Source organism: Bacillus xiamenensis (assembly GCF_000300535.1).
Classification (GTDB): Bacteria; Bacillota; Bacilli; order Bacillales; family Bacillaceae; genus Bacillus; species Bacillus xiamenensis.
The window spans coordinates 1-48769 of the sequence record NZ_AMSH01000024.1; the positions used below are offsets into that span (position 1 = coordinate 1).

General features: G+C 42.7%; 44 protein-coding genes. 25 read left to right on the plus strand and 19 right to left on the minus strand.

The annotated features are described in order from the left end of the window. Nucleotides 1-71: 71 nt before the first annotated feature. On the minus strand, nucleotides 72-1139 hold the full coding sequence (locus tag BA1_RS09460) for an iron-containing alcohol dehydrogenase family protein (RefSeq protein WP_008358203.1): 1068 nt from the start codon (nucleotides 1137-1139) through the stop codon (nucleotides 72-74). A gap of 197 nt (nucleotides 1140-1336) precedes the next feature. Here BA1_RS09460 and trhO point away from each other — a divergent pair, with 197 nt between their 5' ends. Together trhO and BA1_RS09470 are read left to right on the plus strand one after the other, a co-directional pair. After that, nucleotides 1337-2299: an oxygen-dependent tRNA uridine(34) hydroxylase TrhO gene (trhO, locus tag BA1_RS09465; protein ID WP_008358204.1), complete on the plus strand. Its 963-nt coding sequence runs from the start codon at nucleotides 1337-1339 to the stop codon at nucleotides 2297-2299. Between the two features lie 350 nt (nucleotides 2300-2649). Beyond that, nucleotides 2650-4269: an APC family permease gene (locus tag BA1_RS09470; protein ID WP_008358205.1), complete on the plus strand. Its 1620-nt coding sequence runs from the start codon at nucleotides 2650-2652 to the stop codon at nucleotides 4267-4269. A 37-nt stretch (nucleotides 4270-4306) separates the two neighbouring features. Here the strand turns inward: BA1_RS09470 and BA1_RS09475 are convergent, their stop codons facing one another. Continuing rightward, on the minus strand, nucleotides 4307-4507 hold the full coding sequence (locus BA1_RS09475; RefSeq protein ID WP_008358206.1) for a hypothetical protein: 201 nt from the start codon (nucleotides 4505-4507) through the stop codon (nucleotides 4307-4309). A gap of 382 nt (nucleotides 4508-4889) precedes the next feature. Between BA1_RS09475 and BA1_RS09480 the strand changes: the two genes are divergently transcribed. After that, entirely contained in the window at nucleotides 4890-5072 is a 183-nt protein-coding gene (locus BA1_RS09480; protein WP_237739208.1) for a hypothetical protein, read from the plus strand. 133 nt (nucleotides 5073-5205) lie between these two features. Continuing rightward, nucleotides 5206-5622 carry an NAD(+)--rifampin ADP-ribosyltransferase gene (gene arr, locus BA1_RS09485; RefSeq protein WP_008358208.1) on the plus strand — a complete coding sequence of 139 codons (417 nt, stop codon included), beginning with the start codon at nucleotides 5206-5208 and terminating at the stop codon, nucleotides 5620-5622. A gap of 105 nt (nucleotides 5623-5727) precedes the next feature. On the opposite strand, the gene BA1_RS09490 is transcribed toward arr, so the two are convergent. Genes BA1_RS09490 through BA1_RS09515 form a run of 6 tightly spaced genes read right to left on the minus strand, consistent with a single transcriptional unit; the run spans nucleotide 5728 to nucleotide 13217 of the window. Next, the gene (locus BA1_RS09490) at nucleotides 5728-7647 is read right to left on the minus strand and encodes a BglG family transcription antiterminator (RefSeq protein WP_034738981.1); all 1920 of its coding nucleotides are present in this window, start codon (nucleotides 7645-7647) and stop codon (nucleotides 5728-5730) included. Continuing rightward, nucleotides 7644-8528 carry an ROK family protein gene (locus BA1_RS09495; protein WP_008358210.1) on the minus strand — a complete coding sequence of 295 codons (885 nt, stop codon included), beginning with the start codon at nucleotides 8526-8528 and terminating at the stop codon, nucleotides 7644-7646. The genes BA1_RS09490 and BA1_RS09495 overlap by 4 nt, the downstream gene beginning before the upstream one ends. 57 nt (nucleotides 8529-8585) lie before the next feature. Beyond that, the gene (gene mngB, locus BA1_RS09500) at nucleotides 8586-11249 is read right to left on the minus strand and encodes a mannosylglycerate hydrolase (RefSeq protein WP_008358211.1); all 2664 of its coding nucleotides are present in this window, start codon (nucleotides 11247-11249) and stop codon (nucleotides 8586-8588) included. Between the two features lie 28 nt (nucleotides 11250-11277). Beyond that, on the minus strand, nucleotides 11278-12396 hold the full coding sequence (locus tag BA1_RS09505; protein ID WP_008358212.1) for a PTS fructose transporter subunit IIC: 1119 nt from the start codon (nucleotides 12394-12396) through the stop codon (nucleotides 11278-11280). 36 nt (nucleotides 12397-12432) lie between these two features. Continuing rightward, complete coding sequence (locus BA1_RS09510; RefSeq protein WP_007498438.1) at nucleotides 12433-12762, minus strand: PTS fructose transporter subunit IIB; 330 nt, start codon at nucleotides 12760-12762, stop codon at nucleotides 12433-12435. Further along, nucleotides 12759-13217, minus strand: a complete 459-nt coding sequence (locus tag BA1_RS09515) for a PTS sugar transporter subunit IIA (protein ID WP_008358213.1) — start codon at nucleotides 13215-13217, stop codon at nucleotides 12759-12761. Before BA1_RS09515 ends, BA1_RS09510 begins: the two co-directional genes overlap by 4 nt. Before the next feature lie 242 nt (nucleotides 13218-13459). Between BA1_RS09515 and BA1_RS09520 the strand changes: the two genes are divergently transcribed. Beyond that, entirely contained in the window at nucleotides 13460-16126 is a 2667-nt protein-coding gene (locus BA1_RS09520; protein WP_008358214.1) for a S8 family peptidase, read from the plus strand. 108 nt (nucleotides 16127-16234) lie between these two features. Continuing rightward, a complete protein-coding gene (locus tag BA1_RS09525) occupies nucleotides 16235-16717 on the plus strand; it encodes an Ig-like domain-containing protein (RefSeq protein ID WP_008358215.1) in 483 nt (160 codons plus the stop codon). 217 nt (nucleotides 16718-16934) lie between these two features. Here the strand turns inward: BA1_RS09525 and mmuP are convergent, their stop codons facing one another. Continuing rightward, nucleotides 16935-18338 carry an S-methylmethionine permease gene (gene mmuP / locus BA1_RS09530; RefSeq protein ID WP_008358216.1) on the minus strand — a complete coding sequence of 468 codons (1404 nt, stop codon included), beginning with the start codon at nucleotides 18336-18338 and terminating at the stop codon, nucleotides 16935-16937. A 46-nt stretch (nucleotides 18339-18384) separates the two neighbouring features. Beyond that, complete coding sequence (gene mmuM, locus BA1_RS09535) at nucleotides 18385-19323, minus strand: homocysteine S-methyltransferase (protein ID WP_008358217.1); 939 nt, start codon at nucleotides 19321-19323, stop codon at nucleotides 18385-18387. 335 nt (nucleotides 19324-19658) lie between these two features. On the opposite strand from mmuM, the gene BA1_RS09540 reads away from it, so the two are divergent. The 4 genes from BA1_RS09540 (at nucleotide 19659) to BA1_RS19295 (ending at nucleotide 22238) form a co-directional block, all read left to right on the plus strand. Beyond that, nucleotides 19659-20489 carry a YitT family protein gene (locus BA1_RS09540; RefSeq protein ID WP_008358218.1) on the plus strand — a complete coding sequence of 277 codons (831 nt, stop codon included), beginning with the start codon at nucleotides 19659-19661 and terminating at the stop codon, nucleotides 20487-20489. Nucleotides 20490-21182: 693 nt separating this feature from the next. After that, nucleotides 21183-21500, plus strand: a complete 318-nt coding sequence (locus tag BA1_RS09550) for a PadR family transcriptional regulator (protein ID WP_008358220.1) — start codon at nucleotides 21183-21185, stop codon at nucleotides 21498-21500. After that, nucleotides 21493-22080, plus strand: coding sequence for a DUF1700 domain-containing protein (locus BA1_RS09555; protein ID WP_008358221.1), 588 nt, complete (start codon nucleotides 21493-21495; stop codon nucleotides 22078-22080). The genes BA1_RS09550 and BA1_RS09555 overlap by 8 nt, the downstream gene beginning before the upstream one ends. After that, nucleotides 22077-22238, plus strand: coding sequence for a hypothetical protein (locus BA1_RS19295; protein WP_008358222.1), 162 nt, complete (start codon nucleotides 22077-22079; stop codon nucleotides 22236-22238). The genes BA1_RS09555 and BA1_RS19295 overlap by 4 nt, the downstream gene beginning before the upstream one ends. Before the next feature lie 29 nt (nucleotides 22239-22267). Here the strand turns inward: BA1_RS19295 and BA1_RS09560 are convergent, their stop codons facing one another. Further along, nucleotides 22268-23485, minus strand: a complete 1218-nt coding sequence (locus tag BA1_RS09560) for a multidrug effflux MFS transporter (RefSeq protein WP_008358223.1) — start codon at nucleotides 23483-23485, stop codon at nucleotides 22268-22270. A 212-nt stretch (nucleotides 23486-23697) separates the two neighbouring features. Here BA1_RS09560 and BA1_RS09565 point away from each other — a divergent pair, with 212 nt between their 5' ends. Next, complete coding sequence (locus BA1_RS09565; protein ID WP_008358224.1) at nucleotides 23698-24234, plus strand: GNAT family N-acetyltransferase; 537 nt, start codon at nucleotides 23698-23700, stop codon at nucleotides 24232-24234. A 57-nt stretch (nucleotides 24235-24291) separates the two neighbouring features. On the opposite strand, the gene BA1_RS09570 is transcribed toward BA1_RS09565, so the two are convergent. Next, the gene (locus BA1_RS09570; protein ID WP_008358225.1) at nucleotides 24292-24498 is read right to left on the minus strand and encodes a hypothetical protein; all 207 of its coding nucleotides are present in this window, start codon (nucleotides 24496-24498) and stop codon (nucleotides 24292-24294) included. A gap of 114 nt (nucleotides 24499-24612) precedes the next feature. On the opposite strand from BA1_RS09570, the gene BA1_RS09575 reads away from it, so the two are divergent. Then, the gene (locus BA1_RS09575; RefSeq protein WP_008358226.1) at nucleotides 24613-25149 is read left to right on the plus strand and encodes a ribonuclease FAU-1 family protein; all 537 of its coding nucleotides are present in this window, start codon (nucleotides 24613-24615) and stop codon (nucleotides 25147-25149) included. A gap of 36 nt (nucleotides 25150-25185) precedes the next feature. On the opposite strand, the gene BA1_RS09580 is transcribed toward BA1_RS09575, so the two are convergent. After that, nucleotides 25186-26817, minus strand: coding sequence for a S8 family peptidase (locus BA1_RS09580; RefSeq protein WP_008358227.1), 1632 nt, complete (start codon nucleotides 26815-26817; stop codon nucleotides 25186-25188). Between the two features lie 169 nt (nucleotides 26818-26986). Here BA1_RS09580 and BA1_RS09585 point away from each other — a divergent pair, with 169 nt between their 5' ends. From BA1_RS09585 to BA1_RS09595, 3 genes are all read left to right on the plus strand, one after another. Beyond that, nucleotides 26987-28471, plus strand: coding sequence for an amidase (locus BA1_RS09585; protein WP_034738989.1), 1485 nt, complete (start codon nucleotides 26987-26989; stop codon nucleotides 28469-28471). A 45-nt stretch (nucleotides 28472-28516) separates the two neighbouring features. Then, nucleotides 28517-29080 (plus strand): TetR/AcrR family transcriptional regulator, encoded by a 564-nt coding sequence (locus BA1_RS09590; RefSeq protein ID WP_008358229.1) that lies wholly within the window; start codon nucleotides 28517-28519, stop codon nucleotides 29078-29080. Nucleotides 29081-29160: 80 nt separating this feature from the next. After that, nucleotides 29161-30183 carry a quercetin 2,3-dioxygenase gene (locus BA1_RS09595; protein WP_008358230.1) on the plus strand — a complete coding sequence of 341 codons (1023 nt, stop codon included), beginning with the start codon at nucleotides 29161-29163 and terminating at the stop codon, nucleotides 30181-30183. 471 nt (nucleotides 30184-30654) lie between these two features. Here the strand turns inward: BA1_RS09595 and BA1_RS09600 are convergent, their stop codons facing one another. Further along, the gene (locus BA1_RS09600) at nucleotides 30655-31092 is read right to left on the minus strand and encodes a MarR family winged helix-turn-helix transcriptional regulator (protein ID WP_008358231.1); all 438 of its coding nucleotides are present in this window, start codon (nucleotides 31090-31092) and stop codon (nucleotides 30655-30657) included. Between the two features lie 262 nt (nucleotides 31093-31354). On the opposite strand from BA1_RS09600, the gene BA1_RS09605 reads away from it, so the two are divergent. The 4 genes from BA1_RS09605 to BA1_RS09620 all read left to right on the plus strand — a co-directional run bounded on the left by BA1_RS09605 (nucleotide 31355) and on the right by BA1_RS09620 (nucleotide 35767). Then, a complete protein-coding gene (locus BA1_RS09605; protein ID WP_008358232.1) occupies nucleotides 31355-32863 on the plus strand; it encodes a class I adenylate-forming enzyme family protein in 1509 nt (502 codons plus the stop codon). A gap of 66 nt (nucleotides 32864-32929) precedes the next feature. After that, a complete protein-coding gene (locus BA1_RS09610) occupies nucleotides 32930-34312 on the plus strand; it encodes an amino acid permease (protein WP_008358233.1) in 1383 nt (460 codons plus the stop codon). 100 nt (nucleotides 34313-34412) lie between these two features. Next, entirely contained in the window at nucleotides 34413-34778 is a 366-nt protein-coding gene (locus BA1_RS09615) for a VOC family protein (RefSeq protein WP_008358234.1), read from the plus strand. 113 nt (nucleotides 34779-34891) lie between these two features. Then, entirely contained in the window at nucleotides 34892-35767 is an 876-nt protein-coding gene (locus tag BA1_RS09620; protein ID WP_034738998.1) for an alpha/beta fold hydrolase, read from the plus strand. A gap of 24 nt (nucleotides 35768-35791) precedes the next feature. Here BA1_RS09620 and BA1_RS09625 read toward each other — a convergent pair whose 3' ends face one another. Beyond that, a complete protein-coding gene (locus BA1_RS09625) occupies nucleotides 35792-37219 on the minus strand; it encodes an alanine/glycine:cation symporter family protein (protein WP_008358236.1) in 1428 nt (475 codons plus the stop codon). Nucleotides 37220-37252: 33 nt separating this feature from the next. Further along, the gene (locus BA1_RS09630; RefSeq protein ID WP_008358237.1) at nucleotides 37253-38233 is read right to left on the minus strand and encodes a glutaminase; all 981 of its coding nucleotides are present in this window, start codon (nucleotides 38231-38233) and stop codon (nucleotides 37253-37255) included. A 518-nt stretch (nucleotides 38234-38751) separates the two neighbouring features. Between BA1_RS09630 and BA1_RS09635 the strand changes: the two genes are divergently transcribed. From BA1_RS09635 to BA1_RS09645, 3 genes are all read left to right on the plus strand, one after another. Beyond that, nucleotides 38752-40038: an ATP-binding protein gene (locus tag BA1_RS09635; RefSeq protein ID WP_008358238.1), complete on the plus strand. Its 1287-nt coding sequence runs from the start codon at nucleotides 38752-38754 to the stop codon at nucleotides 40036-40038. Between the two features lie 4 nt (nucleotides 40039-40042). Beyond that, nucleotides 40043-40981, plus strand: coding sequence for a response regulator (locus BA1_RS09640; protein ID WP_008358239.1), 939 nt, complete (start codon nucleotides 40043-40045; stop codon nucleotides 40979-40981). 193 nt (nucleotides 40982-41174) lie between these two features. Continuing rightward, nucleotides 41175-42260, plus strand: coding sequence for an SEC-C metal-binding domain-containing protein (locus BA1_RS09645; protein WP_008358240.1), 1086 nt, complete (start codon nucleotides 41175-41177; stop codon nucleotides 42258-42260). A 53-nt stretch (nucleotides 42261-42313) separates the two neighbouring features. Here the strand turns inward: BA1_RS09645 and BA1_RS09650 are convergent, their stop codons facing one another. Further along, nucleotides 42314-43354, minus strand: coding sequence for a DUF4352 domain-containing protein (locus BA1_RS09650; protein ID WP_008358242.1), 1041 nt, complete (start codon nucleotides 43352-43354; stop codon nucleotides 42314-42316). 630 nt (nucleotides 43355-43984) lie between these two features. Between BA1_RS09650 and BA1_RS09655 the strand changes: the two genes are divergently transcribed. Then, nucleotides 43985-44914: an aldo/keto reductase gene (locus BA1_RS09655; protein WP_008358244.1), complete on the plus strand. Its 930-nt coding sequence runs from the start codon at nucleotides 43985-43987 to the stop codon at nucleotides 44912-44914. A gap of 36 nt (nucleotides 44915-44950) precedes the next feature. On the opposite strand, the gene BA1_RS09660 is transcribed toward BA1_RS09655, so the two are convergent. Further along, the gene (locus tag BA1_RS09660) at nucleotides 44951-45916 is read right to left on the minus strand and encodes a sensor histidine kinase (protein ID WP_008358246.1); all 966 of its coding nucleotides are present in this window, start codon (nucleotides 45914-45916) and stop codon (nucleotides 44951-44953) included. Between the two features lie 11 nt (nucleotides 45917-45927). Further along, a complete protein-coding gene (locus tag BA1_RS09665) occupies nucleotides 45928-46629 on the minus strand; it encodes a LytR/AlgR family response regulator transcription factor (RefSeq protein ID WP_008358248.1) in 702 nt (233 codons plus the stop codon). 160 nt (nucleotides 46630-46789) lie between these two features. Here BA1_RS09665 and BA1_RS09670 point away from each other — a divergent pair, with 160 nt between their 5' ends. Then, the gene (locus BA1_RS09670) at nucleotides 46790-47530 is read left to right on the plus strand and encodes an ATP-binding cassette domain-containing protein (RefSeq protein ID WP_008358249.1); all 741 of its coding nucleotides are present in this window, start codon (nucleotides 46790-46792) and stop codon (nucleotides 47528-47530) included. Next, a complete protein-coding gene (locus BA1_RS09675) occupies nucleotides 47530-48711 on the plus strand; it encodes an ABC transporter permease (RefSeq protein WP_008358251.1) in 1182 nt (393 codons plus the stop codon). The genes BA1_RS09670 and BA1_RS09675 overlap by 1 nt, the downstream gene beginning before the upstream one ends. Nucleotides 48712-48769 lie beyond the last annotated feature (58 nt).

Below are 48769 nucleotides of genomic sequence, written 5' to 3' on the forward strand. Positions count from 1 at the left end.
AACTTGAAGGTGTTTTTTATTTGTCTCATCTTAGGGGGTCAGTCCCGATCCCTGTGCTTTTTTATTTTGGACTAATACGTTTCAACGGCTTGAATGGCGTCGACAATTTGTTCTTTGGAATAGTTTCCAATCAAACAAAAGGTTTCGTCTGCACGTGCAGCATGGCTTGCCACTGTATATGCTGCTTCTTCCAGTTGAGTTTTAATGCCAAGCTCGCGCATATTCTTAGGCAATCCGAGTGTTTGATAAAGCTGAAGTAGTTCCTCTACCTCGGCCATTCGTTTTTCTGCCGCAAGCTGGACGAGGATACCATAGGCCACTTTCTGTCCATGTAATACATGGTGCGTTTCCTCAATAAACGTTAATCCATTATGGACGGCATGGGCGCCTGCCATTCTTCCGTAGCGCCCCCCATAGCCTCCGACCGTTCCGGCTAATGTAATAATTGTATCAGTTACATCCGCAAATGCTTGCGAATGCTGCCCTGTTTTCAAGCTGTGAACAGCTTCCTCACTATGGGAAAGAAGAATGTCTCGAACGGACACCGATTGCTTTAATGCAGCATGCACCATGAGCGGTAAGGACTCCTCTGTGTTTCGAATAATGGCCTCCGCTTCATACCATTTCGCCAGCGTATCTCCAATACCGCTTTGAAGGTAGGAAAGAGGAGAGGAAAGCAAAAAAGTATGATCAATGAGGGTGAGATAACTGGATCGTTTATGATAATCGACTCTCATGAAGTTCCCTTTGTCATCATAAATAACGCTGAGCGGTGTAGATGCCGCACATGTACCCGGGATGGTTGGAACCATGATCACTTCAATTTGAAGAGCATCTGCAACTGATTTGGCGGTATCTAAAATGGTGCCGCCCCCAATTCCAATGATCACATCTGCCCCTTTAATTTCGTCTGCGATTCGTGTCATCGCATTGGGTGAACTGTAGCCTTTGTGCTGGACAACAGGCCAGTGAGACGGCAGCTTTGTGTACGTTGAAAAAGCATGATAGGAATGATGTCCAGTCACGACAGCGGGCGACTGGAAGGATGGCGAAACAAGTGAATCGAGTTTATGATAAATCCCTTTTTGAGAAATAAATTGGTTTGGACCACTTCTGACGATATCCTCTGGCTGGATCATAGAGCTCTACTCCTTTACAACACAGTATAGTCCATAAATCATCTCACTTTACAGAAAGTTCTGTCAATGTTAATTAATATGAGGAGAAAGACCCTTCCGTTTTATGGAATTGAGCCGCCGACATTGCCTTTAGGTATGTATTTCCTGTATGATAAAGAATGGTATGTTTTGATTAAATTTAAGAGGTGTTTATATATATGGAAAAACAATATCGTGTATTACTTTACTATCAATATGTCCCCATCGAGGACCCAGAGACGTTTACAGCAGAGCATCTAGCATTCTGTAAGGAGCTTGGTTTGTTAGGGCGTATTCTTGTTTCATCTGAAGGCTTAAATGGAACTGTTTCTGGAACCATTGAACAAACGGACAAGTACATGCAAGCATTAAAAGAAGATCCGCGCTTTGCGTCAATGCCGATTAAAATTGACGAAGCAGATGGTCATGCGTTTAAGAAAATGCACGTCCGCCATCGAAATGAATTGGTGAATTTAAGTCTTGAAGATGATGTGAATCCGCTAGAATTAACGGGTAAACATCTTAGTCCAGTTGAATTTTACGAGCAAATGCAATCACCTGATACTGTTGTGATTGATGCGCGTAATGATTATGAATTTGATGTAGGTCATTTCAGAGGTGCGGTGCGTCCTGACATTGAAACATTCCGTGAATTACCTGAGTGGATTCGTGACAACAAGGAGATTCTTGAAGGGAAAAAAATCCTGACGTATTGTACAGGCGGCGTCCGCTGTGAGAAATTCTCAGGATGGTTAAAGCGTGAAGGCTTTGAAGATGTATCCCAGCTTGACGGTGGAATTGTCACGTACGGAAAAGACCCGGAAGTCCAAGGAAAGCTATGGGATGGTCAGTGTTATGTGTTTGATAACCGCTTAACCGTGCCAGTCAACCAAACAGAGCATGTAGTTGTCGGAAAAGATTTCTTCACTGGTGAGCCATGCGAACGTTATGTGAACTGTGCGAACCCTGCATGTAACCGCAAAATGATTGCAACAGAAGAAAGTGAGCATAAATATATGCGCAGCTGCAGTCATGAATGCCGCACAAGCGAACGTAACCTATATGTAAAACAGCATAATTTATCTGAAGAAGACGTTCAAGAAAGACTAGCTGTGATTGAAAAAGAACAAGTGGTCTCATAAGGATAAAAGGGTCTCCCTTTTATCCTTTTTTCTTTGCATGATACATGTTCAGAAGGGAAAAGGTAGACATTTCCTCTTTCCTTTTTGTTTTGTTTTTTTCAATATAAGGGTAAAGGTAGTTAATCAGTCTAATAGATTGAACAGTTGAAAAGGCGCTTTCTTTTGAAATAAGCATGTTCGACTATATCAGAAAATGAAGAATTGAGAGATAATATAACAGGCGGAAAAATGAACAAAGGTAAAGGTTCAGATTAGAAAATATTTTCAGGTGGAATGAAAAATGAACTGTTATGAAAGAAAGACGCTTGCTCGACACATGTTTGGTATTTTAATTGAAAGGTGTTATGAACATGAATCATTTGCATCGTAGAATGGGAACTTTCGCTTTAATGATGGTAGGGCTTGGCTCAATCATTGGGTCAGGATGGCTTTTTGGTGCTTGGCGTGCCGCGCAAATTGCCGGCCCTGCAGCTATTTTGTCTTGGCTGATTGGGATGGTTGTCATTTTATTTATCGCATTGTCTTATAGTGAACTCGGGTCGATGTTTCCAGAGGCAGGCGGAATGGTTAAATATACGCAATATTCACATGGCTCTTTTATTGGATTTATCGCCGCTTGGGCAAACTGGATTGCGATTGTCTCAGTGATTCCTGTTGAGGCAGTGGCTTCCGTTCAATACATGAGCTCATGGCCTTGGGAGTGGGCAAAGTGGACAAGCCATTTGGTCACAAAAGGGGTTTTGACGACAGAGGGGCTTATGGTTGCTAGTGTGCTGCTGGTGATTTATTTTCTGCTCAATTATTGGACAGTTGGGTTGTTTTCAAAGGCGAATACATTCATTACGATTTTTAAAATCGTCATTCCAGGATTAACAATTGGTGCGCTCTTATTCGTAGGATTTCATAGTGAGAATTTTACTTCTGGAACAAGTATTGCGCCGAACGGCTGGGCGAGTGTGCTCACAGCTGTCGCAACATCAGGGATTGTGTTTGCTTTTAATGGCTTCCAAAGCCCGATTAATATGGCAGGAGAAGCGAAAAATCCAGGGCGTTCGATTCCAATCGCCATTGTTGGATCGATTTTGATTGCAACGGTCATTTATGTGCTGCTGCAAATCGCTTTTATTGGCGCTGTCGATCCATCAATGATTGTGAATGGCTGGGGGCATTTGAATTTCAACTCGCCATTTGCTGACCTTGCCATTGCGCTGGGGATTAACTGGCTTGTTCTGATTTTATATGCAGATGCGTTTGTGTCACCTTCTGGCACAGGGATTACGTATACGGCGACGACGTCTCGTATGATTTATGGGATGGAAAAAAACAAATACTTGCCGAGTGTGCTTGGCCGTTTGCATCCGATTTACGGCGTGCCTCGTCCAGCCATGTTTTTTAACTTAGCTGTATCGTTTATCTTTCTGTTTTTATTTAGAGGCTGGGGCGTACTTGCTGAAATTATCTCAGTAGCGACGCTGATTTCCTATCTGACAGGGCCTGTTACGGTCATGACGCTTAGAAAGACAGGGATAGATTTGTATCGTCCATTGCGAATAAAAGGACTCAGTATCATTGCACCTTTAGGCTTTGTCTTTGCATCATTGACGATGTATTGGGCAAGATGGCCGTTAACAGGACAGGTGCTGTTCATTATTCTCATTGGTCTTCCCATCTATTTTTACTATCAAGCAAAAGCGAAGTGGAAGGGCTTTGGCCGTAACTTTAAAGCAGGTGCTTGGATGGTTGTGTATCTACTTGTGATGATGACGATTTCTTGTCTTGGCAGTGATAAATTCGGCGGCTACAATGTCATTCATTATGGCTGGGATATGGCACTCATTGCAGTTGTGGCCTTGCTATTTTATATGTGGGCACTTAAAAGTGGATTTGAAACAGAGTTTTTAGAAGATGCGAAAAAAATCAATGATGAACTGCGTGCTTCTCAAAAAGAAGCCGCATCATCTAAGGAATAAAGTATGAAGGCTGCCTGAACATTGCGGGCAGCCTGTTTTATTTTGATGAGCTATGCATGACATGTCGCTTCAGCCAAGTGGTGATGCCGTGTAAAACGGCCGCTGTGACAAGAGAGATGAACAAATATCTCCATAGTTGATCTATGCCTTGTCCACTGAGCCAAAAAACCATTCCTAGAAAAACGAGGGTAAAAATGAGCATGAATACAAAAGATGCTGACCAGAAAAAAGCTTTCATAGAAGGTCACCTCCTCGGAGTATTGTATGCAGGCTGAAGGAGGATCAGACCAGCAAGAAAAAGAGTAGAGTTTTCATGAAATCTATTGTAAAAGTCAGATGAAAACCCGTAGTGATTGGACAGTTGCGTGAAGATGAGAGCATATTTTGAGTGAAGATTGCGGGCGGAAAAAGAGCTCTTATTGGTATGAAACCCTGATTCAGCAAAATGGAGAGAATAAAATACGAAAACGCCAATCACCTTATTAGCGGGTGGTTGGCGTTTTTCTGCGTTCACTCTATTGGCAAAATCATATTGTTCAAGTTGTTCTAAAATGATAGTCTAATAACATATTGTAAAAATTAGTTAAAAATCCATTATGAGAAAGAAGGATGCTTATATGATGACGATCCTTTTTATGTTCTTCTTAGTGTTCTTTATTTTTTATGCTTTGAATTATATAGGTCAGAAATTAATTGCGGACGAATACCCAGTAAAGCATGAATTGATTGTGATTCTGTCAGCTGTTGAAGGAGTTCTTGTGTTTGTACTTGTTGGAATGAATGAGAAATTCCCTTTTTTTTAAATCGTTCATTTCCATCACAGCTTGCTCTCTACTTTCATTATACCCCGATTAAAAAACAATTTATAGACTGTTTTCCGCCCAGATCAGCCCGTATTGTGATACACAAGTCAAAAATGATAAGGGGAGTGGCCATATGAGCGATCAGAAACATGTCTTAGATCCTGGGCCGTTTTTTCATGGGACGAAAGCAGAATTGAAGATGGGGGGCCTGCTTGAACCGTTGTATGTATCCAATTATCAGGATAAAAAATCGAACTATATCTATTTTACGGGAACATTAAACGCGGCCAAATGGGGTGCTGAATTGGCAAGGTCTGATTCAAAAGAGAGAATTTATATTGTAGAACCATTAGGTGCGTTTGAACATGATCCGAATGTGACGGATCAAAAATTCCCTGGAAACCCAACCCGTTCTTATCGATCAAAATCTCCTTTAAAAATAGTCGCTGAATTAGGTGTATGGGAAAGGCATTCTGATGAAGAAATCAACCATATGCGGGCCTCTTTAAAAAAGTTAAGTGAAGAAGGAAAACATGTGATATACGATTGATTCTGACGTGATGTCACCTACATGAAAGAAGACCGCCTAAACATTTATACATTGGGCGGTCTTTTGTGATCAGTATAGTGTGTGTTTACTGTAAAAGATTCACCTTTATCGAAACAACGCATTCATCAGCTCATCAAATGTGTTTGCTTTTTTCAATGAATGAATGCGGTCTGGGCTGTCCAGTAAATCGACGGCTTGCTCGAAAAATTGGTTCATGCAGGCAGCGTCATCCTTATGAATGGCTAATAAGAAAATAAGAGACACTCGATCTCCCTGCCAGTCAATCGGCTCCTTTAGTTGTGCAATGGCTACGCAGGAGGTGCCTTCATTTGTGATGAGTGGGTGCGGCATCGCAATCCCCTTGCCAAGATAGGTAGATGCCATTTGCTCACGCTCCAGCACTGAGAAGCGAAAAGAAGACGATACAAGCTGATGCGCCTCTAATCGGCTGCATAGCGTATCTAATACCTCTTCTTTGCTGGAGAGGTCCGCATCCAATAGGGTCAATCGTTCTTGAAAAAATGCCATCAGCTCCTGCGAAGGTGAGCCGTGTCCGTTTAATAAATGAATGATCTCACTCACACGCTGGACATCATGATGTTCAAAAAAAGCATTCACTTGAATGAGCGGTTTCCCCTTTGGTGCGAGAGGTACGGTTGTAATAATCACATCACATGGCAAAGTCGTGCTAAAAGCGTAATCCTGATAAGAATAAAGCTCAACAATCTCAAGTTCATGCTGAAAGGCGGCCTTCAATTTAATTTCAAGCAGCCGTGCGGTCCCTAGTCCAGACCCGCACACAATAATGGCTTTCTTTTTTTGCGAGGTGTCGAGCTGACTTCTTTCAAATGAAGCAGCGATGTGTAAGGCAACATATGCCGCCTCATCTTCATTTGGCGTACGCACCAGTTTTAAAGCATTCAGACCGCTGACAGCCAAATCAAACGGATAAGGATAAGATGTTTTGATCTCATGCAAAAGCGGATTTTGTAAAGACACGCCGTATTGAATTCGATTTAATAATGGCTTCATATGAAGCATCAAATCTTGACGCAAGATATCGTCATTAGCAAAACGATGTCCGCTTGTCCTTTCAATGTGCTGGAGAAATCGTGTCACTGCCTGCTGTACTTCCTCTGTCGTTTGGTGCTGGTCGGCCTCTTTCCACGTTTGATTCGCCAAGAGGTGCATCACTAAGTAATCTGTTTCATCCTCTGACAAGGTCACGTGAAAAGTGTCGCTCACCTGCTGAGTGATCTTTTTGGCAATTCTCGTTAACACAGGTGACCTTTGTGTGCGTGTGGTGCTGGCAGATATTCGCTGTTTTTTTCGTGTTTGCTGAATGGCAATCGCTAAATGAATCACCAAATTTTTTAGGGCAATGTCTTTAATGAGCAACGATTCTTGATATAGGTTCGTGAGCACAATGGACCGAATGGTTTCAAGTGAAATATCAGGAAAATGAAGCTGTTCCCGCTCGGTAATATTGGAAAGTGCAGGCTCTTCTTCAAGCAGTAAGTCTGCATAGCACGTTCTTTTTTGCAATTCGTCTCCCTCGACTTTTAAGCCAAATCCGGACTTTGAGACAAGGGTCATGCCGTAACGGGCTAACAGTTCCCGTCCTTTTTTTAAATCACTGCTGACCGTCATGCGGCTGATGAACAACTCCTCTGCCAGCTGATCAATTTTTAAGTAATCTGATTGAAGCAATAGCTTTCTCATCATAAATCGTACACGCTCTTCTGGCATGACGGGTACGAGGGAGCGGGCAGGAAGTTTTTGTTGATGAAGCCAAAGCAGGAAAGCGTCTTGGTCACTTGTTAAGAGTGTATACCCCTTCCCGCGTATCGTCTTAATCATGGCCCCGGCTTGTTTTAACAGCTCGTTTGCTTCTTTGATTAAGTTGCGGATGGAGCGGTCAGATAAGCGAAAAGAGGCAGTTAGCTCCTCTAGCTTCACGAACCCTTTCGTTTCAAATAGCCGCTGAATGAGCTGATAGGTTCGAGTATCTGCCGTCATCATCATTGCGCCGCTCCTTGTGACTGTAAGGCATCAGTTCCAAGGGCGATTGCTCCCATTAAACCAGATAATCCGTCAAAGGAAGGCTTTGTGACAATTTCATGTAATGGCTTTGGTAATTGTAAGTAGCCGCAAAGCCGCTTGTCTGCTTCTTCAAGGATAAGCGGCAGCATGGCTGGCTGTTTCATCACACCTCCGCCAAGAATGATACGTTCTGGTGAAAGGGTGAGTAATAAATTTGCGGCCATTTGCCCGAGATAGTAGGCGTGAAGTGCCCAGGCAGGATGATCCTCTGGCAGCATCTGTGCCAGTGTATGATAGCGTCCTTCTATGGCAGGACCAGATGCCAGTCCCTCTAGACAATCATGGTGGATTGGGCAGCAGCCCCCATAGGTGTCATGAGGGTGGCGCTGGACTGTGATATGACCCATTTCTGGATGAAGCAGTCCATGGATGAGACGGTTTTCAATATAGGCACCGCCACCGATGCCAGTCCCAACGGTGATGTAGACCAAAGAAGAAGGCTTTTCTGCTTCAGCCGAAAAGCGGACTTCCCCGAGCGCAGCACAGTTGACATCAGTATCAAGCTTCATCGGGAGACCGAGCGCTTGTTTTAAGGTAGAGAGGAATGGAAATTGGCGCCAGGCTGTTTTGGGTGTGTCTAAAATCGTCCCATAGCTTGTACTCTGTTCTTTTACATCAACAGGCCCGAATGCACCAATTCCAATCGCATCGACTGGATGCGCTGTAAAGTAATCGATCACTTGCCGGCATGTTTCATCTGGATCTCCTGTTGGAAAGGAAGTCTTGTGTTCAATCGTTCCATCTGTTGTTCCGTAGCCGCAGACAAATTTTGTACCGCCTGCTTCAATGCCTCCAATTCGCATGATCATTGCCCTCCATTAGAGAGGGGCGGAATCCAAATGGATCCCGCCCCTACATGTTCATTTTTTCTTTACAATGTAGGTTTGTACCTGACAAGGTGTGAGCGGTTCAATCTGTAATGATCCATGTTGTGCTTTCAGTATGTGGCCTTCAGGTGTTTCGCCTAAATTCGCTGTTTCTCCGTGTTGTAGAGATGAACTATTGATTGAAGCGGCTGTTTGACGCGTTAAATATGGATTGAAGAGACGAATGACAATGCCTGTTCCATGCTCCTCTTTTTTCAAAGCGCTTAGAATGGCTCCGTCTGTTTCAATGTCAAGCAGGCTATAAGTAGATTGTAAGTCTTCTTTTTCATCTCGGAAAGAGAAAATTAAACGACCGTTTAAAAAGTCTGCCCGTTCATAGCATTGCACTGGGGTGGTATACCGCTTGGCAAGCTGCGCTAAGTGTCCTTCGCTTACCGCTTCCTTGCTATAATGCATGCCGAAGGAGAACGATAGCGCGCCTTGAAGCTGGGCGTCAGGTGTTTCAACGATTTTTTCTCCAGACGCTCGGCCTGGACGGTAAAGTAGATTTTCTTTCCCCATTTTTCCGAAACAACGGAAGAGTGTATAAGCAATTGTTGTGTAGCCTTCGCCTGTGATTTGGTATTCTCTTACGCAGTCGGTCAACAGAGCGACCCCATATGATTCATCACGAAGGGCAACAAATGATTGCATCGGTTCAATGGTGATCGGTTTTTCTTCCCAATGCTCCTTGCTCCACCATTCAAGCTCTTGCGTCAGCTCTGTTGGACGTTCGATTGTGCCAAACTGCTGATCGCTTAGTGATACGTTTGATGCGATACCTGTATCAAAAAGTACACGCAGACGATGGTCTAATGCACGGTTATCAACATCCACATGAAAACGAATGACCGCTTCGTCTTGATTTAAAGCGACTTTTGCTGTGATCGGAAGAGAGGTCGTCACCTTTTGCTGTGAGCGTTCCTCTAAGTCATATGGAACCGTGAGATGAAGCTGGATGGTCAGTTCTTCTTGCAGCCCACTTTTAGACACGGTGATATTGGCGGATGAGATATCTTGAGATGATACATAAAGGTCCTCACGTGGTGGTGAATAGTTATAGGAATCCCCGTCGTCTCCGTTGTCTTCAAAGATCATTTGCTCAGAGAATGTTCGGCCTGTCTGTTTATCCGTGATCTCTAATGTTCCATTGTCATTTGCCGCAATGCGGTAATACGTATTTTCAATGATACGGTCATCCGTCTGCTCCCAAACGGATTCGCTTGATTCATCGAAAACCATGCTGACTTGTGTATACCCAACGGAAGGTAAGTCGACGGCTTCAATGAGTAGAACGGCTTTCCAGACTTGCTTAGGGATGTACACCTCTTTGCTTGGGTTAAGAGAAATTTGCTGTGCTAAGACATAATCAGTCACATCGGTTTTGCTTTTCACTGTGTAGTGAAGGGTGTGTCCGTTCGCGTCTTTCAGCGTAAATGGCCGTTCCGTTATAAAGGTTTCGACTTCAATGACTTCAGAGCGCTTTGAAGGCAGGGTATTAAATAAAGTGAACGTGATTTCTTGCTCTGTCTGTAATCGAATGGTGATGAGACGCATGTGTAAGTCCACAAGGTTCTCGGCGATTTCTTTTGCCTGCTTATAGCGGAAGAAGACATCTTGATTCGTCGTGTCACTATTACAGCCGCCAATGCTGTCATGCGCTGCATTTTCAAACATGAGGTACCAAATATCACGCACTGTGTCATGCGGATAATCGTGCCCGAGTGAATAGCTGATGGTTAAAATGGGCTCCATCACATTGACGAGATAGTTTTCAATTTGATTGTTTAAGATTTTTAAATCTGCTCTTGTTGAAAAAATCGATTTATGAATTCGCATATGCTTGGCATGAATGAGCTCTCCTTGTAATGTGTCAAAGGAAGTCCGCTCTTTCTTCACCGCTGCAATGTAATCTTCCAGACTGCTGATGTGATAGTGATGCTCGTCTAATTCATTGGCTTTTTCTAATAAGTCAGGCAGGTTTTTACGGATTGGCGCCTGGTCAAACCCATTTGGGAAATAGACATTGTTAGTGGTGGCTTTTGCTTGAAGCGCACCGATTTTTTCAGAAAGAAAGGCTTTTAAGTCTTCATCCTTCTCAGGAATATTTCCACCGTAGTAGTAGCCGAATGGCAGATTCACAGCAAAGACTTCACTGCCGTCAGCACCGCGCCAATTAAATTCTGTATGATTCGTCATATGATCCGAAACGCCGCGCCAAAATGCCGTATCTACAATGCCAAAGCCTTGATAAATTTGTGGCATCTGTGCGGATTGACCGAAGGAATCTGGTACATAACCCACTTTCATGACATGTCCGAATTGATGACAGCGCTCTATACCATACTGCAGGTTCCGTACAATCGATTCACCTGAAATGACGAGCTGATCCGTTTGTGTATACCACGGACCGATGATGAGACGTTTGGCCGTGACGAGCTTTTTGATTCGATTCTCGTCCTCTGGACGCCATTTTAGGTAATCATCAAGCAAGGATGCCTGTGCATCGAGCATGAAGTAATGGAACCTTTCATCTGTTTCAAGGGTGTCTAAAATGTCCATTACGTTTTTCATTAAGTAAATACGGGAGCGGGAGGTGGTGAAATACCATTCCCGGTCCCAGTGAGTATGTGGAATCACATGTACATTGACAGTCATTAATTAACGACACCTTTCTTTGTTCAAATTATCCTTCTAGCACAAGGTCAAAATCGTCTTCTTCTTTCTGCTTCTGATCGTGTTCTGGTTTTTGTGGTTCTTTTTTCTCAGAGAAATTCACAAGCAGGTTGGCGCCAATTCCGATGACGAGCGCGCCAGTTAGGGCACCGATCAAATACGCCCACCAGTTTCCTACTGAGAAGAAGCCATATAGTCCGCCAATTGGCGGCATGATGTCATGAACACCTAATAAGGCAGCGACCCCGCTTCCAGCCGCACAAGCGACGACATTCAGCGGAATCAATTTCAAAGGATTGACGAGGGTAAAAGGAATGGCTCCTTCTGTAATCCCGATAACGCCCATAACCAAGCCGCCTCGTCCGGCTTCTCTAAAGGTAGGGGAGAAGTTGCGTTTTCGAATCAATGTGGCAAGCCCGTATCCAAGTGGCGGAATGACAATGGCAATATTGACGAGAATGGCAGGAAGATACACACCTGATAAGAAGAGGGCGTTACCAGCCATCCAAGCTGATTTATTCACAGGTCCGCCAAGATCGAATCCAATCATTGCGCCTAAAATCAAAGCAAGTGCGAGTGTGCTCGTTCCATCTGCGACCATGCCTTTAATCCATTCAATTAATGCTGTGTTCAAAGCACCTAATGGCCCGCCTAGCAACACCGACATGAGAAGTCCAGTTAAGCCAACAGTAATGAGCGGTAAGATGAGCAGAGGGACGAGTCCAGCTGCGGAGCCTTGAATTTGAATTTTTCTTTTCACAAAGAGGGCGACATATCCGGCAAAGAAACCTGCAATGACGGCGCCAATAAAACCAGCATTTGTTGAGCTGGCAAGAGCTCCGCCGATAAAGCCGGCCGCAAGACCTGATTTATCCGCAATCGAATAGGCAATAAAGCCAGCGAGCAGTACGTTCATTAAGCCAATGCCTGTCCAGCCAACCTGTTCCATCAAATAGGCACCATGTAAAATGCCGCCTGCATCCTTATAGGCATTTAAATCTGACACACCAAAACCTAAACCGACTAGTTTGGCTAAACCAACGATAAGTGAAGCTCCGATGATGACCGGTAGAATATAAGAAATACCGGTCATAAGATGGCCTTCAATGACTTTTAATTTTGCTTTCATTCTGCTTTGCTCCTTTCTATATGGCATTGCTCTTGTTTATTGAGATTCAGATTTTTTCTTTTCAACTAACGCAACCGCTTTTGTGATAATTTGCTCGGCATTTTTTAAAGCGCGTCCGATTTCGACACGTACTGTGGGAATACCCGAGAAGCGTTCTGCGTCGTTAATATGCTGATTTGAGGCAATGATACAAAGGTCTGCCTGTTTGGCTTCCTCTGCTGTAATGCCATTTACCTGTCCCATAATCCCTTGCTGCTCGATTTTGATCTCGTGTCCAAGCTGTTTACCCGCATTCTCTAATGCTTTTGCTGCCATTGGCGTATGCGCTAATCCTGCTGGACATGAAGTGACACCGACAATTTTCATTGTGTAATCCCCTCTTTCAATTGTTGTTCAATGACCTCGTAATAATAGTCTGCTGTTTGACCGGGTTGAATCTTTTCGATGAAATCAGGTTCCATTAAGCTTGTGGCAATGCCAGACAGTAATTTTAGGTGTGTGACATTGGCCTCTTCTAGTGGAACGAGCAAGGTGAATAAATAGCTCGTTGGTAAATCGTCGAAGCTTCCCCAGTCAATGGGCTGTTCAAGCTCTAAAAAAAGAAGTGAAGCCGTTTGAACAGCAGAGCTTTTTGTATGAGGAATGGCAAAGCCTTGCTGAAGTCCTGTTGAGACTTCGTCTTCGCGTTTCAACAAATCTGTTAATAGCCCCGCGTGATCGTTTGTAATCTGAAGGTCTTCAGCTTTCTCAGAAATATATTGTAAAATCTCATTCTTTGATCGACCGTTTACTTGTGTAAAAACATGATCTTTTTGGAACAAGCTGATCCCTTCTCTCTTGTTTGTTAAGCGCTTACAATTTGATTGTAATGTACTTTTCGATATGGTTAAATAGCATCATTTTCCGTTTGAAATGGCAAAAAGTTTATGAAGCGATCAGACTTGCTAACTGAATATCTCAAATCCTAGCTTAAAACGAGTTTAATTATGTCAAAAATAGATTCTACTAAATGATTTTCTGTGATATTCTTCCAAGGTATTGTAAAAAATAAGGGGGTCTTTTCATGTTCAAAAAGCAGGTCAAATCCTGTGTGGTTGTACTCATGGCTATCATTCTATGTATGGCTGCATTACCTGGGTACGAGGCATCAGCAGTTAGTAAAGGAACAAGTGTCAATGAAGCCATTGGGTTAAAAAATGGTGACGTCATTTCAGGTACATTACAGAATGAAAAAGAAGAGTCATGGTATCAAATTACGCCATCTTCACAAGAGGTGGCAAAATATACACATATGCAAATTTCTGTAAAAAGTAAACAAATGTTATCTGTATCGGTCTATCCAAGTAAGGACAGAGCGATGAAGGATGACACTTATTCGAGATATCGCGCTGACACAGCAAGTGGAGAGACAGAGATTAACTTCCCGCATGCATGGTCAGGTCCTTACTATGTCAAAGTGCTGTATTTAGGTACGGAGGAAGACAGCCGTGATGAGGAAGAGGATGCAGCCTATACAATCGGGTATAAAGGCGCGAATCTCCCGCCATCTGAACCGATTTTCCCTGAAGAAGAAGATCCAGGGATCATCATTATTGAGAAAAAGCATGGACGTGAAATTCTTCAATCCATTCGTACGATCGAGGACAAACGATTCAATGAAACAGCCGATGGTCAGAAACTCACACGTCTGCTGCAAAAAACAAAGCCGTTTCTCAAATCTAAACTCATCAACAATCAAAAAAAGCAGCAAACGGTGTACAATCATTTGCTTACATTAAAATCATTGCTGAATGACGTAGAGAAAAATGGTGCATTCAGCGGTCATATTGTCACAGAGAAAGAGCAACAGGCGATCCGTTCCCTTTTTGATATGCTCAAAGAGGCAAGTCCAGCCTATCTAAAAAAGGAATTAGAAACAGTGGGACAAAAAGTAGGAATTGATCAGCTTGAAGGAAAATCAATCGGTTATGTCCTCGAGAAGCAAAAGCTTGTTCCAGAAGAAAAGGTCAACACAAACAAAATCATCTTTAAATTAAAGGATGGACAAACGCTTCAATCCGCAAAAAAGAAGATGAAAAATTACGGAATTCAAGAAAACCGTGTGACATCTCAATCAGTCAGTCCTTTATTTAAAGGAATGTATGTCTATGATGTTCCAGCAGGGCAAGAGTCAGCTGGAAAAACACTAAAAGCAGGGAAAGCTGTGATCAAAAGCACTGCAAGAAAGCTGTCTAGCATGCCGAATGTTGAATTTGCAGAGCCAGTGCAAACCTATCGTGCGCTCAGCAATGACGTGCAGTATGGATACCAATGGCCTTTGAAAAACAGTGCACAAAACAGCGGGAAAAAAGGCGCTGATGTAAAGTTTGAACAAATGAATTCACTGATTGGCACTAGCAAAATGAAGCAAACGTTAATTGCTGTTGTTGATACAGGTGTCGACAGCCGTTTGTCCGATTTAAGCGGGACGGTTCGCACAGACTTAGGTGCTAACTTGATTGGACGAAATAAAGATGCAATTGATGACAATGGACATGGCACTCATGTGGCAGGCATCATTGCAGCAAAAGCCGATAACCACTATTCTATGGCAGGGCTGAATCAGCATACAGGCATCATTCCAGTCAAGGTGCTGGATGCTTATGGATACGGAGATACAGAGCATATTGCACTTGGAATTAAGCATGCAGTGGACAAAGGCGCAAAGGTCATCAACATGAGTCTTGGCGGCTACTACAGCAGGGTCATTGAATATGCGATGAACTATGCTGCACAAAGAAATGTACTAGTGGTCGTGGCAAGCGGAAATGATGGTATTCCAGAAATGGGATATCCTGCGACTTCAAAATACGCCATGGCAGTTGGCGCAAGCAACCGCATGGATATTGGCGCTGAGTTCTCAAGCTACGGCAAAGGATTAAGCATGTCAGCACCGGGGTCTGATATTCCAAGTTTAATGCCGGATGGGAATGTCTCATACCTGAGCGGGACATCCATGGCTACACCATACGTTGCAGCAGCAGCAGGATTACTGCTTTCTAAAAATCCAGCCCTGAAACCAAATCAAGTGAGAAATATTTTGCAAAATACAGCAGATAACATCTCATTTCCCTTTGTTGATGGAAATAATGACATTTTCTATGATGAAAATGACGAGCCGATTGTCGATCCGAAGATTCCGGGTATCGATTGGATGACAGGACATGGCAGACTCAATGCTTTTGCCGCATTAAGTGCTGTTGAATTAAACGCATCAGTCAACAAAGTAGAAGATCAGCATCAAAAGGTGACAGGAAAGGCGAAAGCAGGTGCGGCTATTTCTGTGTATAGGGGCAAAACCCTGCTTGGAAAAGGCACGGCAAGCAAAAAGGGAACCTTTAGTGTGAAGATCAAGCATCAGAACAAAAACAAAGTGCTTCACATCAAGATTTCAAAAGGGAAGGCTGCTACTTCTCTCAAAACGGTCGTGAAAAAGGGCAAAGCACCAGCTAAACCGAAGGTGAGTAAAGTCACGGTGAAAAGCAAAACCATCAAAGGGACTGCGGGTGCAGGCTTGACGATCAAGGTGAAGAACAAATCAAAGAAAGTCATTCAAACGGTCAAAACCAATAGCAAAGGCGCATTTACAGCTAAAATCAAGCCGCAAAAAGCCAAAACCGTCTTGTATGTGACAGCTTCAGATGTGAGAAAAAGAGAAAGTAAAGCAGTGAAAGTTGTTGTGAAAAAATAGTGTGAGAGCTTCCCTTTTCTAAAAAAGGGGAGTTTTTTTGTTTTATACTGGAAAAATACCAATTACTGTCGATAGTAAGAAAGTAGGAAAAAAAAGGAGGATTTATCAATGAAAAAAATCATGTTTGCTTTCTTTCTATCATTACTTCTTGTCTTCCCAACCTTTGCACATGCAGAGGAAACAGAAGCAGTACCAGCATCCGTTCAAGTAACAGGTGTCACAGCAGCAGACGGTGGTATGGTCAATTACGGTTCTGGCAGTAAATATCGAGTGGGTTCATATTATCCGGCTACTTTTAAAGGAACACTAAAAGATACGAACGGAAACCTCATGGCCAATCAGCCAATCCAGCTTTATTTTGAAGCAGCAATCAAATCATTGGCTCAAACAGCGACAGGCACAACGGATGAGAATGGACAATTTTCACTGACGATTCAAGTTCCTTCTGGTGCAGGCTACCGTACATATAATAATGCAGGCTGGTCTACACATTACTACGATATCGTTCCAGTGACTTTCACTTCAAACGACATCACGCTATCTTCAAATGTTACAAGTGTATACCATTTGGCGTATACATTGCGTAACTAATCTGTTGGAAGAGCGACTTGGCTGAAGCCTTGTCGTTTTTTTCATAGAAAAAAGGATGTCAGCAGGTGGGACATCCTTTGTCTTCTTTTCATCGTGAGTTGAAAACCTTTGCAGTCTAGGAAGGACGAATATAGGAGCGGAGCCAATTTGATATTCGTGAGCACCGGCACGCAGGACTGACAAAGAATACGAGGGTTTGTCTACACGCTGCCTAGTGTTATACACCAGATTCTTCTCGTTGTTTGCGAATCCAAGCCGTCACGTAATAGGCAGCATAGCAAAGCGCGATGAAAGGAATGCCGCAGATGAGGGCAATCCGCTGATTTGGATCAAAGGCAATGCCGATCACAGATGCAAGGCACAGGAGGAAGGCAGCAATCGGAACCACCGGATAGAGCGGGGTTCGGAAAGATAAATCATGAAGCTGTCCGCCTTCCTGTAAAAATCTTTTGCGAAACATGAACTGGGAAGCAGCAATCCCCATCCACACCACAACAACGGCGAGTCCAGAGATGGAAACAAGGACAAGATACACCGTTTCTGGTGCGATCACACTTGATAGCAAAGAGAGGATACCGCCGATCATACTTAAAATAAGTGCATTCAAAGGAATTCCCTTTGGTGTCAATTTCGCTAGTTTCTTTGGAAGTGTCCGTTCCTCAGAAAGTGACCAGAGCATGCGGGATGAGGCGTATAGTCCTGAGTTTGCGGCAGATAAGATCGCCGTCAGAATGACAAAATTCATGAAATCCGCCGCATAAGGAATACCGATGCGGTCAAATACCACGACAAATGGACTTTTGATCACCCCTGCTTCTTCTACAGGAATTAAGCCAGCTAAGACCACGATCGTTCCGACGAAAAACAGAACAAGGCGCAGCACCGTCGTCCGAATCGCCCGAGGAATGGTCTCATCTGGATTGACGCTTTCACCCGCAGCAATCCCGATCAACTCCGTACCGGAAAAAGCAAAATTGACGGCGAGCATCGTCATGAAGATCGGTAAAAAGCCGTTTGGGAAAAGTCCGCCATCTCCAGTGAAGTTAGAAAAGAACGGAGCGGCCTCACCGCCTTTTAATGGTATCAAGCCAAACATCGCAGCTCCGCCAAGGATAATAAAGAGAATAATGGCCATGACTTTAATGCTAGAAAACCAAAATTCGGATTCTGCAAAGAACTTGACTGTAAATGCATTGAGTAAAAAGATGAGAAGCGCAAAAACACCACTCCACATCCAAACCGATGTATCTGGGAACCAGCGCTGCATTAAAAGTCCAGCTGCTGTAAATTCAGAACCAAGTGCCACTGTCCATGTCAGCCAGTAAAGCCAAGCGACTGTATACCCCGTACCAGGCCCAATGTATTTTGTTGCATACGTATGAAACGCCCCGGTAACCGGCATTGCGACAGACAGTTCACCTAAACAGAGCATCACAAGATACACAATTAATGCCCCAACAAGATAAGCCAGAATCGTTCCCGCAGGTCCGGCCTGATGAATGGTGTATCCTGAGCTTAAAAAGAGTCCTGTACCAATCACGCCCCCTAAAGAAAGCATGAATAGGTGCCGGCTCGTCATTTTTCGTTGATATTGTTGTGACTGATCTTTTGCTTGTTCCATGTCTTCCCGCCCTTTTGCTTAGAAGTATGTGTGTTGATTCATGGTGCTACGATGTTGCCTGTTTTAAGATGTCCGTAATATCTTCTGGTGTCGTCCGGCAGCAGCCGCCGATGATTTGTGCGCCGTCTTTGTACCACTGATGCGCACATTCTCCAAACGTACGGTGGGACGTATCTCCGCTCCATACCTTTTCTTTAGGGTCATATAATTCCCCTGAGTTCGGATACACCACAATTGGTTTGCTCGTCCCTTTTTTCATCTCTTGAATGAGAGAAGAAATAAATTGAGGCGGTGTACAGTTTACGCCAACAGCAGCGATCTGCTCATATGGCTCAAGTGCTTGTACACAGTCTTTCAGCAAATCTCCCTCACTAATGTGCAGATCATCCTTTGCGCTAAACGTGATCCATGCATATACACCGCTGAATTCATCCTGAAGTAGCTTTGCGATAGCCGTTGCTTCAATCAGGCAAGGAATGGTTTCACATGCGAGAATATCTGCACCAGCCTCTACTAATGCCTGAATTCTTGGTCTGTGAAAATCAATGAGTGCCTGCTCTGACAGCCTGTAATTTCCCTTATATTCTGAACCATCAGATAAATAAGCGCCGAATGGTCCTACTGATCCAGCGACAAATGGTTTTGTGCGCCCCTCACGACGTGTTTCATCCTGCCAAAACAGTTCGCATGCTTCTTTCGCTAAAGTGACAGATCGTTTCATTAATGCAATGGCTTCTTCTTTTGTATAGCCTTTTTCAGCGAAGCCATCAATCGTCGTTTGGTAGCTGGCTGTTGTGGCACAGTCAGCACCTGCTTGGAAGTAGTCCAAGTGTACTTGCTGAATCAATTCTGGCTGTTCAATGAGGATTTTGGCTGACCATAAACTGTCGTTTAAATCACAGCCCTTTCGTTCAAGCTCCGTTGCAAGTGCACCGTCTAAAATTAAAGGTGCGTGAGCCTGTAATCGGCTTTGAATAGGGTTCATATGAATTGAACAGCCTCCTTTTTAGATCGGAAATAATGGATATGATATGAGGCAGTAGTTTAAATGACTAAAGTGTTTTTGTCAAGGAGAGGAAAAAGCATAGGAGGGCGTAAAAACCCTGAAAACATGCGGATTTCAGTGCATAAACATACAGTCAAAATAATAGAATAACAAGTCATTGACAGCCTCTAAAAAGAGATATATATTATGGAAAGGTTCATTTCAGAAAGCTTCATCAAAAGGCGCCGTCTTTTGATTTTATGTTGTCCAACGACTGTCTTCTTTCGTGCAGAAAGAGGGTTTTTTATATGCTTAAAAAAGGAGGAAAGAAGAAATTGAAAAAATGTGTGAAAGATATTGCGATGATTCTAGTCGGTTCTTTTTTATTCGCTGCAGCAGTAAACATGTTTGTCATTCCGCTTGAATTTGGTGAAGGCGGTGTAACAGGGCTGTCCATCATTTTTTATTATTTGTTTGAGATTGCACCGTGGCTGACGAACCTTGTGTTGAATGCGATCTTATTACTTGTGGGGTATAAATACTTGGACAAGAAGACCACGATCTACACAGTGGTAGCTGTCGCAAGTAACTCCCTATTTTTACACTTGACCACTACATGGGTGGTACATGTACATGAATTGATCATTGGTGCTATTTTCGCGGGAATCATTATCGGAATTGGAATTGGTCTTGTATTAAGAGTAGGCGGAACAACGGCGGGTTCCGCTATTCTTGGGCGAATGGCCAACAAATATTTAGACTGGAACGTGAGCTATGCCATCTTGTTCTTTGATCTAATCGTTGTCTTTGCTTCCTATTTTATTATTGGTGCGGAAAAATTAATGTTTACGATTGTGATGCTGTATGTGGCGACTAAGGTGATGGATTTCGTCATAGAAGGGCTCAATACGAAAAAGGCGGTCACGATTATTTCTTCATGTAAAGATGATATTGCGGAAGAAATCAACCACACCCTTGACCGAGGCGTGACGATCTTAAATGGACGCGGTCATTATTCAAAGGAATCAAAGGAAATTCTTTATGCAGTCATTCAAAAACAAGAGCTTATGCGTCTAAAGAAAATTATTAAGAAAATTGATCGAGATGCATTCGTTGTTGTCCATGACGTGCGGGATGTGTTTGGAGAAGGATTTGTGAATATATAAAAAGTAAAAAAAGACACATCCACTATAAAGTGGGGGTGTCTTTTCATATGTCGAGTGATCTTATGTTTAAGTGACTATTTTTTTAGGGTATCCTCTTTCTTCTCGTTACTTTTCAGAACGAAAAAGCGTATACACTCAGCAATGGCCGCTCCCACCACAAACAGGATGATGGGTGTAATGGTAAAAGGTTGTTTGAAGATGAACAAATACACGGTATAACATAAAGTTAATGTAATAACTAACGTGAGGTAATTGCTCAACGCTCTATTCAAGATCACCACTCCTCTTTTTTAAGGTCTACAACTAGCCGGTATTGGTTGAGTTGAAAAGAATTTTCCACTTTCTTCCGTTCTCATCACTTTTTTTCGAGTTGAGTTTTCGTAAAACTTAGTATGATTAAAATAAGGATAAGCCATGTTGAATTCACTTTTTAATTCCATGCAATTCAACATATCCCTTTAAAATAAAGAGAATAAATTGGTTGTTTCCTAATTTATTAATATTCGTTCTTGTTTATGTTTGTTGTCTACAATAGACACACTCTAGATTTATCTTGATCAGGTGAAGCCTTGAAAAAAGAGATACTTCCTGCATGAAACTTTATAGGTATGTTGCGTGTGAGAAGTTGGGAAAGATACCTCTTGTCACATCATACTATGTAATGTATAGTATAAATGGTTAGGAGTTGTAAACATGAATGCACAACTAAAAAAAGGCTTATTGGAGTTTTGTGTACTGGCGGTATTAAAGAAAGGCGATTCCTATGGTTATCAAATCATTAAAGATATATCTCATTGTATTGAGATGTCCGAGTCGACATTATATCCGATATTAAAGCGGTTAGAACAAAACAATTATGTGGAGACCTATTCACAAGAACATAACAGCCGGTTAAGAAAATACTACCGGATGACAAAAAGCGGACGGGAGCATATCGCGCAATTTTTAGATGAATGGGACCAGGTGATGGAGATTTACGACTTTATTTCTGGAGGACAGAGCAATGAATAAAAAAGAGTTCCTAAGCAGCTTAGAGAAGCATCTGCATCGTCTGGGCGAAAAAGAAAGTGAGCGGTTTATCGAATATTACGATGAAATGATCGAGGATTATCAGGAAGATGGGTACAGTGAACAGGAAGCGGTTCATCAAGTAGGGCAGCCTGCAATCATTGCTGAAGGCATTATGAAGGAACAAGGAATGAAAACCGTAGAAGTGCCTACATTTGGAGAAAAGGCGACGAGGTTCTCGATCCTCATTTTAGGCTTTCCTTTATGGGGAAGTATTCTAGCGGCAGTGATCCTGCTTATTCTTTCTGTGTACATGGTGATTTGGTGCATTCCCCTTGTGACGGGTGCATTGACGCTGTCTGGCCTGCTTGGAGGATGTTGGAGCATCATTGGTACTCCGTTTATCTATCAGGACGGTTTGCATGTGGCGGTGACGCAGTTTGGGCTTGGTATTCTTCTTTTAGGTGTAGGGTTATTATGCGGTATTGCCACAGTGTATTTAACAAAGCTATTCACGCACATGACGGTCCAAACCAGTAAGGCATTTATGGGGATGTTTAGAAAGAAGGTCGTGAGAATATGAAGGTGAATGACTTAAAGAAAAAATGCATCACATGGGGCATCATTTTCACCATTGTAGGTGGTTTTGTAGCCGCTCTTGGTTTTGGTTTATCAGGCTTTGACTTAGATGCATATCATACAAACGATCAGTCCAACGTTTTCCGCACCATTAATTGGTAGCTTGCCATCACGAAGCCAAAAAAACCCGCTTATGCGGGTCTTTTTTTCGCTCGGGCTACAAAGAAGATATAACAGCAAAGTGCGCCAACATCACAGAGCATAATAATCAGCCCCATTGGAAAGGCAGTCTGGCCTCCGGCGAGTCCGACAAGAGGTGTCATGCATGCGCCTAAAAGCATTTGCGCTACACCGATGAGGGCGGCCGCACTTCCAGCATGCGCACCGTGATGCTGCATGGCAAGGGAGGGAGCAGAAGTACCGACAATCCCAACGCTTGACACCACAAAAAACAATGGGATGAGAATGCCATACATCCCTGCATCAATAGAGATCATCAAAAACAAGGTGACGCCCCCTAAAGCAGCTGTCAGTAATCCAATGCGAAGGACTTTCTCCTCACCAATTTTCGCAGCGACTCGAGCAAATACTTGTCCAGCTGTGATAATCCCAAGACTATTGATTGCAAAGGCAGCGCTGAAGCCTTGAGGAGAAAGGTTGAAAATCTCCTGCAGTACAAACGGTGATCCAGAGATATACGCAAACATGGCGGCGAAGACAAGACCTTGTGAGAGAGCATAGCCAACAAAGAGTCGATCACTCGCTAGAATTTTCATCGCACCGATAATCTGTTGAAAGCCTCCAGTCTGTCTGCGTTCCACAGGTAAGCTTTCTTTCAGTGAAAACATTGATCTTAGGAGCATCAATGCCCCAAGGATTCCTAGTAGAACAAACACCCCCTGCCATGTTGTGAATCGTAAAATTTGTCCGCCCACGATAGGTGCGGCTGCCGGGGCAACCCCGTTGACTAACATGAGCAGAGCAAAGAACTTCGTCATCTCTGATCCTTCATAATGATCTCGCACGATGGCTCTTGCGATGACAATGCCAGCTGAACCAGCGAGCCCTTGAATCAGTCTTAAAAGAATGAATGTCCAAATGGATGTGACCACTGTACATAAAAGAGAGGCCGCAATAAAAATGATTAATCCGATCATCAGCGGCTTTCTTCTGCCGACCGTATCACTGATTGGGCCGGCAATCAGCTGCCCAAGCGCCAGTCCAATCAAACAAGCCATGAGACTTAACTGAGACAGCGCCGTGCTGGCTTCAAAATCCCGCGCGATATTAGGTAAAGCAGGTAAATACATATCCATTGCCAGCGGTGCAAGGGCTGTTAAAGAGCCAAGCAGCGCGGCAAGGAGGAACCGATTTTTTTTCGATTCTTGGGGATAAGATAAAGTATTCATATAATGACCCTCCTCGTATATGTCCTCAAATCAGCATAATGAATACGTCGTTTCTTTTCAATGAAAAATGTCCAAATCGGATTTCGTGCAAAATGATTGATCTTTCGATTGAGACTCTTTACATTGAATGAGTAGAGATTGAAAACAAGATCATCGGCATGCAGTGATTGCATGATACGTATATCCTTCAATAGACAATAGGAGGTGCTGTTATGGAGCAGCAAGAGCTGATCATACGTGAAGCAGTGAGAGAAGATCATGAGGTGATTAGACACGTACTGATCAAATCATACGCACAGTATGAGCCTCAATTTACAGAGGAAGGCTGGCAAAATTATTCTGCGGCACTGCGAGCGGCTGTGGATAACCCAAACATGGAGCTTATGCTTGTGGCGGAGCTTGAGGGGAAGGTTGTGGGAACCCTTCAAATGTTTCGGTCATCTGAACAAGCGTATGACAAGCCTGAAATGGGCATTACTTCCGCGATTGTTCGGTTTTTAGGGGTAGATCCTGATGTGAGAGGAAAAGGAATCGCGGAGTCATTGTTACGTAAAAGTATTGAAATCACGCAATCGTGGGGCGAGAACGTCCTGTACCTTCATACATCGGATAAAATGCAGGCCGCCATTCGTTTATATGAAAGAATGGGCTTTGAGCGGGCACTTGATAAGGAATTTGTGAATCAAAATGGAACGCATGTAAAGAGCTATCAGTATGTGATCAAAAAAGAACAGCCGGCTGGCTCATAATACGCCGTATAAGAAAAGGAAGAGCATGTCCTGCATGGACGAGGCTCTTCCTTTTTCTCATGACACCCATACGTTCAGTACCATATACGATAAGCACCATGAGATTAAACCAAACATGACAAAAAATTTCAACACATGTTCATAAACGGTCAGCTTTCTTTCTCTTTTCGTTTTCACAAGCCGCCAGTAAAGGGCATAGCCGCAAAAAACCAACATGATTTGTCCAAGCTCTGCTACGGTTTCGATGATTGTGATCCCGTTCATTCATTTTCACCTCACCATATGTCTTCCATCAACAGCAGCAGTTAACCTTTATTTCTTCAAAGGAAATCAGTGTATACTGGAATAAGAAGTAGATGCAGAAGGGGTTGTGACACATTGTTTCGGCTACATGCAGATTCTTGGGATGACGTAATCGAGAGAAAAATCAAATACGATGATGAGGTTGTGGAACATACTTGTCAGCTGTTAGACGCACAGGAGCAGCAAGTCGTCTTGTTTCATAAAATTCAAGACCCGTTTACAATGATTGCTGGTGATGGTGCTGTCACGATCCCAAAAGGGAGCTATACGACCGCCTATTATTGGACGGACCGGCCTTACAATGTATATTTTTGGAGAGATGATCAAGGCAATGAACTTGGCTCCTATTTGAATATCGTCAGAAATACGCAGTTCAAAGATCAGATGGTCATTTTTAACGATTTGATGATTGACCTTCTCGTTCTCCCAAATGGTGATGTCTTTGTTTTGGATGAAGAGGAATTGCCGGAGAGTTTAGCCTCTTTTGAAAATGGTTCGGTCCATCAAGCACTAAGCGATGTCATCGGTTCATTAGAGCGTATACTAGGTCGATTGAGATCAGATGCCGAAGGAAGATACCATCACACTTTGTTTGAACCGATTCTAAAATAAAAAAACGATTCCTTTAAGCGAGGAATCGTTTTTTTGTCAGACCTTGATACGATTTAACCGTTTTTGTAAATCGGTTTTCGTTTTAGATGCTTTTAGTTGTTTGACTGCACTTTGAGCTGTTGCTTTTGTTTTCTTTGTTCGTTTGGCTTCAGCTTTTTTTACTTTTTGTTTGGCATCTGTCACTTTCTTTTGATAAGCGACTTGTTTTTTGACTTTGTCGAGTCGGTTTTGCAGGCTTGTTTTTTCTTTGCCTTTGTTTAGCTTGTTAATGGCCGTTTGGGCGCTTTTAATCGAGCTCTGCGTTTTGTTTTTTTCAGCTGTTTTGACCTTTGCACGGGCGGAACGGATATCAATGTTTGCTTGGACTTTTTTCACCCGTTCTGTGAGTGTTGTTTTTTGTTTGCTTGCAGTGAGTCGGCCGATTCTCGTTTTGGCTTGATCGACATCTGCCTGTTTTTTAGATGTTTCAGCAGTCTTAACCGCACTGGTCGCAGCTTTTAAAAAGGTTGATTGGGGAACATATTGCACGCGGCCATAGCCGAATTGTGAATCTTTCCCTTTCGCGCCAAGATCCACTGTATAGCTGCGTAATAAGGTGCGAAGCTGTACATTTGTTTTCTTCGGATGCAGCTGTTTTAACAGCGCAAGCATCCCTGTGACATGCGGTACAGCTTGTGATGTACCCGTTGCATACCAATATTCATTTTTTAAATAGGTGCTGATGACGTTCTCGCCAGGGGCGGAAAATTCAATTTCTTTTCCTGTATTGGAAATAGACGCGAGTTTGTCTTTGTCAGTTGTTGCGGAAACGGCAATGACGCTACTGTAAGCGGCAGGGTAGCTAATCGCATTTTTCTTCCCATCATTTCCGCTGGCAGCGACCACCAGTAGTCCTTTTTTATATGCTTCATCAACTGCTGAATGCAAGATGGGGATATTATCTTCAAAGCCTAAGCTAAGGTTGATGATGTCCATCTTATTGCTAATCGCCCAATCAATGCCTCGTAGCAGGCTGTATAGGTCGCCTTCTCCTTTTTTATCTAACACTTTCACCGCATACAGCTTCACATCAGAAGCGACACCGACTGTACCATAATCATTATTGAGTGCCCCAATCGTGCCGGCGACATGAGTGCCATGTCCTTCATCATCTTTATATGAGGACGTGTAATCGACGAATGATTTACCGCCGGCGATCTTTAAATCTTCATGTGGGAAAATTCCAGTATCGAGGACGGCTACTTTGACATTTTTCCCTGTCACGCCTTCTTTGATCGCTTGCTTAATATTGAGCTTTTGCAGATTGTAAGATTTTTGTACCAACACATCCTGACCAATGGCAGCAGCGGTTTTTTTCACGGTAGAAGAAGCGAGTTTGACCTTCACATTTTTTGAGACATAGGCGATGTTTGGGTCTTTTTTAAGTGAGGTGACAGCTTGTTCATCTGCTGTCACCGCTACAGCTGGAAGGTGTATGTACTGAGCGTTCACTTTTTCACTTTCTTGAATCGCAGTTTGTTTTCCTTTTTGGTTTTTATAGACGATGATGACATCTGTTTCTTTTGGCGGTGCAGCTGCCTGCGAATGGAGGGGCAAAGCAGTTGTCAAAGCAAGAAGAAACGCGATGACCACGAATATATTCTTTTTCAAGGCAATGGCTCCTTGCATACGAGATGACCTCCGTCTGTTTTCCTCTATTATATCGGAGAAATGAGATAGATCGTTAGAAGAATTATAGTCTGGACAGAAAGTTTTTTGACAAGTATGTCGAAATTGAAATTCATAGAATTCTAGTAGACAATAGAGAGACATATTAAGAGAAAGAAGGACAATGCCGATGAACGTAAAAGAGTATATGACGTATGATGCGACGGGACTTGCAGCACTTGTACGGAAAAAAGAGGTCGCACCCGAAGAACTTGTACAAGCTGCATTTGCTAGATTAGAAGAAGTCAATCCAGCGCTAAATACGGTGATTCGGACGAGACAGGATCAAGTGTTAAAAGACATCCAGCCATTACAGCAGCATCAGCCATTTGCAGGTGTGCCATTTGTGCTGAAAAATATATCGCAAGGGCTGGCCAATGAACCGCTGACAGCAGGTGCTGCAGTGTTAAAGGAGGCTAAGGCGAAAACGGATTCCCATTTTGTTCATCGATTGAAGCAGGCGGGATTTCTCATGATCGGTCATACCAACACACCAGAATTCGGTTTGAGAAATGTGACTGAACCCGCCTTGTATGGTCCAACGAGAAACCCGTGGGATGTTGCGTATTCTCCGGGCGGTTCAAGCGGCGGGACGGCTGCAGCTGTGGCAAGCGGGATCGTACCTGCGGGGGGAGCGAGTGATGGCGGCGGGTCCATTCGTATCCCGGCATCGTTTACTGGTTTGTTTGGACTCAAGCCAACACGGGGGAGAACGCCAGTAGGTCCGGGTGCAGGTAGACAGTGGCAAGGGGCTTCCATTGACTTTACGCTCACAAAGACCGTTCGAGACAGTGCAGCACTTCTTGATCTGCTTCAGGTTATTCAGCCAGAAGCTGCTTTCCAAACCCCGTTATATGACGGTAGCTATCAGGAGGACCTTGTGAAACGCACATCTTCTATGCGAATTGCTTACAGTGTAGACTCTCCAGTTGGTACGCAGGTCAGTGAGGAAGCGAAGCAGGCGGTCTTAAAAACAGTGAAATGGCTGAGTGAACAAGGGCATCAACTAGAGGAAATGAAGCCGGACATTGATGGTGTCCATCTGATGCAGCAATATTACATCATGAACAGCGGAGAAATGTCTGCATTATTTACCTCATTAGCTCGCTCATTAGGGCGTTCTGTGAAGCCGGAGGAAACAGACATTGTGGCATGGGTGCTGGCGGAGGCTGGAAAGAATGTGACGGCTGCCGCTTATACAGAAAGTCTTGATGCATGGGATATGGCTGCTGCACAAATGGCCGCATTTCATCAAACCTACGATCTTTATGTGACACCAGCTACTGCCTATTCAGCTCCAAAGGTTGGTGAGCTTATGCATACCGATCAGGAAATAGCCGCACTGTTACGTGTGTCAGAGCTTTCAATGCAAGCACAGCAGGATTTGATTTATGAGATGTTCCTAAAGAGTTTGACCTACACCCCATTTACACAGCTTGCCAACCTCACCGGACAGCCATCTATGAGTGTTCCAGTTCATCTCACAGAGGCAGGCATGCCTTTAGGGGTTCAGGTGACAGCTCCAAAAGGAAAAGAGGACTGGCTGCTCAGACTGGCGTCAGAGATGGAATCATCCTCAATATGGAAAGGCACTCATCAATTACTGAATCAATAATACGGTGAAATCGCCGTTGGTCTATGGAGGAAAGGAGTGTCATACGTGAGTACGAAAGACAAAATCATTCAAACGGCCGCACTTCTTTTACGTAAACAGGGGTATCATGCGACAGGGTTGAATCAAATCATTCGAGAGAGCGGCACGCCGAAAGGATCTCTTTATTATTACTTTCCAAATGGAAAAGAAGAGCTAGCCATAGCAGCCGTTGAATATATTAGTCAAAAGGTCATCAATCAAATTGAAGAAAGCTTTGCCTATTCAGATGACCCCTATATCGCCATCGATCGCTTTATGACCAACATCATCAAGGGATTTGAGGAGAAAGAAAACGAAAGAGGCATTCCGATTGTCTTGCTGGCAGCTGAGTCAAAGCCTGAGCATACACAGCTTCATGCTGCATGCAAACAAGAAATGATCCGCTGGCAAGAGCTTGTCAAAGAAAAATTGATGAATAGCGGATATGAAGAAGCAAAGGCGGATGAACTGGCATCCCTTCTTCATTCAATGGTCATTGGTGGTTTATCGATGACCACTGCACTCAAACAAACGACACCTTTAGAGCACGTAAAATGCTACCTTAGACACTTATTTATGCGAGCAGAGTAAAATCTCTCGCATATTGTCTATCTATTATATCAATTGGTCTATATAATAAAGATAGTCAATTAGTCATGAGGAGTGATGGGATGTCGGAGCAACCACAATCGATCAAGCAATCCGAAGGTACCTTTTTTTATACCGTGTCTGGTTCAGGGGAGCTGTATGGGCTGGGAAATCAGCTTGTGCATGTGCTGGCAGAAGCAAATCAAACGAATCAACTGTTTGAGCTTGCCTTAATCACAGGCGGTAAAGGTGCTTACTTTCCCTTGCATTGTCACGAGGCATTGTTTGAAACCGTTTTTGTGCTGGAAGGTAAGCTTGAAGTGATGCTTGACGGTAAAAAATATATGGTGACCGCCTTCGATTATATTCATATTCCGCCCAAAACAATCCATGGCTACAGAATGCATAGTCACAAAACAAGGTTTATTTCATATACATTGGGCGGACAAATGACAGATGTCTATCAGCAAATTGGCAAGCGGGGTTTGCAGAATGAATGGCCGATGACCGATTATGCATTTGATGCAGACGCCTTTCAGCAGGCTGAAAAAGAGAACGATCTCATGCTGATGCATGGCATGAGAGAGCTGTCTAATACAACCAAGCCAGCCGTTTTGTTTCATAGTCAGCTCCCTCGCGCAGTGCAGCCCTATGTATTAGAGGCTGGTGAAGGGAAGCAATACATTGTCGAAGGTCAGCTTCATGAGCTGATTGCGACAACAGAAACAACAGGAGGCAGATTCAGTCATTTTGTGATTGAAGGGACAGAGGGAAAAGGTTTCCGGCCGCATTATCATCAAGTTCATACAGAAGCAATTTATTGTGTTGAAGGCAGAATGAATCTTCAGTTAAACGGAGAGGATATTTGCCTGATGCCGGGTGATTTTGCTTATATTCCTCCGAATACCGTTCACTCGTATGAATTAGTGTCTCATTCAAATAAATTTTTGATGTTGCTGCTCCCTGGGGATATTGATCAGGTGTATGAACAGTTTCAAGAAGCACAAAATCCAAGTATGTGTCCTTATTTTATACAGGAACAGAACCTGATGATCGATCGGGAGACATTCGCTCAGTATGATGTGTATTTTGTAGAAACAGAATAGTTGTATCACACGTTACATAGCTGTCATCAAAAGCCTGCCGAATGGATCGGCGGGCTTTTTCGTTTTTCCTTCTGTGACAGATCATCCTGATCATATGCATGATCCATCCATTCAAGGTGAAGCTATATAAAAGTTGACTTGAGTGAAAGGTGGAGATGCGTGTGAGAGCTGTCAGATAATGCCGCTCATGCGTATGACATATTCAACGAGAAACAGGATGATTGTATAAAGGTCACCTTAAAGCCATAAAAAGAAAGGCTTAGGAGCATTCCTAAGCCTCAGCGTGTAGACAAACCCTCGCATTCTTTGTCAGTCCTGCGTGCCGGTGCTCACGAATCTTGAATTCGCTCCGCGCCGGTACTCGTCCTACCTAGACTGCAAAGGTTTTCATGTCACGCTGAAAAGAAGACAAAGGGCTAAAATAAAGATCATTTTAGCTCTTTGTCAACAATCTAAGGCTTAGGAGCATTCCTAAGCCTTTAATGTGCGATCGTCCATCATTTTTTCAATTAATTCAAAAAATGTTTTTTTATCTTCTTCTGATAAATGGTTGAACAGTTGATTGACAAGTAGCTGGCGATTGTCGATCATTTGTTTGGCTATTTGTTCACCTGATTCAGAGAGTGTAATCCACACCGTACGGCGGTCATTGTTATTTCTAGAGCGGATAATCAGCCCTTCATCTTCTAAGTGGTTGAGAGCGGTTGTTGTTGCAGAGGGAGATAATGAAACTTCCTGCAGAATATTTTTCACAGTACATGATTGATGGCGGTAGATGATGCGTAAAATAAACCCTTTGATATTCGTGACGTTTTTCGGAATGTTCTTTTCATCTATTCGTTTCGTCGCCTTTAAATACTTTGTCAGTGCATGGTCTAACAAACTGGCCTCTAGCTCGAAATGTTGCATTCTCCATACCTCTTTTCCTATTGCATTCGCATTTTCCGATCAGTTACTAGGTCTATCTTATCATAATAATCACCATCATTTAAACCAAAATGGAAGTCGAATATAAAATTACCTATATTATCAATTAACAAAAATAATAATTCTAAAATGAAATGATTTTACTTTCGTCTTTTTTTATTTTAGAATGTGAATGAGATAAAATCTTCCAATCCAATTCTCTGGAAATTGGCTATTGGAAATCAAACGTTTGGAGATGAAGATATTGAATACTTTACAGGCATTACTAAACGACAGAATGGAACGCTCTTCACACATTGAAGCGGTAACTGGCGGGGGTGTGTCTTATACATTTGAAGAATATGCAAAACGCATTGATCAGCTGGCTCATTACTTACATCGTAAAGGAATTCGAAAAGGTGACCGTGTTTGCTTTATTTGTCAAAACCATCACCACTTTTCTACGATTATGCTGGCAGCCATCAAAGCAGGTGCAGTCGCAGTGCCGCTTAGCTGGCAGCTTACCTCCTTTGAGCTGGAAGGTATTTTGAAAAAAGCAGAGCCAAAGGCTTTATTTTTTGACCGAGAATTCCGTGACATCATTGCCGCTGTGAATGTGTCTTTAGAGGATTGCTTGGTGGTGGAGTCCGGTGTGAATGCAAAAACAACGCAACTATTTGAAGACATATTGGCTTCAAACGATGGAAGTGATCTTGCTGATGAGGTGTCAGAAGAGGATCTAGCGATGATTTTGTTTACCTCTGGTACGACAGGCAATCCGAAAGGCTGTATGGTCGGACATGGACGACTCTATCAATTTTTAACAAGACACGGGAATCGAGGATTTGACCTAAGAGGAAAACGTTATTTGGCGAGTCACCCTCTATATCATATGAGCTCAATCAACCATCTTATCGCAGCGGCAATTGAAGGGTATACGCTTGTCTTTTTGCATGATGCAACACCAAAGCGTATTTTAGAAACGATTGAAAAGGAACGAATTACGTTTATGATGGCCTTCCCATCAGCTTATACGTATATGCTGGAAGAGATGAAACGTAGGTCATATGATCTTTCGTCCTTTGAAATTGCGATTTCTGGCGGTACGAAGGTGCCAGTACGTTTGATCAAGGATTACAACGAGGCGGGCATTCAAATGATGCATGGCTACGGAAGTACCGAAGCATGGATTGTCAGTGCATGGTACCCTGCAATGGGCGAAGATAAAATGGGGTCTGCCGGTAAAGTTGATGCGGACGTAGAAGTGAAAATCGTGCATCCTGAGACAAAGGAAACACTGCCGGCTGGAGAAATTGGCGAAGTCGTTATGAGAAGCCCATTTTACTTTCTAGGCTATTATCAGCAGCCTGAAGCGACTGAGAAGGTGCTCAAAGATGGCTGGTTCCATATGGGGGATGCAGGTTATCTAGATGAAGACGGTTTTCTATATATCACAGGCAGATACAAGGATGTGATTGTGTACGGCGGGGATAATATTTATCCTGACCAAGTAGAGGAAGTCATTGAACAAATTCCAGGTGTCATTGAATCAGCTGTGATTGGTGTACCAGATGATGTATATGGTGAAGTGCCAAGTGCGTATATTGTGAAGGACGAATCCATTGATTTCTGCGAAGAAGATGTTGTGCACTATTGCCAAGAACGTTTGGCAGATTACAAAGTTCCGTCCATTCATTTCGCGCAGAAACTGCCAAAAAATAAGCTTGGTAAAATCATGAAGAAAGATTTACGTGAATTGGTTGTGAATGCGTAGTATCTATTCTGCTATAATGAAATTTGAATGATTTTTTGTTTTTCTAACGTTTTGGAGGGAAAGGGTTTGCGACATATTCTTCGTAAGAAACACATTCACGATTTGTTAGAACAGAGTAGACAGCAAAAGGTAAAGAAAACACTGGGCGGGCTCGATCTCACGCTCCTTGGTATAGGGGCTGTGATCGGGACGGGGGTCATGGTGTTGACCGGAATTACAGCAGCTAAGGATGCAGGACCGGCTGTCATTTTCTCCTTTGCGATCGCAGCGATTGTGTGCAGTTTAGCAGCACTTTGTTATGCAGAAATGGCTTCAGCGCTGCCTGTGTTCGGCAGTGCTTACATTTATTCATATACAACGATGGGTGAGCTCGTGGGCCATCTTATGGGCTGGACATTATTATCTGTTTATATGCTGACGGCTTCGGCTGTAGCTAGCGGCTGGTCCAGTTATTTTAACAGTCTGCTGGAGGGATTTGGAATCTCGATTCCACATCAATTTTTAGCGGGACCAGAACAAGGCGGATATATGAATTTGCCGGCGATTATCATTGCTTTACTGATTGCGTGGATCTTATCTAGAGGAACGAAGGAAAGTAAAACATTCAATAATATCATGGTGTTTGTGAAACTTGGTATTATCGTTCTTTTCATTGTAGTAGGTGGTTTTTATGTAGAGCCAGCCAATTGGCAGCCGTTCATGCCGTTTGGTACGGAAGGGATTATTGCCGGTGCAGCTGCTGTGTTTTTTGCCTTTTTAGGGTTTGATGCCATTTCGGCTTCTGCAGAAGAGGTGAAAAATCCACAGCGGAACCTCCCAATTGGTATCATTGGTTCATTGCTTATTTGTACGGTCATCTATATTGTCGTTTGTTTGGTCATGACAGGCATGGTGCACTATACGAAGCTGAATGTGACAGAGGCCATGTCCTATGTGCTGCAAAGTGTGCATCAAAATAGTGTGGCTGGTATTATTTCTGTCGGTGCCGTCATTGGATTGATGGCTGTGATTTTCGCCAATAATTATGCGGCCACTCGAATTGCTTATGCGATGGGGCGGGACGGGCTATTGCCTAAAGTGTTTTCAAAAACAAACAAAAGTGATACCCCTGTTGCAAGTATATGGGTAATTGGCGGAATGACAGCTGTTATTTCAGGCTTTATTGATTTGAAGAACCTGTCCAACCTAGCCAATATCGGTGCATTATTAACGTTTGCGATGGTGAGCTTATCTGTTCTCATCTTGAGAAAGACGCATAAGCAGCTTGAAAGGGGATTCCGGGTTCCTTTTGTGCCGGTCTTGCCGATCATTTCAATGGGCTGCTGTGTGTTTCTTATGCTCAATTTACCGGGCCGGACATGGCTGTACTTTGGGGTTTGGCTGTTCATCGGTGTCGTCATGTACGCAGCGTATTCTAATAAACACAGTGAGTTAGCGAAATCTTCATAAGAAAAAGGTGCAAATCCGTTGACGATTTGTGCCTTTTTTCTTACGATTTGGGATAAACTATATAAGAGATACTGTACGGAATAAGAGGAGGATGAGGGATATGATAAGCGTTAGTCCTTATATTGTCGTAGAAGATGTGAAGGAATCTCTTCAATATTATCAAGGGATTTTTGGCGGAGAGATTCATATCTTAAATGAACATCAAGACCGTATATTACATGCTGAATTGCACCTTGGAGAATCACTGCTCCATTTTTCAGATACGTTTGGGCGCACGCCAAAGCCAGAGAATTTGAGGTTGATCATGCAGTTTGACAATGAAGAAGAGTTAAAGGCTGTATATGAGGCGCTTGAAGCGGACGGAGATGTGCTGGTGGAATTACAGGATACGTTCTTTGGTGCACTTCACGGACAAGTACAAGACCGGAAGAATGGTCTGATATGGGTGCTGAATTATATAAAATAAACAAAGACCTTCACATCTGTGAGGGTTTTTTTGGGGAGTGTTTTTATTTTCTGAAAAATGGAAAATATGCTATGTTGGAAGAATCATACGACATGGGGAAGGGTGGAAAATCAATGGAGAAAGTTGAATTTCAATATATCCAAACAAATGGTATCAAGCTCCATATAGCAATGGCAGGCCCTGTAGATGGCCCGCTTCTTGTTCTGCTGCATGGGTTTCCAGAGTTTTGGTACGGCTGGAAAAATCAAATCATGCCCTTAGCAGAGGCAGGCTATCGCGTCATCGTTCCTGATCAAAGGGGGTACCATCTTAGTGACAAACCAGAAGGAGTCGAATCATACGTCTTAGATCAATTGAGAGATGATATTGTGGGATTGATTAAGGCGCTGAGTCCAAATCAAAAGGCCATTGTCGGCGGACATGATTGGGGCGGAGCTGTTGCTTGGCATTTGGCTTCAACCCGATCTCAATATGTCGAGAAATTAATCATCGTCAATATGCCGCATCCGCGTGTAATGATGAAGGTTCTCCCGTTTTATCCGCCGCAGTGGAAAAAGAGCTCCTATATTGCATTCTTTCAGCTTCCGAATGTACCGGAGGCGGCGCTTCAAGAAAATCACTTTCAAAGGCTGGATGAAGCCATTGGATTGACGGCTAGACCCCATTTGTTCACGAAGGAAGATGTCTCAAGCTATAAGCTGGCATGGACGCAGCCTGGAGCGATTACGTCTATGCTGAATTGGTATCGGGCTATTAAAAAAGGCGGTTTTGAAAAGCCGATTTCCAAACGAATTTTAGTTCCTGTCCGCATGATTTGGGGAATGGAGGACAAGTTTCTAAGCAGAAAGCTGGCAAAGGAAACGATCAAGATTTGCCCAAATGGACAGCTGATTTTTGTCGATGATGCCTCACATTGGATTAATCATGAGAAACCAAATGTCGTGAACAAGCTCATACTCGAATTTCTCAAATCAAGCAAAAAGCTCTGATCAAAGGACCAGAGCTTTTTTTAGTTAACTGATTTGATTCTTTTTCAACGTAACGGGTTCATCGTCCCAGCATTCGATTTTCTCATTGTTCGGAACGGCATTTTTATAGAAGACAGGATCTTCGCCTGCTTTTTTCTGTCTCATATAATCCTTCAGTGCTGCAAAGGCGACCTTAGACAGCATGGTGATGGCAATGAGGTTGACGATGACCATGAGACCCATGAATATGTCAGCCAGTCCCCAAACAAGATCGACCTTTGCGATGGAACCAAACAGAACCATCCCTATGACAGCGACGCGATATATGTTAAGCCAAATTTTGTTCGCTCCAAGGAACTCAATGTTCGTTTCTCCATAGTAGTAGTTACCAATTAAAGTACTAAAAGCAAAGAGGAAAATCATAACTGCAAGGAATCCAGAAGCCCATGGTCCAATATGCTGACTTAATGAAGCCTGTGTGAGCTCAATCCCTTGCAAATTTGTTGTTTTATACGCATCAGAAAACAGAACAAGAAATGCTGTGCTCGTACAAATAATTAACGTATCTGTTAACACGCCGAATGCTTGAATTAAGCCTTGTTTAACAGGGTGGCTTGTGACAGCAGTTGCTGCTGCGTTAGGTGCACTACCCATACCGGCTTCGTTTGAGAAGAGACCGCGTTTAATCCCTTGTAATAATGCTCCGCCTAGTGTACCTCCGGCGAACTGTTCAAAACCGAAAGCATGATTCACAATCGTACTGATGACGCCAGGCAGTTCAGTGATATTTGTGACAATCACAAATAATGCGATACCGATGTATGCAACAGCAAGCACAACAACAATATATTCAGATGCTTTTGCAATCGCTTGAATACCTTTAAAGATAATGGCGGCAAAAATAACAGCCATTATGATTCCAACAGTTAAACGGTCTAGACCAAAGGAACTTTTAAAAGCAACAGTAATCGTATTAGATTGAACCGAGTTAAAGACAATCCCAAAAGAAATGGTGATGAGGATAGCGAATAACACGCCCATCCATCGCTTGTTTAACCCTTTTTCCATATAATACGCAGGTCCGCCGCGGAACCCTGTTTTATCTTTCACTTTATACACCTGAGCCAGTGTGCTTTCAACAAAACTTGAAGCAGAACCAATAACGGCTACGACCCACATCCAAAAAATAGCTCCAGGTCCACCGACAGCAATAGCGATGGCAATTCCTGTAATGTTCCCTGTTCCTACACGTGCCGCCATACTGATGGCGAATGCTTGGAACGGTGAAATGCCTTCTTTTTCTTTTCTTCCTTCTTTCAGAACAAGTACCATTTCTTTCATCATTCTGATTTGGAGGAAGCGTGATTTATACGTAAAGTAAATCCCTACTCCGAGTAACAGAGCAATGACAATATAAGTCCAAATAAAATCATTTGTATGTGTTAAATAAGATAGCAAAGCTTTTTCGTTCATAACATCACCTCTTCGAATTCATCACTGTTCTTTTTAAAAAATACTGAGATCCCACTCTTTGGCGAGCTTTTTCAGCATCATGACACCAGTAATACTATTTCCGCAATCATCAATGGCGGGGCCATAAATGCCAATTCCGCAGCCTGTCTGAAACGGGAATTCTCTTCTTGCGCTTGGCGGAACGCAAGCCATAATTCCTCCAGACACACCACTTTTGGCTGGCACGCCTACAAAAGCAGCAAAATTACCAGACGCATTGTACATGCCGCATGTCAGCATCAACGCCTTTGTTAGTCTTGCGATATCTTTGGGAATGACTTGGACCTGTTTAAAGGGGTGATAGCCATCACTTGAGATAATCAGTCCAATTAAGGCGATGTCCTCTGTTGTGACCTCGATAGAGCATTGCTTTAAATAGACCTCTAACGTTTCTTCGACATCTGATTCTAAGTAATTGGTTTCTTTTAAATAATAAGCAAGTGCCCGGTTACGGTGCGCTGTTGCCCATTCTGATTGATATACCTCTTCATTAACAGAAGGACGCTTACCTATTAAGTTTTCGATTAAATCGAAAATATATGCTAGCTTTTCTGTAGAAGTCTTTCCGGAAAGGATGGAGGATACGGTAATAGCTCCAGCATTAATCATTGGATTAAAGGGTTTCCCTGGCTTATGCATCTCAAGGCGGTAAATCGAATTAAATGCATCACCAGTTGGCTCTACATCTACCCGATCCAAGACGTAAGGAACGCCTCTTCCTAAGCAGGCAGCTATAAAGCTGATGACTTTTGAGATACTTTGCAGGGTAAAGGGAACGTCCCAATCACCATAACGTACAGATGATCCATCTGGGCCTATCACGCTGATACCAAGTTGAGAGGAATTCACTTTTCCGAGTGCTGGAATGTAGCTAGCATTTTGTCCGTTTTTGTAATACGGACGTATTTCTTCTGCCCATTGATCAACAGCAGGCTGGCATGCGTGTTGTGTATTATTAGAAATTTCTGTTTTCATACGATTCCTCCAATCAAAAATCAAAAAAGTACCCTATTGAATTGGCGGATGACAAAAAATGCGATCAAATAGGCACGAAAACATGTTACACATCTTCAATGAACTTGTCATGCGCTGCTTGTACCACTCCTTTACACCTAAATATATGTTCAAATGAAGGCTTTGGCGGCGAAAAAACAAAAAGGGTTTTTAGTGAAAATTCAGAAAACGCTTACATATAGTTTCACTAAAATTGTTCATTTAATTTATCTTGGAAACTACACAATCTGACGAAAATCTACAGAAAAACTTACAAATAAAAATCGGTATGTCGACAATTGTCTAAACAATTCCCATTATTGTAGACAATCACCAAAGAACAGAATAGCTGAAAGGTCACCTTGATGACTCGGAGAATAGTCATAAAAAAAGATTTTGGAGATGAAAGGCACAGTGAAAATTATTTTTTTGCTCATTGTGAAGAAAAGAGTCTCCTTGTATACTGTGGCTATGCAAACAGGGGAAGGGATGTCAGTCACTTGAGTTTAAACCAGCTTGTCAAAAAAGACGCATTCATTTTAATTTTTATGGTGGTCATTGTGCCGCTTGCAGGAGAGCTGAAGTTTTATCCTGTGAACGAGACATTTCGCATCAGTTTTGGGGCACCTGCGTTTTTCTTTTGTTTATTGCTCTTAAGAAAATCAAGACCGTTTCTGCCGGGATTGTTAACAGGCGCAGCCATTGTCCTTTTTCGGGTAGGCTTAGATTTGATTCAGCAAAAGGCTGATCTGGCTGTGTCGTTTTATCAGCAATTTCCGAGCTTCTTTTTTTACTTTACTTACGCTTTTCTTTTCTTTGTTGTCCGTACGGGACGTTTTAAGCAGCGCTCCATTTTTATTGGACTGATTGGTCTTATGATTGAGCTGCTTGCTGATTTTGTCGAGCTGTTTGTACAGTTTTTAGTGTTTGATACCACAATCACCTTTTCAAAGCTGAGTGATATGGTGCTCATTGCATTTGCTCACAGCTTTGTAGTTATCAGCTTTTTTAATATGATGAGGCTGTATGAGGCACAATCAAGAGAGAAACAAATCATGAAACAAAATGAGCATATGATGATGGTCATTTCGAATTTATATGAGGAAACGGTTCACTTAAAGAAGACGTTAAATCATACAGAACACATTACGCAAGAATCATACCGGCTTTACCGTGTGCTGCATGAACACGAAGCAGGAAAAAACGTGAGTCAGGAGCTGTTGAAGCTCGCAGGAGAAATACATGAGGTTAAAAAGGACAATCAGCGTATTTTCGCTGGACTTTCGAAGCTGATCTCAAAAGAAAATATGCAAGACTATATGAGAGCTGAGGAGCTCGTTCAAATTGTGATCCGCATTCAAGAGAAATATGCGCTGTCTCTAGAGAAGAACATTACTTTTACATCTGATATACGAGGCATTCACTTGCATGATTATCATGTGTTCATTTTCTTATCACTGATTAATAATTTAATGGCAAATGCAGTTGAAGCAATAGAGGATAACGGGGCCATCTCACTCGTATTAAAAGGCAGTCATGATAAAATAGAGATTCGGGTTGAAGATGATGGACCGGGTATTCCTGAGAAATTAAGAGAGGTTGTCTTTGATCCAGGCTACACCTCGAAATTTGATGCATATGGTACACCGTCTACGGGGATTGGTTTATCCTACGTGAGAGAGCTGGTTCAAGAGCTTGGAGGGCAAATCAAGATTGAACAAAAAGAAGCAAAAGGTACAGCTTTTCAGCTTGTCCTTCCAATACAAAATTTAATACAGAGAGGGTGAGTGTATGCGATTTTTCATTGCAGATGATGATCGTGCAATACGCTCGATTTTATGTCAAATCATTGAGGATGAGGATTTGGGAGAGGTCGTGGATGAAGCTGATGACGGAATTGGATTAGAAGCTCATTCATTGAACCTGAAAAAAGTAGACATCCTTTTGATTGATCTTTTAATGCCAGCTAGAGATGGTATTCAAACAATACGCCATATTCACCCTGAATTCAAAGGCAAGGTCATTATGATTTCTCAAGTAGAGGCAAAAGAGATGATGGCAGAAGCCTATGAACTTGGGATTGAATATTATATTCATAAACCCGTCAATCGAATTGAAATTGTCAGTGTCATTCGAAAGGTCATAGAGCGTATGAAGCTGGAAAAATCCATTTATGATATTCAAGCTTCCCTTCGGCATGTGCTGCCATTAGAGCCAGTGATTTCTCATGATGCGGGCGCTGGGGCGAAGCGAAGAACGATGAAAGAGGCAGGGGAATTCCTCCTATCTGAATTAGGAATTGTTGGAGAGAGCGGCTCTAAGGATTTACTAGAGATATTGATCTACTTACATGAAACGCAGACAGCCAATTCCCATGAGATCAATTTTCCTCCACTCAAGCAGCTGTTTATCAAAACGGCGGAGAGAAAGCTGGACCATGGTGCGACCGATGTGGAAGTGATGCGGGAAGTGAAAGCAGCAGAGCAGCGAATTAGACGAGCTATTCATCATTCCTTAAACCATTTCGCTTCACTAGGGTTAACAGATTTCTCGAATCCTAAGTTTGAGCATTATGCGTCAAAGTTTTTTGATTTTACCGACGTCAGCCAAAGAATGAAAGAAATGCAGAAGGCATCTTCACCCGCAGGGTCAACAGGCAGGGTCAATACGAAGAAGTTTGTGCAAATTTTTTATTTTGAAGCCAAGCAATTATTCGAAGGAATGAACTAAGGAAAATCTGTTGGAATGATTGGAGAAAATAAACAGAGACAGGATGCTCTTTTCTAGGATCGGTCTTGCTCTTGTAGGTGTCTTTGTTATTTATCCGATCATTCTGATTTTTCTTTTTTCTTGAAAATAAAACTCTCCTATGCAATCGTTTGTTAAAATAGTGAGGTTAGACTAGAATGTCGGAGGTTTTATTTTGGGAAAAATTAAACGAAATGCGCTCTGCCCATGCGGAAGCGGAAAAAAATATAAACATTGCTGTGGTCAAAAGTCAGGCGGAGAACAAACGTCTGAACTTGTGTTTAAGGAAGCTGTTCAAGTTCAAAAGGATTTAATGAATTATGCCTTCTCTAAGCATCAGAGAGCGATTAATCAATTCATTAATGAGTTTTCTTTTCTTGCAGATATGGATAAAGAAACGCAACAAATCTCAGTCTTTCATTTGAGTGTATGGGGCATCTTCTTCCGCCCATTAACAGATAAGAAAGAGACGATCTTCCATGAATTTCTGACAAAGAAAGCAGAGGATATTACCCGTCCGAAAACAAGACAGGTGGTTCAATCTTGGACAAACATGGAGCCATCTTTGCTTTTATTAAATGAAAAAACGGATGAGTCTCTTTTCTTCGAGAATATGGTGACAGCTCAGAAGGTTGAAGTTGATGTGAAGCCGGATCAAACGGTACTGCCAGAGAAGGGCAGTCTTGTTCTGGGTTTTCCTGTTCAGTTTGGAGAAAAAGCAGAGTTTTTCATTCAATATACGATGTTTGCGAAAGAGTTTACAGATACGCTCCTTCTTCAGGTTCGCCAGCTCGTTGAAGCGCACGAAGCAAATGGAGGCGCGCGTAGCACATTTATGAGAGAAGCCTTCCCTGAAGTGCTGAAGCGTATGTTTGCGAAGCAAGAAGTAGAAGAAACGGAAGCGTCTGTTCCAACAGAAGGCGGTACAGGACTATCAGCAGACCGTATGAACTGGGCAAGTGATGTTCAGCTGGAAACAGCCAAACTGATTGAAGATGGCATGAAAGAGCACGGTGACCAAAGCCTCACAGATGGCGCTTTAACGGTTTGGAAAGCTTACTGTGATCAGAAATCACCTGTGATCCGTAAAGCAGCGTCGTTTGCTGCGGGAATCGAATATTATATTCATTCGCTTGCAAGTGATGCACCACTTTCTCAAGCCCAAGTGGCTAAAAAGTATGGCGTTAGTGCGTCTACTGTATCGAGCCGTTTTAAAGACATTGAAAAAGCGGTCAAAGAAGAGCAAGAGGCGGCTGTATAATGTAAATGAAAAAGACGCGGCACCCTTTAGGGAGCCAGCGTCTTCTTTTCTTATTACCTTGTTTTGATAAAGCCGTTCATATACTGCTCTGTTTGATAATCATTGAGGTCGATTTTCCACTGGTCGTCCCCATTCCGCTTCATTTTCACTTCATATTCAACTGGGCTGGAGACTGGAGGAAGCTTTTCGAACTCAGATGCGTACATCTTCAAGATTTTCTTATACAGTTCTTCTTTCGAACGAATCTTGCCGTTGTAAAACTCATCTTTTTGCTTGTCCAGCTTGTCTTTTAAGTTAGAGGCATCAATGCCTGTTACTTGAGCGGAAACCTTCGCTTCGTCATCTGAAATGGTTTTCACACTTGTTTCTACTTTGGCTTTATCCTTCATTGTGTTTTGCATGCGTTTGTACATGGACAGGATATCACGATCGCTCACTTCATTTCCGTATATGCTTGCACTTCTCTTGAAGTCTTTCACAAACATTTCATGATATTTATTGACGATATCCGATTGGTTGTCACCTGTTAATTCAGAAAATTGATCGTTCTTTTTGTCAAAGACAATGATATCAGTATAAGCGGATAGCGCTTTTGCTGGGTTATCCAGTTTTTTTGCTGTATCTAGTATTTTGTTGCCATCTAGTGCAATTTCGATTGAATCACTATTTTTCTTGATGCTGTCTTGGTACACGAATTGATATTTCTTGCCTTTATCTACTAGGAAATAAAGAGCACCAGATAGTGATTTTCCTTTATTCAAAGACCCTAGATCAAGGCGGTCTTTACTGCCGTAGAATTTTAAATCGGAGACTTTGGCATCGTCCTGATAAAGAGAGAAATCAGAGTTATATAAGGAAAGGGCTTTGTCACCTTTGTTGGTGATCGTCACTTTGACTTTTAACACCAATTCATTGTCACGCAGTGTAGTTGTTGTGTCTTCTGGTAACGTATATTCGTAACTATTCACTTTTATCTCGGCTGTTTTCGTAGATTTTTGTTCAGCGTTGGTTGATTTTGATGAGCTCTGGCAGGCCGCAGAGATGATCATCACGAATGAAATCATGAGGAGTGCGCTTAATTTCTTTAGATTCACAGTTGATGCTCCTTTGCTTTTCTTTCGTCATTCCCTTCCCATATCTGACTAAGAAAAAAGAAACAGATAGAATGGTATATTCGGGTGTTAGAGGGGAAAATCTCCTAATGACGATTTGCACTATTCATTCTATCGAATTTCATTTGCGGTGAGGAATAGGTTTTAGTCCCTATCTTTGATAGATTTTTACACATTTTCCTATAAAAAACGGAATTTTGTAAGCTGAATATACTGGTTAATAAGGATTATTTTATCTTTTTATCGTGGTTTTTAAATGTTTTTTGTATAAAAATCTTGAAATAAAGGTAGTTATTATGTCGCAGGGCGGTGGCGGATAGCGAAGACGACAGCCTGTGCCGGTCTGGTGCATGCCACTTTTGCAAAATGCGTTGATACTAATAAATAGCTTGTCCGCGATGCTTTTACTCTTTAATCTGTAAGCCGCTTGCTTCAGCATTCCCGTTCCAGTTCTGATCATTTGGAGAATTTTGTTTTAGTTTATCTCCATCATACGACCTTTTGTTCTCGAAGCGTCCACCTCCAGATTGATTTTCAGGAGCAGGATACTTGAATGTTGAAAATGATTCGTGGGAAAATAAGGGTGATTAAACAGCCAAGGGAGATGAGGGTTTGAAGAAAGTAACGCTTGGACGAACTGATTTACAAGTGAATCCGATAGGACTTGGAACAAATGCAGTAGGTGGCCATAATTTATTTCCGAATCTAAGTGAAGATGCAGGTCGGGAGCTTGTGGAAACGGCTCTTGATCAAGGTGTCAATTTCTTAGATTCTGCTTTTATTTATGGGCTAGGCCGTTCAGAAGAATTGATTGGCGAGATCATTGCCAAAAGAGGCGGTAGAGAAACACTCGTCCTTGCGACAAAAGGGGCTCATAAAGAAGTAAACGGGCAAATTGAACTTGATAATAGCCGTGATTTCTTAAGGCAGCAGGTCGAAGACAGCTTGAAAAGGCTGCAAACAGATTATATTGACTTGTACTATATGCATTTCCCAGACGGGCGCACGCCGCTGGATGAAGTGGCAGGTACATTAAAGGAATTGAAGGATGAGGGGAAAATCAGGGCAATTGGGGCATCAAACCTTGATTTTGAACAGCTTCAAACCTTTAACCGAGATGGATACTTAGACGTCTTTCAATCAGAGTATTCTCTGCTAAAGCGTCAGGCCGAGCAAGACCTTCTCCCATACTGCGTGGAGCATGGCATTTCCTTTATTCCTTATTTCCCGTTGGCGTCAGGCTTGTTGACTGGAAAATTTACAAAGGATGCGACATTTGATGATATTCGAGCAAAGAACCCGCTTTTCCAAGGTGATGCATTCCTTCAAAATCTCGAAAAAGTAGACAAGCTGAAGGCCATTGCACAAGCAAAGCATGCAGAAACGGCACACGTAGCGCTGGCATGGCTATTAGCGCAGGACGGCATTGATGCGATTATTCCTGGCGCAAAACGAGCAGAGCAAGTCTTGCAAAACCTAAAAACAAACGATGTTCAATTAACAAAAGAAGAAATCAACGAAATCAATCAAATCTTTTCTTAACATAAAAAATAAGGTGCCGAGCAGCACCTTATTTTTTTATGCCATTGTGAGAGGAATCTTGATCACGAGCCGCAGATTTGGAGAACGATAAGTAAAATCAAGCGTGCCGTCTGCTTTTTTAACAAGCTGATGAATGATATATGTACCCATTCCTTGATGATCACCGCCTTTTGTTGAGCGGCCAAATGTTTTGAATAGATGATCTAATACGTGTTTTTCCATTCCCTTTGTACTGTTCTCACAATGAATCAAAAAGAGCCCGCTCCGTATGGAAGTCGTGATCGAGATGCTCCCTTCGTTCCCAGCTTGCTTCGCTTCAATGGCGGCATCTAAAGCGTTATCGAGCAGGTTGCCAGTAAAACTCACCTGATCAGCCTTAGAAAAAGGAAGAGAAGAAAAGGGTGCTTGAAGATCGAGTGAAAGGACAATGTCCTCTTTTTCAGCTCGCTGGAAAAAGGGATGAAGGGTTGAGGCCAAATAAGCATTTTCCCCTTTGATCCAAGGGACATATTTCACGTAATGCTGAATCAAATCCTTGATCTCATGCTCGTCATTTGACGTGGAAAAAGCATTTAAATGTCTGGCTGTTTCATGGTGTTTACTTCGCAGCTCAAGCAGCAATTCATTGGTTCTCGCTTCAGCATTGGTCAGCTCTTGTAGCCGTCCATTTAAATGGTGCTCCGTTTTCATCATCTTTAAGGAAAGGAGATCCGTTGTCAAAATGATGATAACAGTTAAAAGGGGGCTGAGCCCATTTCCGTGCGTGAGAAAAAGTGAAAGTCCTGAACAGGTGATGAGCACAAAAGCGCCTAATATCACGTAACCACTCATACCCAGCCAAAACCTTTTGTAAATGAAAAATGTGTAAAGGCACATGATACAAAAGGTCAGAAGCCACACCATGCTTGACGACAAAGGCAGAAAAGCTGTCGCGGCAGCTTGAACGGCAAGACCTAGCCAGATGAGCGTATATATGCGAAATCCAAGATAGAAAGCGTTCACGTTCGTTCTCCTTAAAAGTAGTATTTCTTAAAGTATTCCAATTGCTGCTTGGTCATCATGGCCTTTTTATCAGTACCTTCAAAAGATACGATAAATGAATTTTTGGCATACGCTGAAAAGTTCTTAATGTAATGAATATTAATGATAAACGAGCGGTGGGAGCGGATAAAATCTTTCTCAGCTAAATCGCCCTTTAACTCGTTGAGTGTTTGATACGTTTGAATATCTCCTGTTGTTGTGACAATGGTCGTCGACCTGCCCGTACGTTCAACAAAAATGACGTCTTTTTTCTGCAACACATGGATATCTGACTGCTGCTTGATGAGAAGCCGTCCATGAATGCTTTTCTCCTGCTTGGTGGACATGTAGCGCTCTAAGGATTTGGCGATTCGATCGGCATGGTAAGGCTTCATAATATAATCATGGACATTCAAATCAAAGGCATGGACAGCATACCCACTGTTTCCCGTCACAAATACAACATCCACATTCAGTGCGTGAGAGTGAATAAGGTCTGCTAATTCATAGCCTGATATGCCGGGCATTTCAATATCTGCAAACAACAAATCAATGCCGCCCTGTTTGACCTTCTCATATGCATCCTCGGCTGACTGCGTCACAAAGGCAATGTCAACGGCCTCCATTCTGCCGACGATGGCATGCAGCTTTTCTAAATCCACTCGATAATCATCGACAAGACCTACTTTTATCATAAAAATCACCTATGACTCTTCTTATTATTTGTCTATTTTACCATTTGTTTTTTGAAATTGATCATTTCAAGACAGAAAAAGGACGTTTCGCGACATTTTTATGTCAGGTCCGCTTTATTTTTTCTATCATAGACGTAGATAGTCGAAAGGGGCGAACCAAATGATTACTCTCAGCGATTGCAGCTGCTGGTTTACAGATAAGAAAAAAGTCGTAAAGGCAATGAAGCATATGACGTTCTCCGTGAAGGAAGGAGAAGTCGTCGGCATCTTAGGAGAAAATGGCGCAGGGAAAACCACATTATTGCGCGCCGTTGCGACATTATTGCAGCCTACTCATGGAACCGTGAATGTTGCAGGTTTCGATACAGTCAAAGAAGCAACAGAAGTGAAGAAGCGAATTGGGGTCTTGTTTGGAGGAGAGACGGGGCTTTATGATCGTTTGTCGGCTCGAGAGAACCTTGAATACTTTGGGAAATTATATGGCTTAGATCAGCATGAAATCAAAGCAAGAATTGAGGATTTAGCAAAGCGGTTCGGGATGAGGCAATACATGGATCGCAAAGTAAAAGGATTTTCAAGAGGGATGAAACAAAAGGTGGCGATTGCCAGAACATTGATTCATGATCCTGACATTATTTTGTTTGATGAACCGACAACCGGTTTAGATATCACATCGAGTAATATTTTCAGAGAGTTTATTCATCAGCTGAAACAGCAAAATAAAACGATTCTATTTTCAAGCCACATCATGGAAGAAGTCAGCCTGCTTTGTGACAGTGTCATGATGATTCATCAAGGGGAGCTTGTGTACAAAGGAACGCTTCCAGAATTATATGCACAGGAACAAAGTGAAGACTTGAATTACATCTTTATGTCGAAGCTCGCAAGGGGGAATGCATAATGTGGAAAACCGTCTTTTTAAAAGAAATGACAGATTCGCTCAGAGACAGGAAAACGCTGCTCTTAACCGTGTTGATCCCTCTTTTGACGATGCTCGGACTCGTGTTTTTTTACGAAAGCATGATCGCTGATCCAGGCGATAAAACGTATACAGTCGCAATCAATGAAAAGCTTCCGTCTGATATGAATGACATGATCAAAGAAGTGAAAAACCTGAAACTTGAAACCTTTGATGACCCGCAGCAAGCCGTTAAGGACGGTGAGGCGAATGCTTATCTAGAAATGCCGAAAGATGCAGACGATATGCTTCAGCATCAAACCTCATTTGCCATTAAAGTCCATGGGTATCCAACAGATGATGATTCAGTGATTGCGGTTCAAATGCTGCAATCATTGCTTGAACAATATCAAAATCAAGTCGTAGAAAAGCGTTTAGCACAGGATCAGATCAAATCGTCAGTGATTCATCCGTTTGAGGTGCAATCGGTTGATGTGCAAGAAGGAGAGGACGGGGATGGAGAAAACGGGGTGACTACCATGCTGCTGTCGATTCTCCTTCCAATGATTTTAGTGACCTCTGTGATCTCAGGTGCTTTACCAGCTGCACTTGATATCGTAGCAGGTGAAAAGGATAGAAAATCAATTGAAGCCTTATTCCTGACACCGGCCAGCAGACTCCAGCTTTTAATTGGAAAATGGCTAGCTGTTTCTATGTTTGGTATATTAAGTGGCATTGTGGCGATTGGCATGCTGCTGCTCTCTACATTGCTCTTTACAGAAAAGCTGAAACAAGCACTGAACTTTGGAGATCAAGTGTGGAGCATCATCGGCGTTATGTTCGTGGCATTAATTATCTTCTCATTCATGGTCTCAATGATTGAACTGCTGCTCAGTGTCGTTTCAAGCTCAGTGAAAGAAGCACAATCGTACATGTCCATGATTATTACACTAGGTGTGATTCCGATGTTTTTCACCATGAGAGCAGGCGCTACGCAGCTAGATACGTATTACTTTGCGATCCCATTCCTTAATATTCACGCACTATGCAAGCAATTGATGTTTGGCATCGTTGACCCAATGTCGATTGCCCTGACGCTCGGCTCATCGGCGCTGTTAGTCGTTATCCTGTTTGTCATCGTGAGAAGCTTGTTTATGAAAGAGAAATGGATGCTTGCGAAATAAATAAACGCCCTCTTTTAGAAGAGGGCGTCAGCTTGTAGACAAAGTCTGCAAGCTTTTT

Coding starts and splice junctions, on each gene's coding strand:
- BA1_RS09670 (WP_008358249.1), top strand. CDS start 46,790: ATGATTACTCTCAGCGATTGCAGCTGCTGGTTTACAGATAAGAAAAAA.
- BA1_RS09480 (WP_237739208.1), top strand. CDS start 4,890: ATGACGATCCTTTTTATGTTCTTCTTAGTGTTCTTTATTTTTTATGCT.
- BA1_RS09580 (WP_008358227.1), bottom strand. CDS start 26,817: ATGCAAGGAGCCATTGCCTTGAAAAAGAATATATTCGTGGTCATCGCG.
- BA1_RS09520 (WP_008358214.1), top strand. CDS start 13,460: ATGTTCAAAAAGCAGGTCAAATCCTGTGTGGTTGTACTCATGGCTATC.
- BA1_RS09625 (WP_008358236.1), bottom strand. CDS start 37,219: ATGAACGAAAAAGCTTTGCTATCTTATTTAACACATACAAATGATTTT.
- BA1_RS09570 (WP_008358225.1), bottom strand. CDS start 24,498: ATGAACGGGATCACAATCATCGAAACCGTAGCAGAGCTTGGACAAATC.
- BA1_RS09630 (WP_008358237.1), bottom strand. CDS start 38,233: ATGAAAACAGAAATTTCTAATAATACACAACACGCATGCCAGCCTGCT.
- BA1_RS09600 (WP_008358231.1), bottom strand. CDS start 31,092: ATGCAACATTTCGAGCTAGAGGCCAGTTTGTTAGACCATGCACTGACA.
- BA1_RS09550 (WP_008358220.1), top strand. CDS start 21,183: ATGAATGCACAACTAAAAAAAGGCTTATTGGAGTTTTGTGTACTGGCG.
- mngB (WP_008358211.1), bottom strand. CDS start 11,249: ATGACTGTCAATGTACATGTGATTCCACATACTCACTGGGACCGGGAA.
- BA1_RS09620 (WP_034738998.1), top strand. CDS start 34,892: ATGGAGAAAGTTGAATTTCAATATATCCAAACAAATGGTATCAAGCTC.
- BA1_RS09470 (WP_008358205.1), top strand. CDS start 2,650: ATGAATCATTTGCATCGTAGAATGGGAACTTTCGCTTTAATGATGGTA.
- BA1_RS09460 (WP_008358203.1), bottom strand. CDS start 1,139: ATGATCCAGCCAGAGGATATCGTCAGAAGTGGTCCAAACCAATTTATT.
- BA1_RS09675 (WP_008358251.1), top strand. CDS start 47,530: ATGTGGAAAACCGTCTTTTTAAAAGAAATGACAGATTCGCTCAGAGAC.
- BA1_RS09555 (WP_008358221.1), top strand. CDS start 21,493: ATGAATAAAAAAGAGTTCCTAAGCAGCTTAGAGAAGCATCTGCATCGT.
- BA1_RS09565 (WP_008358224.1), top strand. CDS start 23,698: ATGGAGCAGCAAGAGCTGATCATACGTGAAGCAGTGAGAGAAGATCAT.
- BA1_RS09595 (WP_008358230.1), top strand. CDS start 29,161: ATGTCGGAGCAACCACAATCGATCAAGCAATCCGAAGGTACCTTTTTT.
- BA1_RS09475 (WP_008358206.1), bottom strand. CDS start 4,507: ATGAAAGCTTTTTTCTGGTCAGCATCTTTTGTATTCATGCTCATTTTT.
- BA1_RS09525 (WP_008358215.1), top strand. CDS start 16,235: ATGAAAAAAATCATGTTTGCTTTCTTTCTATCATTACTTCTTGTCTTC.
- BA1_RS09510 (WP_007498438.1), bottom strand. CDS start 12,762: ATGAAAATTGTCGGTGTCACTTCATGTCCAGCAGGATTAGCGCATACG.
- BA1_RS09585 (WP_034738989.1), top strand. CDS start 26,987: ATGAACGTAAAAGAGTATATGACGTATGATGCGACGGGACTTGCAGCA.
- BA1_RS09615 (WP_008358234.1), top strand. CDS start 34,413: ATGATAAGCGTTAGTCCTTATATTGTCGTAGAAGATGTGAAGGAATCT.
- BA1_RS19295 (WP_008358222.1), top strand. CDS start 22,077: ATGAAGGTGAATGACTTAAAGAAAAAATGCATCACATGGGGCATCATT.
- BA1_RS09505 (WP_008358212.1), bottom strand. CDS start 12,396: ATGAAAGCAAAATTAAAAGTCATTGAAGGCCATCTTATGACCGGTATT.
- mmuM (WP_008358217.1), bottom strand. CDS start 19,323: ATGAACCCTATTCAAAGCCGATTACAGGCTCACGCACCTTTAATTTTA.
- mmuP (WP_008358216.1), bottom strand. CDS start 18,338: ATGGAACAAGCAAAAGATCAGTCACAACAATATCAACGAAAAATGACG.
- trhO (WP_008358204.1), top strand. CDS start 1,337: ATGGAAAAACAATATCGTGTATTACTTTACTATCAATATGTCCCCATC.
- arr (WP_008358208.1), top strand. CDS start 5,206: ATGAGCGATCAGAAACATGTCTTAGATCCTGGGCCGTTTTTTCATGGG.
- BA1_RS09490 (WP_034738981.1), bottom strand. CDS start 7,647: ATGATGATGACGGCAGATACTCGAACCTATCAGCTCATTCAGCGGCTA.
- BA1_RS09495 (WP_008358210.1), bottom strand. CDS start 8,528: ATGCGAATTGGAGGCATTGAAGCAGGCGGTACAAAATTTGTCTGCGGC.
- BA1_RS09560 (WP_008358223.1), bottom strand. CDS start 23,485: ATGAATACTTTATCTTATCCCCAAGAATCGAAAAAAAATCGGTTCCTC.
- BA1_RS09665 (WP_008358248.1), bottom strand. CDS start 46,629: ATGATAAAAGTAGGTCTTGTCGATGATTATCGAGTGGATTTAGAAAAG.
- BA1_RS09640 (WP_008358239.1), top strand. CDS start 40,043: ATGCGATTTTTCATTGCAGATGATGATCGTGCAATACGCTCGATTTTA.